The 55,417-nt window shown below is 68.2% G+C and carries 58 protein-coding genes and 2 tRNA genes (2 of these 60 running past the window's edge); 39 read left to right on the forward strand and 21 right to left on the reverse strand.

The features are described from left to right. A protein-coding gene (gene dnaE / locus DM480_RS15075) for a DNA polymerase III subunit alpha (protein WP_115381445.1) crosses the window boundary here: on the reverse strand, positions 1-42 show its start. Its footprint begins 3,513 nt before the window's first position; the window shows 42 of its 3,555 coding nt (coding positions 1-42); it begins with the start codon at positions 40-42; its stop codon lies off the left edge, out of view. A gap of 98 nt (positions 43-140) precedes the next feature. On the opposite strand from dnaE, the gene DM480_RS15080 reads away from it, so the two are divergent. Next, positions 141-722: an HdeD family acid-resistance protein gene (locus DM480_RS15080; RefSeq protein ID WP_115380320.1), complete on the forward strand. Its 582-nt coding sequence runs from the start codon at positions 141-143 to the stop codon at positions 720-722. On the opposite strand, the gene DM480_RS15085 is transcribed toward DM480_RS15080, so the two are convergent. From DM480_RS15085 to DM480_RS15105, 5 genes are all read right to left on the reverse strand, one after another. Next, the gene (locus tag DM480_RS15085; RefSeq protein ID WP_115380322.1) at positions 719-1,198 is read right to left on the reverse strand and encodes a glutathione peroxidase; all 480 of its coding nucleotides are present in this window, start codon (positions 1,196-1,198) and stop codon (positions 719-721) included. The genes DM480_RS15080 and DM480_RS15085 overlap by 4 nt on opposite strands. Next, positions 1,195-1,788, reverse strand: a complete 594-nt coding sequence (locus tag DM480_RS15090; protein ID WP_115380324.1) for a GNAT family N-acetyltransferase — start codon at positions 1,786-1,788, stop codon at positions 1,195-1,197. Before DM480_RS15090 ends, DM480_RS15085 begins: the two co-directional genes overlap by 4 nt. Further along, entirely contained in the window at positions 1,785-2,459 is a 675-nt protein-coding gene (locus tag DM480_RS15095) for an ABC transporter ATP-binding protein (RefSeq protein ID WP_115380326.1), read from the reverse strand. The genes DM480_RS15090 and DM480_RS15095 overlap by 4 nt, the downstream gene beginning before the upstream one ends. Then, complete coding sequence (locus DM480_RS15100) at positions 2,452-3,696, reverse strand: lipoprotein-releasing ABC transporter permease subunit (protein ID WP_115381447.1); 1,245 nt, start codon at positions 3,694-3,696, stop codon at positions 2,452-2,454. Before DM480_RS15100 ends, DM480_RS15095 begins: the two co-directional genes overlap by 8 nt. A 414-nt stretch (positions 3,697-4,110) precedes the next feature. Further along, positions 4,111-6,597 (reverse strand): TonB-dependent receptor, encoded by a 2,487-nt coding sequence (locus DM480_RS15105; RefSeq protein ID WP_115380328.1) that lies wholly within the window; start codon positions 6,595-6,597, stop codon positions 4,111-4,113. Between the two features lie 254 nt (positions 6,598-6,851). On the opposite strand from DM480_RS15105, the gene DM480_RS15110 reads away from it, so the two are divergent. Then, a complete protein-coding gene (locus DM480_RS15110; RefSeq protein ID WP_115381449.1) occupies positions 6,852-7,319 on the forward strand; it encodes an Hsp20 family protein in 468 nt (155 codons plus the stop codon). Between the two features lie 353 nt (positions 7,320-7,672). On the opposite strand, the gene DM480_RS15115 is transcribed toward DM480_RS15110, so the two are convergent. Together DM480_RS15115 and secG are read right to left on the reverse strand one after the other, a co-directional pair. Beyond that, positions 7,673-9,307: a CTP synthase gene (locus DM480_RS15115; protein WP_115380330.1), complete on the reverse strand. Its 1,635-nt coding sequence runs from the start codon at positions 9,305-9,307 to the stop codon at positions 7,673-7,675. A gap of 89 nt (positions 9,308-9,396) precedes the next feature. After that, the gene (gene secG, locus DM480_RS15120; protein WP_115380332.1) at positions 9,397-9,777 is read right to left on the reverse strand and encodes a preprotein translocase subunit SecG; all 381 of its coding nucleotides are present in this window, start codon (positions 9,775-9,777) and stop codon (positions 9,397-9,399) included. Positions 9,778-10,057: 280 nt separating this feature from the next. Here secG and DM480_RS15125 point away from each other — a divergent pair, with 280 nt between their 5' ends. The 8 genes from DM480_RS15125 (at position 10,058) to eda (ending at position 17,528) form a co-directional block, all read left to right on the forward strand. After that, a complete protein-coding gene (locus DM480_RS15125) occupies positions 10,058-10,399 on the forward strand; it encodes a MarR family transcriptional regulator (protein WP_115380334.1) in 342 nt (113 codons plus the stop codon). After that, the gene (locus DM480_RS18580) at positions 10,314-10,706 is read left to right on the forward strand and encodes a hypothetical protein (RefSeq protein WP_232834038.1); all 393 of its coding nucleotides are present in this window, start codon (positions 10,314-10,316) and stop codon (positions 10,704-10,706) included. Before DM480_RS15125 ends, DM480_RS18580 begins: the two co-directional genes overlap by 86 nt. Continuing rightward, on the forward strand, positions 10,703-11,644 hold the full coding sequence (argC, locus tag DM480_RS15135; protein WP_115380338.1) for an N-acetyl-gamma-glutamyl-phosphate reductase: 942 nt from the start codon (positions 10,703-10,705) through the stop codon (positions 11,642-11,644). The genes DM480_RS18580 and argC overlap by 4 nt, the downstream gene beginning before the upstream one ends. Before the next feature lie 7 nt (positions 11,645-11,651). Beyond that, entirely contained in the window at positions 11,652-13,115 is a 1,464-nt protein-coding gene (gene zwf / locus DM480_RS15140) for a glucose-6-phosphate dehydrogenase (protein ID WP_115380340.1), read from the forward strand. Positions 13,116-13,257: 142 nt separating this feature from the next. Continuing rightward, positions 13,258-13,962, forward strand: a complete 705-nt coding sequence (pgl, locus tag DM480_RS15145) for a 6-phosphogluconolactonase (RefSeq protein ID WP_115380342.1) — start codon at positions 13,258-13,260, stop codon at positions 13,960-13,962. 35 nt (positions 13,963-13,997) lie between these two features. Next, complete coding sequence (gene edd, locus DM480_RS15150) at positions 13,998-15,809, forward strand: phosphogluconate dehydratase (RefSeq protein WP_115380344.1); 1,812 nt, start codon at positions 13,998-14,000, stop codon at positions 15,807-15,809. 128 nt (positions 15,810-15,937) lie between these two features. Further along, positions 15,938-16,909, forward strand: coding sequence for a glucokinase (gene glk, locus DM480_RS15155; protein ID WP_115380346.1), 972 nt, complete (start codon positions 15,938-15,940; stop codon positions 16,907-16,909). A 13-nt stretch (positions 16,910-16,922) separates the two neighbouring features. Beyond that, the gene (eda, locus tag DM480_RS15160) at positions 16,923-17,528 is read left to right on the forward strand and encodes a bifunctional 4-hydroxy-2-oxoglutarate aldolase/2-dehydro-3-deoxy-phosphogluconate aldolase (protein ID WP_115380348.1); all 606 of its coding nucleotides are present in this window, start codon (positions 16,923-16,925) and stop codon (positions 17,526-17,528) included. A 334-nt stretch (positions 17,529-17,862) separates the two neighbouring features. Here eda and DM480_RS15165 read toward each other — a convergent pair whose 3' ends face one another. The 6 genes from DM480_RS15165 to fabD all read right to left on the reverse strand — a co-directional run bounded on the left by DM480_RS15165 (position 17,863) and on the right by fabD (position 24,044). After that, complete coding sequence (locus DM480_RS15165; protein ID WP_115380350.1) at positions 17,863-19,449, reverse strand: DUF5597 domain-containing protein; 1,587 nt, start codon at positions 19,447-19,449, stop codon at positions 17,863-17,865. 70 nt (positions 19,450-19,519) lie between these two features. Beyond that, on the reverse strand, positions 19,520-20,488 hold the full coding sequence (mltG, locus tag DM480_RS15170; protein ID WP_115381451.1) for an endolytic transglycosylase MltG: 969 nt from the start codon (positions 20,486-20,488) through the stop codon (positions 19,520-19,522). Between the two features lie 22 nt (positions 20,489-20,510). Next, a complete protein-coding gene (fabF, locus tag DM480_RS15175; RefSeq protein ID WP_115380352.1) occupies positions 20,511-21,767 on the reverse strand; it encodes a beta-ketoacyl-ACP synthase II in 1,257 nt (418 codons plus the stop codon). A 174-nt stretch (positions 21,768-21,941) separates the two neighbouring features. Beyond that, positions 21,942-22,178, reverse strand: coding sequence for an acyl carrier protein (locus DM480_RS15180; RefSeq protein ID WP_017979028.1), 237 nt, complete (start codon positions 22,176-22,178; stop codon positions 21,942-21,944). 154 nt (positions 22,179-22,332) lie between these two features. Next, a complete protein-coding gene (gene fabG, locus DM480_RS15185) occupies positions 22,333-23,073 on the reverse strand; it encodes a 3-oxoacyl-[acyl-carrier-protein] reductase (protein WP_115381453.1) in 741 nt (246 codons plus the stop codon). An 11-nt stretch (positions 23,074-23,084) separates the two neighbouring features. After that, positions 23,085-24,044 carry an ACP S-malonyltransferase gene (gene fabD, locus DM480_RS15190; protein WP_115380354.1) on the reverse strand — a complete coding sequence of 320 codons (960 nt, stop codon included), beginning with the start codon at positions 24,042-24,044 and terminating at the stop codon, positions 23,085-23,087. Between the two features lie 197 nt (positions 24,045-24,241). Between fabD and DM480_RS15195 the strand changes: the two genes are divergently transcribed. The 4 genes from DM480_RS15195 (at position 24,242) to rplI (ending at position 26,009) form a co-directional block, all read left to right on the forward strand. Beyond that, positions 24,242-24,571, forward strand: coding sequence for an RcnB family protein (locus DM480_RS15195; protein WP_115380356.1), 330 nt, complete (start codon positions 24,242-24,244; stop codon positions 24,569-24,571). Between the two features lie 168 nt (positions 24,572-24,739). After that, complete coding sequence (gene rpsF / locus DM480_RS15200; RefSeq protein ID WP_115380358.1) at positions 24,740-25,183, forward strand: 30S ribosomal protein S6; 444 nt, start codon at positions 24,740-24,742, stop codon at positions 25,181-25,183. Then, entirely contained in the window at positions 25,183-25,407 is a 225-nt protein-coding gene (rpsR, locus tag DM480_RS15205) for a 30S ribosomal protein S18 (protein WP_007403456.1), read from the forward strand. Before rpsF ends, rpsR begins: the two co-directional genes overlap by 1 nt. Positions 25,408-25,418: 11 nt before the next feature. After that, the gene (gene rplI / locus DM480_RS15210; RefSeq protein ID WP_115380360.1) at positions 25,419-26,009 is read left to right on the forward strand and encodes a 50S ribosomal protein L9; all 591 of its coding nucleotides are present in this window, start codon (positions 25,419-25,421) and stop codon (positions 26,007-26,009) included. Between the two features lie 344 nt (positions 26,010-26,353). Here the strand turns inward: rplI and DM480_RS15215 are convergent, their stop codons facing one another. From DM480_RS15215 to DM480_RS15225, 3 genes are read right to left on the reverse strand one after another with little or no spacing between them, the layout of a single operon-like run. Further along, complete coding sequence (locus tag DM480_RS15215; RefSeq protein WP_115380362.1) at positions 26,354-27,880, reverse strand: efflux transporter outer membrane subunit; 1,527 nt, start codon at positions 27,878-27,880, stop codon at positions 26,354-26,356. Beyond that, the gene (locus tag DM480_RS15220) at positions 27,880-29,442 is read right to left on the reverse strand and encodes an MDR family MFS transporter (protein ID WP_115380364.1); all 1,563 of its coding nucleotides are present in this window, start codon (positions 29,440-29,442) and stop codon (positions 27,880-27,882) included. The genes DM480_RS15215 and DM480_RS15220 overlap by 1 nt, the downstream gene beginning before the upstream one ends. Before the next feature lies 1 nt (position 29,443). Continuing rightward, the gene (locus DM480_RS15225) at positions 29,444-30,643 is read right to left on the reverse strand and encodes an HlyD family secretion protein (RefSeq protein WP_115380366.1); all 1,200 of its coding nucleotides are present in this window, start codon (positions 30,641-30,643) and stop codon (positions 29,444-29,446) included. Positions 30,644-30,906: 263 nt separating this feature from the next. Here DM480_RS15225 and DM480_RS15230 point away from each other — a divergent pair, with 263 nt between their 5' ends. After that, positions 30,907-31,449 carry a TetR/AcrR family transcriptional regulator gene (locus tag DM480_RS15230; protein WP_157968812.1) on the forward strand — a complete coding sequence of 181 codons (543 nt, stop codon included), beginning with the start codon at positions 30,907-30,909 and terminating at the stop codon, positions 31,447-31,449. Between the two features lie 29 nt (positions 31,450-31,478). On the opposite strand, the gene mutL is transcribed toward DM480_RS15230, so the two are convergent. Continuing rightward, entirely contained in the window at positions 31,479-33,272 is a 1,794-nt protein-coding gene (mutL, locus tag DM480_RS15235; protein ID WP_115380370.1) for a DNA mismatch repair endonuclease MutL, read from the reverse strand. Between the two features lie 135 nt (positions 33,273-33,407). On the opposite strand from mutL, the gene DM480_RS15240 reads away from it, so the two are divergent. From DM480_RS15240 to DM480_RS15345, 22 genes are all read left to right on the forward strand, one after another. Then, positions 33,408-34,448, forward strand: coding sequence for a rod shape-determining protein (locus DM480_RS15240; protein WP_115380372.1), 1,041 nt, complete (start codon positions 33,408-33,410; stop codon positions 34,446-34,448). Positions 34,449-34,472: 24 nt separating this feature from the next. Next, positions 34,473-35,384 (forward strand): rod shape-determining protein MreC, encoded by a 912-nt coding sequence (gene mreC / locus DM480_RS15245; RefSeq protein WP_115380374.1) that lies wholly within the window; start codon positions 34,473-34,475, stop codon positions 35,382-35,384. After that, on the forward strand, positions 35,381-35,899 hold the full coding sequence (locus DM480_RS15250) for a rod shape-determining protein MreD (protein ID WP_115380376.1): 519 nt from the start codon (positions 35,381-35,383) through the stop codon (positions 35,897-35,899). Before mreC ends, DM480_RS15250 begins: the two co-directional genes overlap by 4 nt. Continuing rightward, positions 35,896-37,980 (forward strand): penicillin-binding protein 2, encoded by a 2,085-nt coding sequence (gene mrdA / locus DM480_RS15255; RefSeq protein ID WP_115380378.1) that lies wholly within the window; start codon positions 35,896-35,898, stop codon positions 37,978-37,980. The genes DM480_RS15250 and mrdA overlap by 4 nt, the downstream gene beginning before the upstream one ends. Then, entirely contained in the window at positions 37,977-39,089 is a 1,113-nt protein-coding gene (gene rodA, locus DM480_RS15260; RefSeq protein WP_115380380.1) for a rod shape-determining protein RodA, read from the forward strand. The genes mrdA and rodA overlap by 4 nt, the downstream gene beginning before the upstream one ends. Positions 39,090-39,183: 94 nt before the next feature. Continuing rightward, a tRNA-Lys gene (locus DM480_RS15265) sits at positions 39,184-39,259 on the forward strand. Between the two features lie 87 nt (positions 39,260-39,346). Further along, on the forward strand, positions 39,347-39,706 hold the full coding sequence (locus DM480_RS15270; RefSeq protein ID WP_115380382.1) for a DUF6481 family protein: 360 nt from the start codon (positions 39,347-39,349) through the stop codon (positions 39,704-39,706). Next, a complete protein-coding gene (locus DM480_RS15275; RefSeq protein ID WP_115380384.1) occupies positions 39,703-40,386 on the forward strand; it encodes a spermidine synthase in 684 nt (227 codons plus the stop codon). The genes DM480_RS15270 and DM480_RS15275 overlap by 4 nt, the downstream gene beginning before the upstream one ends. Before the next feature lie 71 nt (positions 40,387-40,457). Beyond that, positions 40,458-40,533: transfer RNA gene (locus DM480_RS15280), tRNA-Thr, on the forward strand. Between the two features lie 72 nt (positions 40,534-40,605). Then, positions 40,606-40,899 carry a hypothetical protein gene (locus DM480_RS15285; RefSeq protein ID WP_232834039.1) on the forward strand — a complete coding sequence of 98 codons (294 nt, stop codon included), beginning with the start codon at positions 40,606-40,608 and terminating at the stop codon, positions 40,897-40,899. Positions 40,900-40,941: 42 nt separating this feature from the next. Then, entirely contained in the window at positions 40,942-41,670 is a 729-nt protein-coding gene (locus DM480_RS15290; RefSeq protein ID WP_115380388.1) for an endonuclease/exonuclease/phosphatase family protein, read from the forward strand. A 19-nt stretch (positions 41,671-41,689) separates the two neighbouring features. Beyond that, entirely contained in the window at positions 41,690-43,975 is a 2,286-nt protein-coding gene (locus DM480_RS15295; RefSeq protein ID WP_115380390.1) for a patatin-like protein, read from the forward strand. 87 nt (positions 43,976-44,062) lie between these two features. Beyond that, positions 44,063-44,407: a lipopolysaccharide assembly protein LapA domain-containing protein gene (locus DM480_RS15300; protein ID WP_115380392.1), complete on the forward strand. Its 345-nt coding sequence runs from the start codon at positions 44,063-44,065 to the stop codon at positions 44,405-44,407. Beyond that, a complete protein-coding gene (pyrF, locus tag DM480_RS15305) occupies positions 44,404-45,075 on the forward strand; it encodes an orotidine-5'-phosphate decarboxylase (protein ID WP_115380394.1) in 672 nt (223 codons plus the stop codon). Before DM480_RS15300 ends, pyrF begins: the two co-directional genes overlap by 4 nt. A 24-nt stretch (positions 45,076-45,099) precedes the next feature. Next, positions 45,100-45,519: a GFA family protein gene (locus tag DM480_RS15310; RefSeq protein ID WP_115380396.1), complete on the forward strand. Its 420-nt coding sequence runs from the start codon at positions 45,100-45,102 to the stop codon at positions 45,517-45,519. A 6-nt stretch (positions 45,520-45,525) separates the two neighbouring features. Continuing rightward, the gene (locus DM480_RS15315) at positions 45,526-45,879 is read left to right on the forward strand and encodes a glyoxalase (RefSeq protein WP_115380398.1); all 354 of its coding nucleotides are present in this window, start codon (positions 45,526-45,528) and stop codon (positions 45,877-45,879) included. Between the two features lie 46 nt (positions 45,880-45,925). Continuing rightward, positions 45,926-46,561 (forward strand): phosphoribosylanthranilate isomerase, encoded by a 636-nt coding sequence (locus DM480_RS15320; protein WP_115380400.1) that lies wholly within the window; start codon positions 45,926-45,928, stop codon positions 46,559-46,561. Further along, positions 46,558-47,823 (forward strand): tryptophan synthase subunit beta, encoded by a 1,266-nt coding sequence (trpB, locus tag DM480_RS15325; RefSeq protein WP_115380402.1) that lies wholly within the window; start codon positions 46,558-46,560, stop codon positions 47,821-47,823. The genes DM480_RS15320 and trpB overlap by 4 nt, the downstream gene beginning before the upstream one ends. Continuing rightward, positions 47,820-48,614, forward strand: coding sequence for a tryptophan synthase subunit alpha (gene trpA / locus DM480_RS15330; RefSeq protein ID WP_115380404.1), 795 nt, complete (start codon positions 47,820-47,822; stop codon positions 48,612-48,614). Before trpB ends, trpA begins: the two co-directional genes overlap by 4 nt. A 4-nt stretch (positions 48,615-48,618) precedes the next feature. Further along, positions 48,619-49,476, forward strand: a complete 858-nt coding sequence (gene accD, locus DM480_RS15335) for an acetyl-CoA carboxylase, carboxyltransferase subunit beta (protein WP_115380406.1) — start codon at positions 48,619-48,621, stop codon at positions 49,474-49,476. Between the two features lie 31 nt (positions 49,477-49,507). Further along, positions 49,508-50,815, forward strand: coding sequence for a bifunctional folylpolyglutamate synthase/dihydrofolate synthase (locus tag DM480_RS15340; RefSeq protein WP_115381455.1), 1,308 nt, complete (start codon positions 49,508-49,510; stop codon positions 50,813-50,815). A gap of 71 nt (positions 50,816-50,886) precedes the next feature. Next, positions 50,887-51,315: a DUF6628 family protein gene (locus DM480_RS15345; protein WP_115381457.1), complete on the forward strand. Its 429-nt coding sequence runs from the start codon at positions 50,887-50,889 to the stop codon at positions 51,313-51,315. On the opposite strand, the gene DM480_RS15350 is transcribed toward DM480_RS15345, so the two are convergent. Both DM480_RS15350 and DM480_RS15355 read right to left on the reverse strand, forming a co-directional pair. Beyond that, positions 51,312-52,628 (reverse strand): AmpG family muropeptide MFS transporter, encoded by a 1,317-nt coding sequence (locus DM480_RS15350; protein ID WP_198665856.1) that lies wholly within the window; start codon positions 52,626-52,628, stop codon positions 51,312-51,314. The genes DM480_RS15345 and DM480_RS15350 overlap by 4 nt on opposite strands. Positions 52,629-52,723: 95 nt before the next feature. Next, positions 52,724-53,164: a response regulator gene (locus tag DM480_RS15355; RefSeq protein ID WP_115381459.1), complete on the reverse strand. Its 441-nt coding sequence runs from the start codon at positions 53,162-53,164 to the stop codon at positions 52,724-52,726. Between the two features lie 109 nt (positions 53,165-53,273). On the opposite strand from DM480_RS15355, the gene DM480_RS15360 reads away from it, so the two are divergent. Next, the gene (locus DM480_RS15360; RefSeq protein WP_115380410.1) at positions 53,274-54,644 is read left to right on the forward strand and encodes a pseudouridine synthase; all 1,371 of its coding nucleotides are present in this window, start codon (positions 53,274-53,276) and stop codon (positions 54,642-54,644) included. Then, on the forward strand, positions 54,641-55,180 hold the full coding sequence (gene rsmD, locus DM480_RS15365) for a 16S rRNA (guanine(966)-N(2))-methyltransferase RsmD (RefSeq protein WP_115380412.1): 540 nt from the start codon (positions 54,641-54,643) through the stop codon (positions 55,178-55,180). The genes DM480_RS15360 and rsmD overlap by 4 nt, the downstream gene beginning before the upstream one ends. On the opposite strand, the gene DM480_RS15370 is transcribed toward rsmD, so the two are convergent. Next, a protein-coding gene (locus DM480_RS15370; RefSeq protein WP_115380414.1) for an MFS transporter crosses the window boundary here: on the reverse strand, positions 55,177-55,417 show its end. 1,013 nt of this gene lie beyond the right edge of the window; 241 of the gene's 1,254 nt are visible here — the last part of the coding sequence; the start codon falls outside the window, past its right edge; it ends in the stop codon at positions 55,177-55,179. The genes rsmD and DM480_RS15370 overlap by 4 nt on opposite strands.

Here is a 55,417-nt window from a genome sequence, read left to right on the forward strand (position 1 = left end):
GTAGGAGGAAAAGATACGAAGCGGCACGAACCCGGAATGCATCGCCGCCATGTAGCGAAGACGCGGCGATTCGAACAGCGGTGTGCGGGAACCGGCGGTGGAAAACTCCGTTTCGCCCGCACAACGGAAAGGTACCAGTCATGACCGATCGCCGCAGCTTCACCGATCCGCTATCGGGCGCGCCCGCGGGGGCGGGATGGGGATGGATCCTTGCCTATGGCATCGTGTCGGTGCTGCTTGGGCTCGCCGCCTTTGCCTGGCCGTTCGCGGCGACGCTGGCCGCGACACTGGTGATCGGCGCGTTCTTCGTCGCGGCGGGCATAGTGTCGCTGGGCGCGGGTATCTTCGGCAAGGGGCATGACGGGCGCGGTTATGCGATCGGCTTCGGGCTGCTGTCGCTCGTCGTCGGCTTGCTGATGGCGTTCGAGCCGGCGACCGGTGCGCTTTCACTGACGCTGATGATCGCGATCTGGCTCGGCGTGCGCGGCGCCCTGGAGATCGGGCTCGGCGCGCGGTTTCGCCGCGGCCGCGGCTTGATGATCGCGCTCGGCGTCGTCAACATCCTGCTGGCGATCTATGTCCTCGTCACGTTGCCCTGGTCGGCGTTGACGCTGCCGGGCTTCATCCTGGGGATCAGCTTCCTGTTCGGGGGCACCACGTCGATCGTGTCGGCGGTGCATCACCGCAAGGGTGCGCCCGCCTTCACAGCACCTGCCGTCTAAAGCAGCGCCTCGATCTCCGCCGCCAGCGCTTCGGGCTTCGTCGTCGGGGCGTAACGGCGGACAACGCGGCCCGTCCGATCTACCAAGAACTTGGTGAAGTTCCACTTGATGCCCTTCGATCCTAGGATGCCGGGTGCGACGGTCTTCAGCCGGTTGAACAAGGGATCGGCATTGGCGCCGTTGACGTCGATCCTGGCGAAGACCGGAAAGGTGACGTCGTAGGTCAGCGAGCAGAAATTGGCGATTTCCGCCGCGTCGCCCGGCTCCTGCGCCCCGAACTGATTGCAGGGGAAGGCGAGCACCGCAAAACCCCGGTCGGCATAGCGGCGATGGAGCGCCTCCAGCCCGGCATATTGCGGGGTGAAACCGCATTGCGAAGCGGTGTTGACGATTAGCAGCACCTGACCGGCCCACCGGTCAAGCGGCACCCGCGCGCCGTCCGCGCCAGCGACCGTGAGCGATGTGATGCCGGTCATGCGTGGCGCTTCAACAGATAATGCAGGTTCGCCTTCACCCCCGGCCATTCGCGATCGAGGATCGAGTAGACGACCGTGTCGCGCAACCGTCCGTCCGCCATCTGCTGATGGCCGCGCAGCACGCCGTCCCTTTTCGCGCCCAGCCGCTCGATCGCGGCCTGGCTGCGCAGGTTGAGCGCATCGGTGCGGATCTGGACGCATTGCACGCCCATCACCTCGAAGCCATGGGTGAGCAGCATCAGCTTCGCCTCGGTGTTGACGCCCGTCCGCTGCACCGCCTTTGCGTAGAACGTGCCGCCGATCTCCAGCCGGCGATGCGCGGGCGCGAGGCGCATGTACCGGGTGGTGCCGACGACGCGGCCGTCCGGCGTTTCGACCGCGAACAGCAAGGCGCGGCCGAAGTCGCGTTCGCGCGAAGCCGCCGCCCACCACCGGTCGGGGTCGCGCATCATCGACACGTTGGCGTAGAAAATGTCCAAAAGGTCGCCCGCGCGCGCAACGTCCGCCAGCGCGGGCAGGTCGTCATGGATCAACGGACGGAGCGTGACATGCCGGCCGATCAGCGTCGGCGTCGCGCTCCACGCCGTCACGCCAGCCGCCCGTCGTGCAGGCGAACGACGCGGTCCATCCGCTGCGCCAGCCGCTCATTGTGCGTCGCGATCAGCGCCGCGGATCCCTCTTCGCGCACCAGCCGCAGGAATTCGGCGAGCACGACGTCGGCGGTCTGTTCGTCCAGATTGCCCGTCGGCTCGTCCGCGAGGATCAGCGCGGGGCGATTGGCCAGCGCGCGCGCTACCGCGACACGCTGCTGCTCGCCCCCCGAAAGCTGGCTCGGCCGGTGCGTCAGGCGATGACCCAGGCCAAGTGCAGAGAGCAGCGCCGCCGCGCGCGCCTCTGCCGCCCCACGCTGTGCACCGTGGATCAGCTGCGGCAGCACGACATTCTCGATCGCGTTGAAATCGGGCAGCAGATGGTGGAACTGATAAACGAAGCCCAGCCGGTCGCGCCGCATCACCGTACGGCCATGCGTATCGAGGCTCGCCGCCTCTTCGCCGCCGATGCGGATCGATCCCTCGAACCCGCCCTCAAGCAGGCCCACCGCCTGAAGCAGCGTCGATTTGCCCGACCCCGATGGCCCGACCAGCGCGACGATCTCGCCCGGCCCGACGGACAGGTCGACGCCGCGCAACACGTCGATCGTCTGACCGCCCTGCGTGAAGCTGCGCGTCAGGCCGCGTGTCTGGAGTACGGCATCATTCATAGCGCAGGACCTGAACCGGATCGGTGCTCGCCGCCTTCCATGCCGGATAGAGCGTCGCGAGGAAGCTGAAGATCAGCGCCATCGCCGTGATGACGATCACCTCGACGGGATCGGTCTTGGACGGCAGTTCGGTCAGATAGCGGATCGAGGGGTCCCACAGGTTCTGTCCGGTCACGAACTGGACGAAATTGACGACCCCCTGCCGATAGAAGAGGAATACCGCGCCCAGGGCGAGGCCGGCGACGGTGCCGAGCGCACCGATCGTCGTGCCGACGACCATAAAGATGCGCATCATGCCGCTGCGCGTCGCGCCCATCGTGCGCAGGATCGCGATGTCGCGCGTCTTCGCGCGGACCAGCATGATCAGGCTGGACAGGATGTTGAACACCGCGACGAGGATGATGATCGACAGGACGGTGAACATCGCGACGCGCTCCACCGCCAGCGCCTGGAACAGCTGCGCGTTCATCGATCGCCAGTCCTGGATGACGGTGCCCGGCGGCAGCTTGTCGCCAAGCGGCGCGAGGATTTCGCCGACCTTGTCCGCATTGGCGGTCTGCACCTCGATCATCCCGACCGAATCGCCGAGCAGGAGCAGCCGCTGCGCATCCTCCATCGGCATCATCACATAGGCCTTGTCATAGTCGTACAGGCCGATCTCGAAGATTGCACCGACGCGATAGCTGACGATCCGCGGCACGGTGCCGAAGACCGTCGTCTGCCCCTGCGGACTGAACAGCTGGATCTCGCTGCCGACGGTCGCGCCCAGCGATTCTGCAAGGCGCGATCCGATCGCGATCTGCCCGCTACCGGGCTTCACGTACGACAGCGAGCCGAGCTTGATGTTGGCGCCGATCGCGGCGCGCATGTCGCTCGTCCGCATGCCGCGTACCAGCGCAGCCTCCGCCCGGCCATTATAGGTGGCGGCGAGCGGCTGTTCGACCAGTGGCACCGCACTCGTCACGCCGGGGGTCGCGCGCGCCTGCTTCACAATGTCCTGCCAGTCGGGCATCCGGCCGCTGACGCTCTGGACCACGGCATGGCCGTTCAGCCCGACGATCTTGTCGAACAATTCGGCGCGAAAGCCGTTCATCACGCTCATCACGATCACCAGCGCGGCGACACCGAGCATGACCGCGACGAGGCTGATCGACGCGACGAGGAAGATGAACGCCTCCCCCTTGCCCGGCAGCAGATAGCGGCGGGCGATCATCCGTTCGTATCGAGAGAGGATCATGGCGACGGGCTGTAGGGTGCGCCCGACCGCCATGCAACGAGATGTTGCGGATTCGACACAGGGTCGATGCAATCGTCGCGACGCCGCGACATAGCCGGTGACAAACAGTGTGACGCAGCCTAGCAAAAACTCATCTGAGACACAGGCAACGGCCGTGGTTCGGGGAACTTGCCGGGACGGCGCAGCGAAACGCGCGACGCTCGGCAAAACTAAAGGGGGCTGACGAGTTTTCGTCACGCAGGCGCCCGGATCGGCAACGGTCCGGGCGTTTGCTGTTGGGACGACACGCCTGCGTTGGCGTATCAGCCGGGCAGAGGACGGGAGCTTCCAAATCGCGTCCCCTGCCCGGCTTTTCGTTTATCGCCGATCGATCCTGAACCGGATCATAACGCGCGCCGGCACCCGCCGCGGGTGTCAGAAGCGCGTCGACAGCGTCACGCCATAGGTGCGCGGGTCGCCAGGCTGACCGACGATAAGGCCCGTATTTCCCGACTGCGTCGACAGCAATTCGAAATAGTGATGGTCGAAGACGTTGCGGACCCAACCGAAGACGTTGATGCCCCCTTCGCGATAGCCGGCGCGCACGTTGGAAAGCGAATAGCCTTCGATCCAGGTGTAGGCCGATGGCGACGGATTGGACGAGAAGCGCGAACGGTAACTGCCGTCGTAACCCACATAGGCTTCGCCGCCCTTCGCCCCGACCGGCAGATTGTATTCGCCCCCGAACGAGAAGGCCCATTTGGAGATGCCGGGCAGCCGCTGACCGGAAATGTCGCATTGCGCGGGACTGTAGGATACTTGCGTGGCGGTGCCGGCCTGCCCCGCCGGGCTCGGCGGGTGCGTCGCATCGGCAGCCGTACCGCCGGACAGCTCGGGCGGGCACGGCGCATTGGTGAAGCGGACGTATTTCGCATCGGTGAAGGCGCCGCTGGCATAGAGGCTCAACCGCTGGCTCGGCCGGTAGCTGGTATCGAATTCGAATCCGCGCGACCGGACCTGACCCGCATTGGCCAGATAGCCGCGGATGACGTTGATCGCATTGTTGTTCACCGTCGCCTGGTAATCGAACACGTCGGTCCAGTAGCCCGCAAGGTTGAGCGTCAGCCGGCGGTCCAGGAACTGGGTCTTGAGGCCGATTTCGTAACTGTTGACCTTTTCCGGCTTCACCGTCTGCGTGGTGAGATCGACGCCGGTGCTGTTCGCGTTGAGCGGCAGGCCGGACAGGTTTATGCCGCCCGATTTGAAGCTGCGCGCATAGGTCGCATAGGCATGGATATCGGCGCTGACGTCATAGGATAAAGTGATGTCGCCGGACGTGTTCCACGCGCTGAACCGCGGACTGTATCGTTGCGGCGCGAGCGTGTTGATCTGATTCTGGAAGGTCGTGCGCGCCGCCCCGGCCGGCGCCGCGGCGAGCAACGCGGCGACGTTGTCCGCGGTCGCGGTGAAGGCATATTGCGCGTTGCGGATGCTCACGATCGATTCGTAGAAACCGGATTTTCGATCGTAGTTGATGCGAAGGCCGGGCTGAATGTGCAGCGCGTCGGTCAATGCCCAGTTGAGCTTTCCGAAGATCGCAAAACTGGTGTTGTCGAAACGGATCGTGTTGGTCGACGTCAGACCGTTGAGCACATTCGGGTTGTTCGCATCGTTGCCCGACAGCAGGAACCGGCTCGCCGCTGGCCCCTGCACCTGCGACCCTTGCGTGTTGATCACCTGATGGAAGACGAACGCGCCGACCGTATAGTCGAGGCGGTTGCTGCCGTTCGAGGCCAGGCGCAGTTCCTGCGACACCTGCTTCTGCTGCGAGGGGTTCTGGGACACGGTCGTGATCGGCAGGCCGGTGAAGTCGCGGTCGTTCTGCGGCTGCCAGTCCCAGTAGCGCCAGGCACTGACCGATGTCAGTGTCGCCGGACCGACATCCCAATCGCCGACCAGGGAGACGCCGCCGATCTCCTGCCGCGAATTGATCCCCGCGTCGAGGTCGGTGACCCGATCGAATGGATCGGTGCTCGGCGGCCGATAGCCGAGCAACGCAGCGAGGGCGGCATATTGGCGTGCGATCGGCCGCTGCGTCGTGCCGACCCGCGCGTAATATTGCACACAGCATAAGGGGTTCTGGACGTTATAATCGCCCGACAGCGTGAAATGCAGCGCATCGGTGGCGTTCCACAGTAGCTGACCGCGCAGGCCGTTATTGTCCTGGCGATGGAGATCGCGGCCCGACGTGATGTCGCGGATCGTCCCTTCGCGCTGCGTCGACGACGCCGACAGCCGGATCGCGACCGTCTGGGTCAGCGGGCCCGAGACGGACGCCTTGGCCTGGACAAACTGATAATTGCCCGCGCTCAGTTCGACGCGCGCCTCCGGCGTGAAGCTCGGCGGTCGGGTGGTGATGTTGAGCGCGCCCGCGGTCGTGTTCTTGCCATAGAGCGTGCCCTGGGGGCCGCGCAGGACCTCGACGCGCTCGACATCGACGAAGTCGAAGGTGGAGGCGCCGATCCGGCCGATATAGACCCCGTCGACGTAGAAGCCGACGCCCTGCTCGATACCGTCGTTGGTCAGGCCGAACGGTGCGCCCAGCCCGCGGATGTTGATCGCGGAATTGCGCGGGTTGCTCGAGAAGAATTGCAGCGACGGCTGCTGTTGCTGCAGCCGGTTGACGTTGAAGGCACCGGTCTTGTCGATATCCGCTCCACCGATCACCGACATGGCGATCGGCACGCGCTGCACCGATTCGGCGCGACGGCGGGCGGTCACCACGATGTCGCCGCTTTGCGTCTGCGGCGCCGGCTTGGCCTGTGCCGCCTCGGCTTCCTGCGCGGGCGAAGGCGGAGCGGACGGCTCCGATGGCGAAGCGGCAACCTGGCCGGCAAGCAGCAGCGCGAGCGTGAGCGTCATTCTTGTCGTCCCCTGAACCTTTTGACGGAAAGTCCATCATTCCGGTGGAGGATCAACACGGCTGGTGCTTGGGCGCGACGAAGCGGAGCTTCACGCTCCGTGATGATAATCGCCTTATCAACGGCTTAGCGACCCTTGAAATGTCCGGAACGCACCCCAAATCCGCGCTGCACGATGCCAAACGGGTCGTGCAGCGGCATCGCACACACGTGGATGCCGGCTCGTTCAATTCGCTTCCATTGGAGGATTTGACCATGCGACTCGATCTGACCCCGTATCGCCGCTCGACCATCGGCTTCGACCGACTGTTCGACCTGCTGGAGGCCAATGCCCGCAGCAATGCGGCAGAGAATTATCCCCCGTTCAATCTCGAGCGTATTGCCGACGACCGGTATCGCATCACGCTGGCGGTGGCCGGTTTCAGCCGCGACGAGATCGAGATTACCGCGCAGCAGAACCTGTTGCTCGTCACCGGCAAGAAGGACGACAAGGGCGGCAACGCCAACTTCCTGCATGTCGGCATCGCGAACCGCAGCTTCGAGCGCCGCTTCGAACTCGCCGACTTCGTCTTCGTCGAGGACGCCCGTCTGAATGACGGTCTGCTCGTCGTCGATCTGGTCCGCGAGGTGCCGGAAGCGATGAAGCCGAAGAGCATCGCGATCAAGACGGGCGCGCCGCTCGCCGCGGTCGAGAACAAGGCGGACGAAGCCAAGGCCGCCTGATAACCGGATCGGCGTCTGTTGCTCCCTTTTCCAGACGTCGTAGGGGCGTCCGGGCCGACGGGTCCGGGCGCCTTTTTCTTTGGATTGGGCGTATCTGGAAACGGGCACAGCCAGCCGCGTCGATACACGCTGCGGGCGCGTGAATGGCGAAACGCGCGATCGACCCGTTGCGCCCTCCCCGGCGAAGGCGGGGGTCTTGTTGGGGTGCTCCAGCAAGCGGGTTATCGCGTCAAACCAACAGCGTCGCCAGGCTGGGCCCCGGCCTTCGCCGGGGAGATATATGACGCGGTCGGTATCGGGCGGTCGGTATCGGTTTGCTTGCCGGGCGAGCGCCGGCAAACCTGCGGCACGCCTTAGACCAGCCGGCTTTGCTTGACCGCCGCGGCGATGAAGCTCGCGAACAGCGGATGCGGGTCGAAGGGCTTGCTTTTCAGTTCCGGGTGGAACTGCACCGCGACGAACCACGGATGGTCGGGCCGCTCGACGATCTCGGGCAGTGTGCCGTCGGGCGACATGCCACTGAACACCAGGCCGCCCTTCTCCAGCGCGTCCTTGTAATGGGTGTTGACCTCGTACCGGTGGCGATGCCGCTCGTGGATCGTCGTGTCGCCATAGATCGACGCCACGACCGAATTGCCCGCGAGCGCCGCTTCATAGGCGCCAAGACGCATCGTACCGCCGAGGTCGCCCGATACCTCGCGCTTTTCCAGCCCGTCACGGCCCATCCATTCGGTGATCAGGCCGACGACGGGCTCTTCGGTCGGGCCGAACTCGGTCGACGAGGCTGCGGCGATGCCGGCCAGGTCGCGCGCGCCCTCGATGCACGCCATCTGCATGCCGAAGCAGATACCGAAGTACGGTATCTCGCGTTCGCGCGCGAACTTCACCGACTTGATCTTGCCCTCCGCACCGCGCTCGCCGAACGCGCCGGGGACGAGGATCGCGTCGCACGGCTCGAGCTGCGGGATGATCTCGTCCGCGTCATTCTCGAACAGTTCGGCATCGATCCAGCGGACGTTGACCTTGACCCGATTGGCAATGCCACCGTGGACCAGCGCCTCGTTGAGCGATTTGTAGGCGTCCTGCAGCCCGACATATTTACCGACGACGCCGATCGTCACCTCGCCCTCGGGATTGGTCAGGCGATCTACGATCTCCGTCCAGCGGGACAGATCCGGCGCGGACGAGGGCGTGATGCCGAAGGCGCGCAGCACCTCCGAATCGAGCCCCTCGCCGTGATATTGCAGCGGCACCGCATAGATGCTCTTGGCGTCGAGCGCCGGAATCACCGCGCTTTCGGGCACGTTGCAGAACAAAGCGATCTTCGCCCGGTCGGACGGCGGCAGCGGCTTTTCGCAGCGGCATACCAGCACATCGGGCTGGACGCCGAGCGCGGCGAGTTCGCGCACCGAATGCTGCGTCGGCTTGGTCTTCAGTTCGCCCGCCGCCGCGATGTACGGCACGAGCGTGACATGGATGCTGATCGCGTTGCCGCGGCCGACTTCGTTCTTCAGCTGGCGAATCGACTCGATGAAGGGCAGCGATTCGATATCGCCGACGGTGCCGCCGATCTCGCACAGGACGAAGTCGAGGTCGTCCGTCTCGGCGCGCGCGAACGCCTTGATCGCATCGGTGACGTGCGGGATCACCTGCACCGTCGCGCCCAAGTAATCGCCGCGCCGCTCGCGCTCGATGATCGTCTTGTAGATGCGGCCCGACGTCACGTTATCCGACTGGCGGCTGGCCACGCCGGTGAAGCGTTCGTAGTGGCCAAGGTCGAGGTCGGTTTCCGCGCCGTCGTCGGTCACATAGACCTCGCCGTGCTGATACGGGCTCATCGTGCCTGGATCGACGTTGAGATAGGGATCGAACTTGCGGATCCGGACGCGATAGCCGCGCGCCTGGAGCAGAGCTGCGAGAGAGGCCGCCATGAGGCCTTTGCCGAGCGACGAAACCACGCCGCCGGTGATGAAGATATACCGCGCCATGGGAACGAACGCCTAGCTTGGATGGGGGGCAAACGACAAGAGCGCGCGCCACACGGACGCGCGTTTATGCGGCGAACCGCGAACCGGATTTAGCGGGCGAGCGGAACCGCGCCGTTATCGACGGGGGCGGTCGCGGGTGCGATGCCGTTCGCGGGGACCGCGGCGGCATCGGCGGGTGCGTTGGGTACCGCATCCTGCTTCGGCGCCGGGATCGTGCGCGCGAGCGATGTATCGATCGTCTGCGTCTGGCGGCTCGCCGCGAGGAAGGCGAGCGCGATCGACATGACGACGAACGCGGTTGCGAGGATCGACGTCATCCGCGTTAGGAAATCCGCCGCGCCGCGCGCCGACATCAGGCCCGACGGGCTGCCGCCCATGCCCAGACCGCCACCTTCCGACCGCTGCATCAGGATCACCGTCACAAGCGCAGCGGCGATGATGGCATGGACGACGAGGAGGAAGGTGAACATCTAGAAACCCGAATTGTCGGTGAAGGCGCGCACATAGGCGGGATGGGCGGGAGGATCAACCGCCCGCGCCGCGCGGCAATCGCCGCCATGGCTCCACGCCCCGTTGGTCCCGGACAGCGGGGAAACCACGCCCGCGACGGCGCGCTAGCGGCGCATTTCGTTAATTTTCTGCGGAAACCTGCGGCATGCCGCGGCGTTATGACCGCGAAACGACGCCCGAAAACGGCGCAGATACGGGTATTTGCACGTGGGAACAGCTGTTCAGTCCTTGTCGACGTGGATGACCGCCCTGGTCGACTACGTCCGGTCCGGCGAACCGGATCTCACCAATCGCCAGATGGCGCTGTTGCTGCTGGTCTACCTCAATCCGGGCCCGCATACGGTGAGGGGCCTGGCGCGTGCGCTAAACGTCTCGAAGCCCGTCGTCACGCGCGCCTTGAACAGATTGGGCGCGCTCGGCTATCTGCGCCGGCAACGCGACGATAGCGACAAGCGCAACATCTTCGTCGCGCGTACTTCCGAAGGGGCAGAGTTTCTTGAAGAGTTCGGGCATTTCCTCGGCGACACCGGATCGCCAGCCCGCCGCGGCGGCGCCCTCCACGCCGCCGGCGTCGGCGCGTAAGGCGTTCAAGCTCACCGGCCGCTCGATCGTTCTCGACCCGCGGACCCATGCCGTGCGTGGCGATCTGGCCGACGTTCGCCTGGCCGATCAGGTATTCGCGCCCCATTATGCCGCTGCTCTGCCCACGCGGGCGCGTGAACGCATGACGGTGTTCGGCGACCGCACACGCCGCGAGCCGATCGGCGAACTCGCCGCCGGCGCGATGTTCGACGTGCTCGAACTGGCGGGGGACCATGCCTGGGGCCGCGCACCCGACCTCGGCCTCGTCGGCTATGTCGACCGGACGAAGCTGGACGCGTGCATATGACCGTCACCGTTTTCATCGATGGTGCGGTCGGCACGACCGGCCTCGACATCCGCGAACGGCTGGGCGCACGCGACGACCTGACGGTGGCCACGCTGGCGGAAGACCGGCGCAAGGACGCCGCCGCCCGCGCCGAAGCGCTGAATGATGCCGATATCGCGATCCTGTGCCTGCCCGACGACGCGGCGCGCGAGGCGATCGCGTTGATCCGCAACGCACGCACGCGCGTCATCGACGCGTCGACCGCGCATCGCGTCGCCGAAGGCTGGACCTATGGCTTTGCGGAGCTGGAGCCCGATCAGGCCGCACGGATTGCGGCGGCGCGTTTCGTCGCCAATCCGGGTTGCTACCCCACCGCGTTTCTCGGCCTGGTACGCCCGCTGGTCCGCGCCGGCCTGATCCCCTCCGACTGGCCGCTGAGCTTCAATGCCGTCTCGGGCTATTCCGGCGGCGGCAAGGGCATGATCGCCGAATTCGAGGAAGGCGGCACGGACACCGCCTTCCGCCCCTACGCAATGGGTGTCGCGCACAAGCATTTGCCCGAGATGCGGGCGCATGCCGGCCTTGCGCAACCGCCGATCTTCGCCCCCGCGGTGGCGCGGCTGCTGCGCGGGATGCTGGGCGAGGTGCCCCTGCCCCTCGCGCATCTGCCGGGCAAGCCGACGCTCGCCAATGTCGAGACCGTCCTGCACGAGGCCTATGCCGACACGCCGCTCGTCACCGTCGCGCCGGGCGATGTCGCCGCGATCGCGATCGAGGAACATGCCGGCACCGACGCGATGACGCTGCGCGTGTGCGGCAACGCCGAAACCGGGCAGTTGCGTCTCGTCGCGACGCTCGACAATCTGGGCAAGGGCGCTGGCGGCGCCGCGGTCCAGAACCTCAATATCATGGCCGGGCTCGACCCGCTCGCCGGCCTCGTCCTTCCTCCCAAGGAGTAGCTACCGCATGCCGCGCAACCCCGTCGCCAAGCTCCTGCTGTTCGGTGCCACCGGCGATCTCGCCAAGCGGATGCTGCTGCCTTCGTTATATGGGCTGCACGCCGACGGGCTGTTGCCGAAGGATCTGACGATCACCGGCTCCGCGCGCGGCGACATGGACGACAAGGGTTATCGCGATCTCGTAAAGAAAGCGCTCGACGAGTTTCTGCCCGCCGATCGCAAGGACGAAAGCGCGCTCGGCACGTTCATGGAACGTATCCAGTTCCAGCCGGCCGACCTGTCCGACCCCAACAGCTTCCAGCCGCTCGCCGACAAGATCGGCGACATTTCGGGCGGCCTCGCCATCTATCTGTCGACCGCGCCGTCGCTGTTCGAATCGGCTGTGGAGGGACTGGAGAAGGTCGGGCTAACCGGATCGACGGTGCGCATCGCACTCGAAAAGCCGCTCGGCTACGACCTTGCCTCGTCGATCGAGATCAACGACACGGTCGCGCGCGCCTTTCCCGAAGACCGTATCTTCCGCATCGACCATTATCTGGGCAAGGAGACGGTGCAGAACATCCTGGCGCTGCGCTTCGGCAATTCGATGTTCGAGCCGATCTGGAACGCGCAGGGGATCGACAACGTCCAGATCACGATCGCCGAGACGGTGGGGCTGGAGGATCGCGCGGGCTATTACGAGGGCGCGGGCGCTTTGCGCGACATGGTGGCCAACCATATGCTACAGCTTGTCGCGCTCGTCGCGATGGAGCCCCCCGCGCTATACGACGGCACGGCGATCCGGGACGAGAAGGCGAAGGTCTTCCGCTCGATGCGCCAGATCAAGCCGGAGGAGGTGCAGGCCTGCACCGTCACCGGCCAGTATGAAGAGGGCGCGGTCGGCGGCAAGGTCGTCAAGGGTTACGACGACGAACTCGGCTACGACAGCGACGTCGAGACGTTCGTCGCGATCAAGGCGCATATCGACAATTGGCGCTGGCAGGGCGTGCCCTTCTACCTGCGGACCGGCAAGCGCATGGCGAAGCGGCGCAGCGAGATCGCGATCCAGTTCAAGCCGGTGCCGCATTCGATGTTTTCGGGCCGCGGCGGGCTGCTTCAGCCCAACACGCTCATCATCCGCCTGCAGCCGGAAGAATATATCCAGCTGTTGGTGATGACCAAGGAACCGGGGCTCGACCGCGACGGCCTGCGCCTGCGCGAAGTACCCCTGAACCTCAGCCTGGACGCGGAATTCGCCGGTGCGCGACGACGCATCGCCTACGAGCGGCTGCTGCTCGACCTGATCGAGGGCGACCAGACGCTGTTCGTCCGCCGCGACGAAGTGGAAGCGCAGTGGAAGTGGATCGACGCGATCCGCGCCGGCTGGGCTGCGAACCAGACCAAGCCCAAGCATTATGCGGCCGGCACCTGGGGCCCCGCGGGCGCGATCGCGCTGACCGAGCGCGACGGCGTGACCTGGCAGGACGATTGAGGCAAAACGCTCACGTCATTTTCTTCGTCATTCCCGCGAAGGCGGGAATCCAGACGCGCGTGCGGTGCGATTGAACCGCAACTTCGTGGGTTCTGGGTCCCCGCCTTCGCGGGGATGACGGTCTTTGGTAAGGCAGTACGACATGACCGAAATCGAATGGTGGGAATATGACGACGCGGGCGAGCTCGCCGACGCGATCGCCGGCGACATCCAGTTCGTCATCGAGAGCGCGATCGACGCTCGCGGCTCCGCGGTGATCGCGCTGGCGGGGGGTAAGACGCCTTTCCCCGCTTATGAAAAGCTCAGCAAGGCGAAGCTCGACTGGAAGCGGGTGACGATCGTGCCCGGCGACGAGCGGATCGTGCCGCTCGGCGACCCGCTGTCCAACGTCACGCAACTCGGAAAGCTGTTCATCCCCAAGGGTGCGCGCGTCATCCCGATCGTGCCCAAGCAGACCGAGGACTATAAGGCCGCGGGCCGCTCCGCCGACGCGCTGATGCAGGATCTGCACTGGCCGCTCGACCTCTGCCTGCTCGGCGTGGGCGGCGACGGCCACACCGCCTCGATATTCCCCGGCCCCGACTTCGACGAGGCGCTGAACGGCCCCAAGGAGCGGCGGATGCTGGGCGTAATGCCCGACCCGCTGCCGCCCGAGGCGCCCGTCGCCCGGGTCACGCTGTCGCGCGCCGCCATCGCCAGCGCACGGGCGCTGATGATCGCGGTGACCGGCCAGGCGAAGCGCGACGTCATCGAAAAGGCCATCGACCAAGGGCCGTCATCGCCCTATCCCATCGGCCGGGTGCTCGCCGACGTCGAGCTGCCCGTCGACATCCACTGGGCGCCCTGACCGGCGCCCCACCCTATCGGACGGATTTCCTCCCCATGAATCCCGCCGTCTCCGCCGTCACCGACCGGATCATCGAACGATCCCGGCCCAGTCGTTCCGCCTATCTCGCGCTGATCGAGCGCAAGCGCGAGAATGGCGTGCGCCGCCCGCAGCTGGGCTGCGCCAACCTCGCGCACGCCTATGCGGGCACCGCCGAGGATCGCGATGCGATGCGCGCCGACGCGGGCATGAACATCGGCATCGTCACCGCCTACAACGACATGCTGTCCGCGCATGCGGTCTATTACCGCTATCCGGAGCTGATGAAGGTCTGGGCGCGAGAGGTCGGCGCGACCGCCCAGGTCGCGGGCGGCGTGCCGGCGATGTGCGACGGCGTGACGCAGGGCTATGCCGGCATGGAGCTGTCGCTGTTCAGCCGCGACACGATCGCGCTCAGCACCGCGATCGCGCTGTCGCATGGCACGTTCGAGGGCGCGGCGCTGCTCGGCATCTGCGATAAGATCGTGCCCGGCCTGCTGATGGGGGCGCTGCGCTTCGGTCACCTGCCGATGGTTCTGATCCCCGGCGGCCCGATGCCGACCGGCATCGCCAACAAGGCCAAGGCGGCGGTGCGCGAACGCTATGCGACCGGCGAGGCGACGCGCGACGAGCTGCTCGATACCGAGATCCAGGCCTATCACGGCAAGGGCACGTGCACCTTCTACGGCACCGCCAACACCAACCAGATGATGATGGAGGTGATGGGCCTGCACATGCCCGGCGCCGCCTTCGTCCAGCCGCAGACCAAGCTGCGCCAGGAACTGACGCGCGCCGCCGTGCACCGGCTTGCCGGGCTCGGCTGGCGCGGCGACGACTATCGCCCGCTGGGGCATTGCGTCGACGAGCGCGCAGTGGTGAACGCCGCGGTTGGCCTGCTCGCCACCGGCGGATCGACCAACCATCTGATGCACCTGCCCGCCATCGCGCGCGCGGCGGGGATCGTCATCGATTGGGAGGATTTCGATCGCCTCAGCCAGGCCGTGCCGCTGATCGCGCGCGTCTATCCGAACGGATCGGCGGACGTGAACGGCTTCGAGGCGGCGGGCGGCATGCCATTCGTGATCCGCGAGCTGCTGTCCGCCGGGCTGCTGCATGGCGACATTCCGACGATCGGCGGCGGCGATCTGTCCGCCTACGCCGAGCGGCCGGTTATGAAGGAGGATGCGCTCGCCTGGGAGCCGGTCGGCGACAGCGGCGACGATACGATCCTGCGCCCCGTGACCGCGCCTTTCTCCGCCGATGGCGGCATGCGCATCCTGACCGGCAATATCGGCCGCGCGTGCATCAAGGTTTCCGCGGTCGACCGGTCGCGCTGGGTGATCGAGGCGCCCGCACGCGTCTTCACCGACCAGAACCAGGTTCTGGCCGCGTTCAAGGCGGGCGAACTGGAGCAGGACGTCGTCGTCGTCGTCCGCTTCCAGGGACCGCGCGCGAACGGCATGCCGGAACTCCACAAGCTTACCCCCCCGCTCGGCGTGCTGCAGAATCGCGGGTTCAAGGTCGCGATGTTGACCGACGGCCGCATGTCGGGCGCGAGTGGCAAGGTGCCGTGCGCGATCCATTGCTCGCCGGAGGCGCTGGGCAACGGCGCGATCGGCAAGGTCCGCGACGGCGACCTGATCCGGCTGGATGCCGAGGCGGGGACGCTGGAGGCGTTGGTCGACGCCGCCGAATGGGACGCGCGCCCGCTCGCCGAGGCACCGCCCCCGGCGGAAGGGATGGGCCGCGAACTGTTCGCGATGTTCCGCACCTTCGCCGACGAGGCGGAGCGCGGCGCGTCGCCGATGCTGGCGGCGGCGGGGCTTTAACGAGCACGATCACCCTCACTCTTCCCGTCGCCGGTCGGCGATGGGCTCCTTGCCTCTCCCAACGGGAGAGGGACGGAGGCGCGAAGCGCCGGAAGGGTGAGGGTGCATAACGATAAATGGAGGGATGAATGCAGATCGTTGCCGTAGACATTGGGGGCACACACGCCCGCTTTGCGATCGCGGAGGTCGAGGGCGGCCGCGTCGTCAGCCTGGGCGAGCCCGTGACGCAGAAGACCGCGGACCACGCCAGCCTGCAGACCGCGTGGCAGGCGTTCGCGGCGCAGCATGACGGCCCCTTGCCCAAGGCCGCGGCGATCTCCGTCGCCTCGCCGATCACCGGCGACGTCATCCGGCTGACCAACAACCCCTGGGTGATCCGCCCGTCGCTGATCCCCGAGCGGCTGGGCGCGGACCTCTATACCGTCATCAACGATTTCGGCGCGGTCGGCCACGCCGTCGCGCAGCTGCCGCACGAGCATTTCGTCCACCTGTGCGGCCCCGACACGCCGATCCCGACCGATGGCATCACGACCGTCTGCGGCCCCGGCACCGGGCTGGGCGTCGCGCAGGTGTTCAAGACGCCCGCGACCTACCACGTGCTCGCGACGGAGGGCGGCCATATGGACTTCGCGCCGCTCGACGCGATCGAGGATGCGATCGTCCGCCGTCTGCGTCGCGCCTATACGCGCGTGTCGGCGGAGCGAATCTGCTCGGGTCCCGGCATCGTCGCGATCTACGAGACGCTGGCGGAGATGGAGGCGCGCACCGTGCCCAGCCGCGACGACAAGACGATCTGGACCGAGGCGCTCGACGGCACCGATTCGATCGCGCTCGCCGCGCTCGACCGCTTCTGTCTGTCGCTCGGCGCGGTCGCCGGCGACCTCGCGCTGGCGCATGGCGCGAAGGGTGTGGTCATCGCCGGCGGGCTCGGCCTCAGGATCAAGGACAAATTGATCCGCTCCGGCTTCGACCAGCGCTTCGTCGCCAAGGGCCGCTTCCAGTCGATGATGGCCGGCATCCCGGTCAAGCTCATCACCCATCCCCAGCCGGGCCTGTTCGGCGCCGCCGCCGCCTTCGCACAACAGCATACCGGCCAATAAGGACGTTTTCGCCATGACCGACATCGCCACCATCATGCAGACCAGCGCCGTCATCCCTGTGCTCGTTATCGACGACGCCGCGACCGCAAGGCCGCTCGCCGAGGCGCTCGTCGCCGGGGGTCTGCGCGTCCTGGAAGTGACGCTGCGCACGGGCGCGGCGATGGAGGCGATTGCGGAGATGAAGCGCGTACCCGGCGCGATCGTCGGCGCGGGCACGGTGGTCAACGAGGCGCAGGCGCGCGACGTCATCGATGCGGGCGTCGAATTCATCGTCTCCCCCGGTCTGACCGAGCGGCTGGCCAAGCCCATCCTCGATGCGGGCGTCGCCTATCTGCCCGGCACTGCGACCGCGGGCGACATCATGCGCGGGCTCGATCTCGGCCTCACCCACTTCAAGTTCTTCCCCGCCGAAACCAGCGGCGGGCTGAAGGCGCTGAAGGCGCTCGCCGCGCCCTTCTACCAATGCCGCTTCTGTCCGACGGGCGGGATCACCGAGGCGAGCGCGCCCGACTGGCTGGCGTTCGCGCCGGTGCTCTGCGTCGGCGGCAGCTGGGTGACGGGCGGCACGATGGCGGAGGTCGAGGCCAAGGCCCGCGCGGCAAGCGCCCTGCGCCGCTAGCGCTGAATCCGGCAGCGCTGAACCGCAGTCGCGCTCGTGCGTACGCAGGACCCCAGAGCCACAGGGGCGACGCTTGCAACCTTGGGCTCCTGCGTGCGCAGGAGCGCGGTTCAGCTTGACTGGACCAGGCTCCAAAGCGTCATGACATCGCGTTGAACCAGCGCCGTCATTGCGAGCGCAGCGAAGCAATCCAGGGCGTCCTGATCCGGCTCTGGATTGCTTCGCTGCGCTCGCAATGACGAAGGCGGGTCCGGCCGATGTCATGATGATCCGAGCCGGGAGAATAGCCGCTCGATCCCCAACCCGCTTGGGAAGGCGGTGACGATCGAGCGGCTCAATACCGTCCCGTCGTAACTCGCAGCAGTTTCGGCGTGGGCCCGAAGTTCAGGCCATAGTCCGTCTCGTCGCCGTTCAGCCAGCGCGTCGCGTGCCAGACGCCGCCGCGCATCTCGCCCTCCTCGACGCGCAGCAGCTGGCCGTGGCGGCCGTCCTTGACTGTCCGGGCCAGCTCGATGCGCACGTCGATCCCGCTGACCAGCCACTGGTCCGGCCCCGTCGCGATCATCATCGCTCGGCCCGATTGCGCGGGCGAATTGGCGAGGATCCCCGGCGTGTCGCCCCATGGCGGCGGCCCGAAGCTCAGTTGCGCTTCCCATCCGTCGGCGAGCGGCAGCACCTGCTTGGCGCGGCCGGGCTCCTCGACCGCGGCATACAGGCGCTTGTCGAACGCCGCTTGTGCGACGACGTCGCGGACGGGATCGAGCAGCGCGAAATTGGCGCGGTGCGCCGCGGTCGCGGCTTCCGCCGCCGGGGTCACCGGGTCGGCATCGACGCCGAACACGGAAAAGCCGACGCCGCCGCGCTGGAGGACGTAGAACAGATAGGGCGCGGTCTTAGCGTCGAAGCCCGTTTCGGACACCCAGGACGGATTGTCGGCGCGCGCATATTGGTCGAGCACCTTGCGATACTCGCCCGCATCGTCGGTGTAGATGTCGGTGCCGATGAAATCGACGGCGGGCGCCGCGGCCTTCCACAGGCCGAGCATCGTCCAGACGGCGCCGCCGCTGGGATAATCGATGCCGGGATATTTCTTGTCCTTGTAGCGCAGCCAGGTGTTCACATAAACGGGCAGCGGATTGACCGCCTTCCCCGCCGCGGCGACCTGATCAATGTAGCGCGCGGTCGCATAGGCGCCGAACGCCTCCTCCGCATCGGGGCCGAACACCGTGCGCCAGTCGCCGGGCTTGCGGCCTAGCTTGGCGACGAGATCGGCCGGAACCGCCCCGGCAAACGCTCGCTCCGCCGCCGCGCCATGGTCGCGCACCGATCCGATCGCGCCGGGCTCGTTCTCCACCTGCACCGCGATCACGCTATGGCGATCGCCATCGACGCTGCGCAGGTGTCGCATCAGCGCGGTGAACGCTGCGCGATCCGCCGCCAGATTGGCGGGTGCGTGCGGCGACAGCACGTCGATCGGCTCGCCGCGCGCGTCAATCATCCGCGGATAGGTGACGGCGTCGCTGCGTATCCAATCGGGCGCATAATGGTTCTGGCCGTTCTTCCAGGTGCCGAACCACAGCAGGATCAGGCGCTTGTCGGTCTTGCGCGCCTGCGCGATCAGGGCGTCGACATTGCTCGTGTCGTAACGGCCCCGCGTCGGCTCGAACTGCTCCCAATAGACGGGTGCCTCGATCGTGTTCGCCGCCATCGCGGTGGCGCCCGCCCAGGCGCGGTCGAGATGCGCGGGCCATGCGCTCGAATTATGCAGCTGCGCGGCGAGGATCAGGAACGGCTTGCCGTCGACGCGCAGCATCATGCGCCCGTCGCGCCACTCGACGCGCGGCATCTCCTCCGCCGCGATCGCAGCGGGAGCGAGGAGCGAGAGCGACAGGGTCGCGGCGATCATCCGTCGGAACAACATGATCGTATACTATATGGTGAGGCGCTGCCGTCAACCGTGCCGCACGGTCGCGCGAGCCCCTGACGCCGCGCTACATCTCGCCGCGTGCGCGGCGGATGGCATACCATTTCTGCACGTTGGCATTGTGCTCAGCAAGCGTGTCCGCGAACACATGGCCGCCGGTGCCGTCAGCGACGAAATACAGCGCCCTAGACTGCGCGGGATCGAGCACCGCATCGATCGACGCGCGCCCCGGATTGGCGATCGGCCCCACCGGCAGCCCGGTTTCGGCATAGGTGTTGTAGCCGTTCTTGGCGTGCAGTTCCGAGCGGAGGATGCGCCGGCCGAGCGGTCGCCCCCTGGTGATCGGGTAGATGACGGTGGGATCGGCCTGCAGCGGCATCCCCGCGCGCAGGCGATTGCCATAGACCGCCGCCACCATGCGCCGCTCGGCGGGCTTGCCGGTTTCCTTCTCGACGATCGAGGCGAGGATGATCGCCTGCTCGGGCGTCGACACCGCGATCCCCGGTTTGCGCTTCGCCCAGGCGGCCTTGAGATAATCGCGCATCGCCTTTTGCATCCGCGCCACGACCGATACGCGCGTGTCGCCGCGCTGGAAGGCGTAGCTGTCGGGCAATACCGATCCTTCCGCCGGCACCGCGACCGCACCGGTCAGCCCGTCCGCCTTCATCAAGGCATCGTGGACGAGCACGGACGGATAGCCTTCCGGCACGACGACGAGCCGCTGGAAGACCTTGCCGCCCTGCAACATCTTCAGGATGTCGGCCTGGCTGGTATGCGCGGGGATGCGATATTCGCCCGCCTTGATCGCTTCGTCGGAGCCGAACAGACGCGCGAGCAATCGGAAGCGGCGCGCCGAGGGGATCGCGCCGGCCCGTTCCAGTTCGCGCGCGGCGCCGGCGAGCGTGCTGCCCTCCGCCACCTGCACCGTCAGCGTGCGCGGCGCCGGGCCGCTGCCGCCCCAGCCGTGCACCACCCAGAAGGCAGCGACGATCGCCACCAGGGCGACCAGCAAACCGACACAGCCGACCTTGCGCACGTTCATCTCCCCGCAGTGCGGATCAGATCGCCTTCATCACCAGCGACGCGTTGGTGCCGCCAAAGCCGAACGAATTGTTCAGCACCGCCTTCACCTCGCGCTTCTTCGCCGTCAGCGGCACCAGGTCGACACCCTCGGTCCCCTCGTCGGGGTTGTGCAGGTTCAGCGTCGGCGGCACGATCTGGTCGCGGAGCGCCAGGATGCAGAAGATGCTCTCCACCGCACCCGCGCCGCCGAGCAGATGCCCGATCGCCGACTTGGTGCTCGACATCGACGCGCCCGACAGATCGTCGCCGAACACGCGCTTCGCCGCGGCGAGCTCGATCGTGTCCGCCATGGTCGAGGTGCCGTGCGCGTTGATGTAACCGATGTCCGACGGCTCCATCCCCGCCTTGCGCAGCGCCATGCGCATCGCGAGCTCGGCGCCCTTGCCCTCGGGATGCGGCGCGGTGACGTGATAGGCATCCCCCGACAGGCCATAGCCGACGACCTCGGCATAGATCTTGGCGCCACGCGCCTTGGCGTGCTCATACTCCTCGAGCACGACGACGCCCGCACCCTCGCCCATGACGAAGCCGTCGCGGTCCTTGTCATAGGGGCGGCTCGCCTCCGTCGGGCGATCGTTCATGCTCATGTTGAGCGCGCGCGCCTGCGCGAAGCCGGCGACGCCGAGCGGATTGATCGTGCTTTCCGCACCGCCCGCCAGCATGATGTCGGCATCGTCGTCGCGGATCATCCGCGCCGCATCGCCGATCGAATGCGCGCCGGTCGAACAGGCGGTGACGACGGCGTGGTTCGGGCCCATCAGGCCATATTTGATGCTCACCTGACCCGAGATCAGGTTGATGAGGCGTCCGTGGACGAAGTGCGGGCTGACGCGGCCGGGGCCGCGCTCGTGCAGGTTGACCGATTCGATCTCGATCCCCGGCAGGCCGCCGATGCCCGATCCGATCGACACGCCCGCGCGCAGCTTCGTCGCCTCGTCCATCTCGGTGAGGCCCGCGTCTTCCAGCGCCTGTCCGGCGGCATCGATGCCATAGACGATGAACGGATCGACCTGGCGCTGCACCTTGTGGTCGACGCGCTTGTCGGGATCGAAGCCGTATTCGTGATCCTTGGGCTTCACCTCGCACGCGATGGTGCACTTCTGCCCCGTGGTATCGAAGCGCGTGATCGGTCCCGCGCCGGACTTGCCCGCGATCAGATTGGCCCATGCGGTCTCGACGTCCGCCCCCAGCGGGGTGACGAGGCCAAGACCGGTGACGACGACGCGACGCATGCTCTTCTTCCTCTCAGGCGCCCTGCCGGCCTCTACCGGCATCCCCCGCCTTGGGGTGGTCCCGCCTGGCGGCGGGACGGCAACTTCACCAAACGCAAAACGGCTCCCCGCCCTCTAGCCGGGGACGGGGAGCCGCTTAGTTCCGGCCCGATGCGATCGATCGGGCGACAGGCCTTACGCCTTGTGCTCGTCGATGTAGGTGATCGCGTCCTTGACGGTCGTGATCTTCTCGGCGGCGTCGTCCGGAATCTCGACACCGAACTCTTCCTCGAACGCCATGACGAGCTCGACGATGTCGAGGCTGTCGGCACCGAGATCGTCGATGAAGCTCGCGTCCTCGGTCACCTTGTCGGCTTCGACGCCGAGATGCTCGACGACGATCTTCTTCACGCGGTCGGCGGTCTCGCTCATGTGTATTCCCTCTTCACGTTGGGGGTGTTTCTAAAAATGACGAACCGCCCGTAGAACGGGGCCGTGCGGCTGGCAAGCGTCTGTTAAGGGTGGCCAAGGACAGTCCGTGCGATCAAGGGGTTGGATGCCCCCGCCCGAGCCTCCCTGCCGATCTTCACACCATCGCCATGCCGCCGTTGACGTGCAACGTCTGGCCGGTGACGTAGCCCGCCTCACGGCTGGCGAGGTAGACGACTGCGGCGGCGATATCCTCGCCCGTGCCCAGGTCGCCCGCCGGGATGCGGCCGAGCAGCGCGCTCTTCTGCGCGTCCGGCAGCACGTCGGTCATCGCCGAACGGATGAAGCCCGGCGCGACGCAGTTCACGGTGATGTTGCGGCTCGCCAATTCCTGCGCCAGCGCCTTCGACATGCCGACCAGGCCCGCCTTGGACGCGGCATAGTTCGCCTGGCCGGGATTGCCGGTCTGGCCGACGACCGAGGTGATCGACACGATGCGGCCGAAGCGCGCCTTCATCATCGGCTTAGCCGCCGCGCGGATCAGGCGGAAGGCGGCTTCCAGATTGACGCGGATCACCTGATCCCATTCGTCGTCTTTCATCCGCATCGCGAGGTTGTCGCGCGTCACGCCCGCATTGTTGACGAGGATGTCGAGCTTCCCGCCCAGCGCCTCGACCGCCTGCGGCACCAGCGCGTCGACCGCGGCGCCGTCAGACAGATTGCACGGCAAGGCGACGTGATCGCCGCCCAGCGACGCGCGAAACGTCTCCAGCTTGTCGGCGTTGCTGCCCGACACGGCAAGCCGCGCACCCTGCGCCGCCAGCCCATTGGCGATCGCGGACCCGATGCCGCCCGATGCGCCGGTAACCAGCGCGGTCATGCCAGTAAGATCGAACATCATGCTACCTTTCAAATCTTCGCGAGAAGCGCTTCGACGTCGTCCATCGTCACGACACTGATCGCTTCCGCGTCGGGGGCGATGCGCTTGACCATGGGGCTGAGCACCTTGCCGCCGAATTCGACGAACTGGGTGACGCCGGCCTCGACCATCGCCAGCACCGATTCGCGCCAGCGGACCATGCCCGTCACCTGATCGACCAGCGCGGTGCGGATCGCGTCCGGCGCCGCGATCGGGGCGGCGTGAACATTGGCATAGACGGGCACGAGGGGCGCGGCGACGTGCGCGTCGGTGAGTGCGGCGGCCATGGCGTCGGCGGCGGGCTGCATCAGCGGGCAGTGGAAAGGCGCGGACACGGGCAGCAGCACGCCGCGCTTCGCGCCCATGTCTTTCGCCAGCGCGACCGCGCGCTCGACGGGCGCGCGGTGGCCCGAGAGGACGACCTGGCTCGGATCATTGTCGTTGGCGACCGTGCAGACCAGCGTCTGGCCCGTGTCGGCGGCGACCGCCTCGACCGCGGCGGCGGCGATCGCATGCGCCTTGTCGAGGTCCGCACCGAGCAGCGCGGCCATCGCCCCCTCGCCCACCGGCACCGCGGCCTGCATGGCCAGGCCGCGCAGCTTCAGCAGGTGCGCGGTCGTCGACAGATCGAACGCCTGCGCCGCGCACAGCGCGCTATATTCACCAAGGCTGTGCCCTGCGACGAAATCGGCCTTGTCGGCGAGGCGGACATTGCCTTCGCGCTCCAGCACGCGCAGCGTCGCTATCGCATTGGCCATGATCGCCGGCTGCGCATTTTGGGTGAGCGTCAGCTCGTCCGCCGGCCCATCGATCATCAAGCGGAAGAGATGTTGGCCCAGCGCCTCGTCCACCTCGCCGAACACTTCGCGCGCGACCGGGCTGGCATCGGCAAGCGCCTTGCCCATACCGACCGCCTGGCTGCCCTGGCCCGGAAAGATGAATGCCCGCATCACGCGCTCTCCTCATAGACTCTGGTGGGCGCCCCTAGGACCGCAGCGGTCCTCGTGCAACCTGAACGAACCTGTCGGAGTTGCGACACGTTGCGACCGTTTTGCGGTTCGTGCGGGAGAGGTATGCGACAAACCATACCCATCTTGCCTGTCGACGCCGCACTGCCGGCGCCGGTTTTTGACGGGAGTATGAAACCATGAAGAAGCTGATCCTGAGCACGCTCGCCGCGACGCTGGTCGCCACCCCGATGCTGGCGACCGCGGCCGAAGCCGCCCCGCAGCAGCGCGAGGTGACGACCGTCCGCGAGCGTCCGAACGGCACCACCGTGGTGACGACGCGGACGTGGCGCACCGGCCAGCGGTTCGACCGCCGCTATGCGCCCAACTATCGCCGGATCGACGAATACCGCACCTATCGCCTGCGCGCGCCGGCGCGCGGCCTGTACTGGGTGCGCTCGGGCCGCGATGCGCTGCTCGTCCGCCCGAACGGCACGATCGTCGAGGTGCGGCCCGGACTCTTCCGGTAAACGCCTTTTCCGGTAAGGTATAAGGCTTGCCTTTCGGCCCACCCATGCTAAGGGCGGCGGATGGAAACGGGGCGGTGGGCGTTTGCCCGCCGCCCCGATTGCATGGACGACAGCCGGAGGGGCGCTGCATGGGGCATGCGTCAGCGATCGGCCAACGAAGGACAAGGCATGGCTCTGTACGAGCACACGTTCCTTGCGCGCCAGGATCTGGCACAGGCGCAGGTGGACGCGCTGGCGGAAACCGCCACGAAGATCATCGAAGACAATGGCGGCAAGGTCGTCAAGACCGAGACCTGGGGCCTGCGCAGCCTCGCCTATCGCATCGCGAAGAACCGCAAGGCGCATTACGTGATGCTCGAGATCGACGCACCGGGTTCGGTGGTCGCCGAGCTGGAGCGCCAGACGCAGATCAACGAAGACGTGATCCGCTACATGACCGTCCGCGTCGACGAGCATGAGCAGGGCCCGACCGTAATGATGCGCAAGCAGGAGCGCGACCGTGAGCGTCGCAGCGACCGTGAGGGTGGCCGTGACGGCGCACCGCGTGGTGAAGGGCGCGGCGATCGTCCCGATCGTGGCCCCCGTCGTGACCGTGAAGAGGAGGCCGCATAATGGCTCGCCCGTTTTTCCGCCGCCGCAAGTCGTGCCCGTTCAGCGCCAAGGATGCGCCGCGGATCGACTATAAGGACGTCCGTCTGCTCCAAGGCTTCGTGTCTGAGCGTGGCAAGATCGTCCCGTCGCGCATCACCTCGGTGAGCGCCAAGAAGCAGCGCGAGCTCGCCCAGGCGATCAAGCGCGCCCGCCATCTGGGCCTGCTGCCCTACGTCGTGAAGTAAGGAGCGAGCCCATGGACGTTATTCTGCTGGAGCGCGTCGAGAAGCTCGGCGCCATCGGCGACGTGGTGAAGGTGAAGGACGGTTTCGCCCGCAACTTCCTGCTGCCGAACAAGAAGGCGCTGCGCGCCAACGAAGCCAACCGCAAGGTGTTCGAGGCGAACCGCGCCCGCATCGAGGCCGACAATGCGTCGCGGCGTACAGATGCGGAAAAGGATGCCGGCGCATTCAAGGACGCGCAGGTCACGCTGATCCGTCAGGCGTCGAACACCGGCCAACTGTACGGCTCGGTCGCGGTGCGCGATCTGGTCGAGGCGCTCGACGCCGCCGGCCACAAGGTGACCAAGAGCCAGGTCGTTCTCGACAAGCCGATCAAGTCGATCGGCGTCTACGACGTGCGCGTCGCGCTGCACCCGGAAGTGTCGGTGACCGTCAAGGTCAACGTCGCCCGGTCGCCGGAAGAGGCCGAGATGCAGGCGCAGGGCGTCGACGTCATGGCGCAGATGTTCGAGCGGGACGAGGCCGGCTTCACCGAGGATTACGATCCCAACGCCGAGCCGGGCGCGACCGCCGAAGTGCAGTCGGAGGAGCAGGCCGAGGGTTGATCCCCTCGCCGCTTCGGCCAGAAAAGAGCCGTCCGGTCCCCGCGACCGGGCGGCTTTTTCGTATCCGCCGTGCCGCCCGCCGGCGTGATTTCGCAACGATGGGACATGCGGCAAGGAAAAGGCCGCCCGATCATGACGATCGGACGGCCTTTTCGCTGTTCCAGGGTTGCCCTGACCGGGCCGGCTGCCGCCCCTTACGGGCAGGTGACGCAGGCGCTGACGACCGCCGCCAAGGGAATGAGCGCGAGCAGCAGAGGGACGATCTGTTTCATGACCGAAAATCCGTTTCCATCTGAAATCTAAATGGTTCGCGAGGCAAAAGGTTTCAATAGCCTGAACGGAATTCAGCCAGACCGTCCCGTTCCGGTACGCGCCGCCGTGCCGCCCCGATCCGTCGCGAGCCCGCCCGGACGCCCCGTCTCTGCCGCATCGCTCCACCCCAACCCCAAAGCCTTCTGGACGGCGATATAGCTGCCGGTCAGTTGCGCCGTACCTTGCGCAACGGCGATCACGGCGGACAGGCGCTGGCGCTCGATGTCGAGCTGGTCGATCAGCGTCGACGTACCCGCCTGCACGCGCAGGTCGTTCAGTCGCGCCGCGCGCGTCGCGCTCGCCTCCGCGCGGGCCAGCTGCGCGAGTTGCAGCCGGATGTTGCCGAACCGCGAGAGCGACGTCTCGGCATCCTGCAACGCCTCCAGCACCGTCTCGCGATATTGCGCGTCTGCGGCGTCGCGTTGTGCCTCCGCCTGCCGCACGCCGGCTCGTGCGCGGCCGAAATCGAGGACGTTCCAGCTCAGCATCGGCGTGAGCAGCGCGGTGAACTTTCCCGGATCGACGACGTCGGCGATGCTCGTACCCCCCAGCCCGAACAGGCCGAGGAATTTCACCGCGGGCAAGGTCTTGGCGACGTTGATTCCGATCTGCGCGTTGCTCGCCGCAAGCGCCCGCTCCGCCGCGCGCACGTCGGGCCGATGCGCGATCAGCGCGGCGGGATCGCCGATCGGCACCTCGCGCGGGGGCAGCGGCACCGGCACGTCGGTCGCGAGCGTCGCATCGAGCGCACCGGGCGTCCGCCCGGTCAGGATCGCGAGCTGGCCTTTGTATTCGTCGATCTGCGCAGCGAGCGGGATATTCTGCGCATCGGTACTTTCCAGCTGCTGCTGCAGGCGATCGACCTGCAACTGCGACGCGGTGCCCGCCGCCAGCCGCTGGCGCTGCAGCGCGAGCGCCTGTCGCTGCAAGGCGGTCGACCGCGCATTGAGCCGCGCGCGCGCCTGCACGTCGCGCAGCGCGACATAGGCCTGCGCGACCTGCGCCGACAGGCTGACCTGCGCATCGGCGAGATCGGCAAATCGCTGACCTACGGTGGCGCGCGCCTGCTCCGTGCCCCGCCGCGCGCTGCCGAACAAATCCGGCTCCCAGGATGCGGTGCCGCCGAGGTTGAAGAAATCGAGGCTCGACAGGCTCTGCGCCTGTCCCCCTGAACTACCGCCGCCATTTCCGCTTCCGCCACCGAGGCTCACATCGGGCAGTTGCGCATGCAGATAGGTCGCGCTCGCGCTGACGCTGGGCAGCCCGGCGGCGCGCTGTGCCCGCAGCTGTGCTTCGGCCGCGCGGATCCGCGCCTGCGCCGCATCGATCGTCGGGCTGTGCGCCAGCGCGTCGTCGACCAAGGCGGTCAGCGTCGGATCGCCCAGCGTCTCCCACCAGCGCGCGACGCCGGGCGTCCGGGTCAGCGCAGGATCGCCGGCGCGCACGAACGTCCCCCGGCCGACGGCGTCGGAGGCGACCGCGGGCGGTCCCTTGTAATCGGGGCCGACGGTGCAGCCCGCGAGCATCGCGAGGGAAAGAAGGGGAAGCGTCTGTCGCATCAATGCATCGCCGCGGGTGCGGCGTCCTTCGGCAAGGGGCGGAGGAACAGGATCAGCGGCAGCACCAGGAACGTGCCGACGCCCATGATCCAGAAGATGTCGTTGTAGGTCATCACCAATGCCTGACCCTGGATCTGACGCTCGATCAGCGGGATCGACCCGGGGCCGCCCATCCGGTGCACGTAATCCTGCACCGCGATGGAATTGGCGTTGATCGTCTCCTCGATCCGGCGTGAATGGAACCACATGCGCGTGTCCTGCAGGATGGAAATGCCCGCCAGCGCGAAGCTGCCGCCCAGATTGCGCACCGAATTGAACAGGCCCGACGCATCGCCCGCCTCCTGCGGCGGCACGGACCGCACGCACGCCTGGCTGAGGAACAGCATACCCAAAATCTGGCCCACGCCGCGCAGCAGCTGCGACGCGGTGAAGTCGCTTCCGTCCGACGTGATCGTAAGATTCGCGTCCATCAGCGCGGCGGTGCCCATGATGCACAGCCCCGCGCCGACCGCGAGGCGAATGTCGATCCGTTTGAGCAGGATCGGCACGATCGCCATCATGAACAGGCTGGGGATGCCCGACAGCAGCACGACCTTGCCCGATTGCAGCGCATTATAATCGGCGATCGACGCCAGGAACTGCGGGATCGCGTAGGAGGTGCCGTAGAGCACGATGCCGAGCACCATGCCCATCAAGGCGACCGCGCCGAATTGCCGGTCGAGCAGCAGCTTCAGCTTGATGACCGGCCGCTTCGCGGTGATCTGGCCGGCGAAGAGCAGCGCGAACCCCGTCACCGCCACCAGCGCCATCAACCGGATCAGCCCTGACGAAAACCATTGTTCGCGCTGCCCCTCTTCCAGGAAGACCGTGAGCCCACCGAGACCGAGCGCGAGGCCCGCGATGCCCAGCCAGTCCGCCTCGCCCAGCCGGTCGAGATGGCTCTTCTGGTGTGGCAGACCGACGAGCAGCAGCACGACCAGCGCGGCACAGATCGGCAGGTTGATGAAGAAGCTGTAGTGCCAGCTGATATTCTCGGTCAGCCAGCCGCCGATCAGCGGGCCGATCACCGGCCCCATGATCGCGGTGACGCCGAAGGCGGCGATACCGATCGGCTGCTGGCTGCGCGGCAGGCGCGTCGCGATGATGGTTTGCGCAGTCGGGATCATCGCGCCCCCGGTGAAGCCCTGCCCGACGCGGCCGATGATCATCGCGGTCAGCGACGTCGCGGTGCCGCAGATCATCGAAAAGCCGGTGAACAGCCCCGCCGCGATCAGCAGAAAGGTGCGCAGCCCGAGCAACCGCTCCAGCCATGCCGCCATCGGGATGATGACGATCTCCGCGACGAGATAGGCGGTGGCGACCCACGTCCCCTCCGTCCCGCTCGCGCCGATCTCGCCCTGGATCGTCGGCAGCGCGGAATTGACGATCGAGATGTCGAGCGTCGCCATCAGCGCGCCGAGCGTTCCCGCCGCGACAGCTAGCCATGCTGACAGATCCGCCTTCTGAACGCCACCCGCCGGCGCGGGCGAGGCGGTGCCGGCCGGTGCGGCCGCGCTGGCCACCTCAGCGGCCCTTTTCGTCGAGCTGCTTCTGCTGGTCGCGCAGCGGCTCCAGCTGTCCTTTCGCGCCGCTCGTGTCGACGGTGACGGTTACGGACAGGCCGGGCACCAGCAGGCGGCGCGCATCCGGGCTCGCCTCGATCGCGACGCGGACCGGCACGCGCTGGACGATCTTGGTGAAGTTGCCGGTCGCGTTCTGCGGCGGGATCAGCGAGAATTGCGCGCCCGTTCCCGGCGATACGCTTTCGACGTGACCGCGCAGTTCGACGCCGTCGAGCGCATCCACCTTTATCGTCGCCGGCTGGCCGGGGCGCATGAGGGCGAGCTGCGTCTCCTTGAAATTGGCGGTGACGTACAGCTTCGACAGCGGCACGACCGACATCAGCCGGGTCCCAGCCTGGACGAACTGGCCGACCGTCACCGACTTGTCGCCGATACGCCCGTCGATCGCGGCGCGGATCAGCGTCGAGCCGACGTCGACGTTGACCGCCGCAAGCTGCGCCCGCGCGCCCTCGGCCTGCGCCTGCCCCTGCTTCACCTGCGCCTCGAAGGCGGCGATGCGACGGCGCTGCATCGCCAGCGCTGCGGCCTGCACGCGCACCGAATCGGCGGACTGGCGCGCGGCGAGTTCCAATTGCGACAGCTGCTCGGGCGTCTCCGCCCCCGCCGCGGCCAGCGGGCGGTAGCGCGCCACTTCGCCGGCATCGTGCGCCGCCTTGGTACGCGCCGCGTCCAGCTGCGCCTGCGCCTGCGCGATCGTTGCATATTGTTCATTGATCGACGCACGCGCGGCGTCCGACGTCGCCCGTGCCTGCGCGACCTGCGCCTCTGCCTGCGCCGCCTGTGCGCGATAGCTGCGCGCGTCGATCCGGACGAGCGGCTGCCCCGCCTTCACATCCTGGTTATCGCCGACCAGCACGTCCGCGACATAGCCGCTGACCTTGGGCGCGACCGTCACCGCATCCGCCTGGATCGTGGCGTCGTTCGTATCCTGCATGAACTTGCCGTGGCTTTCGTAGCGGAGGTACCACAGCACGCTCAGCACCACGACCGCCGCCAGCAGGACGAGCAGGATCAGCTTCGCGCGCGGGCTCAGCCGCTTCGTTGGCTTGGCGTCCGCCGCCTCCTGCGCATCGGCGGGGCCTTGCGTGTCGGCATTTGCCCGGGCTGCCTCGTCCGTGTCCGCATGCGGCGTATCGCTCATCGGTAAAGCCATCCGTTGTGTTGTGATTGCGACCGTCTGCGCGACAAACGCGCCTGCACCCTTTTAACCGGACGCGATGTCCGCTATCGCAGGAACCCCGCGATCGGACAAGTGTTCCCCTTGCCGCCGCACGAAAATGGTCCCGTGACGACGATCGATCGGCGGTCCGCCCCGTTCGACCTTGTAGATGGGACGGACCGAGAGAGAGGAATGCCGCGATCCGCCCAGACGACGCCCCCGCCCCGCCGTTCGTGAGCCGCGCATTGCGTCGCGATGCGCAGTTGCGGCGCGAGGCTCTGCTGAATGCCGCGCACGAATGTTTCCGCGAGGGCGGGTTTACCGTGCCGCTCGAACAGATCGCCGAGCGCGCAGGCGTCGGCCGCGGCACGCTCTATCGCAATTTCGCCGATCGGATGGCGCTGGCCATTGCGATCTTCGAACGCGAGATCGACGCGGCCGAGGCGGTGATCGACCCCGCCGCGCCGCTCGCCGACACGTTGCTGCGCCTCGTCCGCCACGGTGCCCGCGCCAGCGCGATGTTCCAGCGCATCGCCGCGGACATCCCGCCGGACGGCGACAACCGCGACCGGTTCGAGGCTCTGCGCCAGCGCTTGGCCCGGCTGCTCGGCCCGGTAGCCGCCCGCGCCCACGCCGCCGGAACGCTCCGCCTCGACGTCGGTCCCGCCGACCTCGTCCTGGCCGTGCGCATGCTCAGCGGGCTCGCCAAGCACAGCCTGCCCGACCATGACGTCGACGCCGATCTGACCGTCGCGATCGGCCTGTTGCTCAGGGGGCTGCAGCCCTGAGTGCGGGACGCGCCAGGACGCCCCTCCCGCTATTTGCGCCCGAACAACTTCTCGATGTCGCCATGTGCCAGCTTCACCCAGGTGGGCCGTCCGTGGTTGCACTGGCCGGAATGCGGCGTCGCCTCCATCTCGCGGAGCAGCGCGTTCATTTCCGCGACCGACAGAACGCGGCCAGCGCGCACCGATCCATGGCATGCCATCGTCCCCGCCACCGCATCCAGCCGCTCGCGCAGCGACAGCGCCTGGTCGAAGGCGGCGAGCTCGTCCGCAAGATCGATCACCAGCCCCTTCGGATCCGCCTGCCCCAGCAGGGCCGGGGTCGCGCGCACCAGCATCGCGGTCGGGCCGAAGCGTTCGAGATCGAGTCCGAGCTCGGCGAGTTCGCCCCCGCGCGCCTCCAGCCGGTCGCAGCCCGGTTCGTCCAGTTCCACCACCTCGGGGATCAGCAACGCCTGGCTCGCCACCCGCCCGCCGGTCAGCGCGGCGCGCATGCGCTCAAGCACCAGCCGCTCGTGCGCCGCATGCTGGTCGACGAGGACGAGGCCATCCTCCGCCTCCGCGACGATATACGTCCTGGCGACCTGCCCGCGCGCGACGCCGAGCGGGTGCGAAGCGGTCTGCGGCGGCGGCGCCCAGGCGGCCTCGGCGCGGGCGGCGGGTGGCGGCGGCTGGAAGGTCGCACGCCGGTCGTTGAGGCTGAACTGTCGGAACAAGGCGCTCTCGTCCGCCCGCGTCTCCGACGTGCCCGGAAAGACCGGCGGCGCCGCGCCCGCCATCGCGGACACCGGCTCCGCCTGCCACATCGCCAATGCCGCCTCTGCGGGGCGCTGCACGCTGCGATGCCCCGCCTCGTCCAGCGCGCGGCGCAGGCCCGACACGATCAGGCCGCGGACCAGGGCGGGGTCGCGGAAGCGCACCTCGGTCTTGGCGGGATGGACGTTGACGTCAACCTGGTCGGGCGGCACGTCGAGGAACAGCGCGACGACCGCATGCCGGTCGCGCGGCAGCATTTCCGCATAGGCCCCGCGGATCGCCCCCATCAGCAGGCGGTCGCGCACCGGGCGGCCGTTGACGAACAGATATTGGTGATCGGCGACCCCGCGATTGTAGGTGGGGATGCTCGCCACCCCGCCCAGCACATGGCCTTCGCGCTCCAGGTCGATCGCGACCGCATTGTCGGCGAGCGCGCGGTCGGTCAACGCCGCGACTCGCGCCGGCCGGTCCTCGCCCGCCATCACCGACAAGACCCGCCGGCCGTCATGCTCGAGCGAAAAGGCGATATCGGGCCGTGCCATCGCCAACCGGCGTATCGTATCGAGACAGGCGGCATATTCGGCGCGTGGCGAGCGCAGGAACTTGCGTCGCGCGGGCACGCGGGCGAACAAAGCCTCAACGACGACGCGCGTGCCCGGCGGCAGCGCGGCCGGCGCCTCGCGCATCACGACGCCGTTGTCGACCGTCCGCGCCCAGCCCTCCGCCCCCCGAACGCGGCTTTCCAGCGTCAGCTGCGCGACGCTGGCGATCGAGGGCAGGGCTTCGCCGCGAAAGCCCATCGTCGTCACGTTTTCAATGGCTTCATCGGGCAGCTTGGACGTCGCGTGCCGTTCGAGCGCCAGCGCCATGTCGGCGGGCGTCATGCCGCAGCCATCGTCGGCGACCTCGATCCGCGCGAGCCCGCCGTCCGACAGCACGACCGCGATCCGAGTCGCGCCCGCGTCGATCGCATTCTCGACCAGCTCCTTCAACGCGCTGGCGGGCCTTTCCACCACTTCACCGGCGGCGATACGATTGACGAGTTGTTCGGGCAGACGACGTATTGACACGCGCCATGCTCTATACCAAGCGGCGGCATCCCGCGAGCCTTCCGCAATAACGCGACGGTACGACCCTGAGGCCGACACCGTGGCGTGCGGCGGCGCTGGCGGAGCCCTCGCACCGAAGACGGAAAATTTCGCCCGATGGCCCTCCCCCGCTTTTTCAAATTCATGTCCCACGACATGGCGATCGACCTCGGCACCGCGAACACCGTGGTCTATGTCCGGGGGCGCGGCATCGTCCTCAACGAACCGTCCGTCGTGGCGGTCGAGACGATCAACGGCATCAAGCGGGTGAAGGCGGTCGGTGACGACGCCAAGCTGATGATGGGCAAGACGCCGGGCAATATCGAGGCGATCCGTCCGCTTCGTGACGGGGTCATCGCCGACATCGACGTCGCCGAAGAGATGATCAAGGCGTTCATCCGCAAGGTGCACGGCCCGCGCAAGTTCGCGCGCTGGCCCGAGATCGTGATCTGCGTGCCGTCGGGGTCGACCAAGGTCGAACGCCGCGCGATCCGCGACGCCGCCTCGAACGCGGGCGCGAGCCAGGTCTATCTGATCGAGGAGCCGATGGCCGCCGCGATCGGCGCCGACATGCCCGTTACCGAGCCGATCGGCTCGATGGTCGTCGACATCGGCGGCGGCACGACCGAGGTCGCCGTCCTGTCGCTGCGCGGTCTCGCCTACACCACCAGCGTGCGCGTCGGCGGCGACAAGATGGACGAGGCGATCGTCAGTTACATCCGCCGCAACCACAATCTGCTGATCGGCGAAGCGACCGCGGAGCGGATCAAGCAGGAGGTCGGCATCGCCCGCCCGCCGGCGGACGGCATCGGCATGACGATCCACATCAAGGGTCGCGACCTCGTCAACGGGGTGCCTAAGGAAATCCAGATCAACCAGGGCCAGATCGCCGAAGCGCTGTCGGAGCCGGTGGCGACGATCGTAGAGGGCGTGCGCGTCGCGCTGGAGAATACCGCACCGGAACTGGCGGCGGACATCGTCGACCAGGGCATCGTGCTCACCGGTGGCGGCGCGCTGCTGCAGGGGCTGGACGAGGTGTTGCGCGACGAAACCGGTTTGCCGGTCACCGTCGCCGAGGATCCGCTGACCTGCGTCGCGCTGGGCACGGGCCGCGCGCTCGAGGATCCGATGTTCCGCGGCGTCCTGCAGAACGGTTAACCGCCAACCGGGGGGAAGCGGCGCATGGCGCCTGCCCGCGACCGTCGCACGGGTTTCTCGCGTCGGCGGCAATATTCGGCATTCTTCGCCTACGTGCTCGCGATCGCGGGCGCGCTGGTCGGTGTCGCGCTGCTCATCGTCTCCAGCTTCAACCCGCCCGCCTTCGCGGCGCTGCGGATGACGGTGGCGAGCGTGTCGGCACCCGTCGCGTCCGGGCTGGATGCGGCGGTCGGCACGGTGCGCACCGTGCCCGATGCGATCGGCAGCTGGTTTCGCGTCCATGGCGAAAACGCCGACCTGCGCGCGCAGGTGGCGCGGGACCAGCGGCTGCTGACCCGCGCACGGACGATCGCGTACGAGAACCGACGCCTGCGCGCACTGCTGGCGTTGCGCGACCGGGCGGAGGATGTCGTCGTCACCGCACGGCTCGTCGCCTCCACCGCGACCAGCGCGCGGCGATTCGCGCTGCTCAACGCTGGGCACTTCCAGGGCGTACGCACGGGCATGCCGGTACGCGGCCCCGTCGGCCTCGTCGGCCGCGTGCTGGAGACGGGGCCGATCGCGGCGCGCGTGCTGCTCGTCACCGATCCCGAAAGCCTCGTCCCCGTCCGCCGCACGCGCGACGGCCTGCCCGCCATCGCCGCGGGCCGCGGCGACGGCAGGGTCGAGGTGCGATCGGTCAACGCGACCAACGTCCGCTTCCAGCCGGGCGAGATGTTCGTGACGAGCGGCATCGGCGGCATCTACCCGCCGGGCATCCCGGTCGCCGCCGTCGCGGGCGCCGGCGTCGACAACGCGGTCGCCGTGCCGATCGCGTCGCCGGACGCGCTGGACTTCGCGCTGGTCGAGCGTCCGTTCATGCCGATGCCCGCGCCCACGCCGCGCGCGCCCGCCGCCGCGCACCTGCCATCGCCGGCGCCCGCGACGGCGCCATGAACACGATCGATCACCAGCCGTTCCGCATGCCCCTGCCTCCCGGGCGTGCGCGGGCGGTGCCGTGGCTCACCGTGATCGCCGGATCGGCACTCACCGCCGTGGTCCCCGTCGTCGCCAGCCTGGCGCTGCTGCCACCTTTCGGGCTCATCATGCTGCTGACGTGGCGGCTGCTCGCGCGGTTCGCGCTGCGGCCGTGGGCGGCGGCGCCGCTCGGGCTGTTCGACGACCTCGTCAGCGGCCAGCCGCTGGGGTCGGCGGTGCTGCTCTGGTCGCTCTGCTTCCTCGTGATCGACCTTATCGAACAACGGTTGGTGTTCCGTGATTTCTGGCAGGACTGGCTGATCGCCAGCGGCTGCGTCGCCTTCTGCCTCATCGCGGGCCGCTGGCTCGCTTTGCCGTTCGGCGCGCGCGTCGATCTTGTGTTATTGGCGCAGATCGTGATCGCCATCGCCCTGTTTCCCTTGTCGGCACGGTTCGTCGCCTGGATCGACCGCAAGCGGGGCGCGGTTTCGTGAAACGCGGCAAACGCATCGTCACCGAGGCGACGCAGACCTACAGCTTTTCGCGCCGCGCCTGGCTGCTCGGCACCGCGCAGCTTGGCGTCGGCGCGCTGCTCGCCGGCCGAATGGGATGGCTCGCGGTCGCGCAGAACGAGAAATACAACCTTCTTGCCGAGAGCAATCGCGTCAACCTGACGATGATCCCGCCGCGCCGCGGCTGGATCGTCGATCGCAACGGCGCGCCGATCGCGAACAATCGCACCGATTTTCGCGTCGACATCATCCCCGACCGACTGGAAGATCCCGACCGCACGATCGGCCTGCTCGCGCAAATTCTGCAACTGCCGCCCGACGAGGTCGAACGCATCAAGATCGACCTGAAGGGCGCGGCCGGATTCCAGCCGGTACAGGTCGCCGAGAATATCGACTGGGATCGGTTCGCCGCCGTCTCGCTGCGCCAGCCGGAATTGCCCGGTGTCGCGCCGACGCGCGGCTTTGCCCGCCATTATCCAGGCGGCGCGGCGGTCGCGCATCTGACCGGCTACGTCGGCACGCCCACCGCCGAGCAATATAAGGCGACGCGCGATCCCCTGCTCGTCACGCCAGGCTTCAAGATCGGCAAGGACGGGCTGGAAAAGATGCTCGAGCGCGACCTGCGCGGCACGCCCGGCGCGAAGCGCGTCGAGGTGACCGCGCGCGGCAAGCTGGTCGCCGAGCTCGCGACGCGTCCCGACGTGCCCGGCCGGACGCAGCGGCTGACGATCGACGCAGGCCTGCAGGATTATGCGGCGCGCCGACTCGGCACCAATTCGGGCTCCGCGGTGGTGATGGATTGCAACACCGGCGAGATCCTCGCCATGGTGTCGGTCCCCGCCTACGACCCCAACAGCTTCTCCGACGGTATCAGCCATCTGGAATGGCAGATGCTGTCGGAAAACGATCACGTACCGCTGATGAACAAGGTGACGCAGGGGCTCTATCCCCCCGGCTCCACCGTCAAGCCGATGAACGGCCTCGCGCTGCTGCACGCCGGCGTGAAGGCGAGCGACCGTGTCGTCTGCACCGGCGCGATGAAGGTCGGCACCGGCGTTTTCCACTGTCACAAGAAGGGCGGCCACGGCGCGCTCGACCTGAAGGGCGCGATCGAGCAGAGCTGCGACATCTATTTCTACGAGATGATCCGCCGCCACGGTTACGATGCGATCGCGCCGATCGCGCGCGAGATGGGGCTGGGCCAGAAATTCGACCTGCCGCTCGCGACCCAGCGCTATGGCACCGTCCCCGACTCGGCGTGGAAGCTGCGCAAGTACAAGAGCCGCTGGACCGTAGCCGACGGCCTGAACGCGTCGATCGGTCAGGGTTATGTGCTCGCCAACCCGCTGCAGCTGGCGGTGATGGCCTCGCGCCTCGCGTCCGGCAAAGCAGTGCAGCCCAGCCTGCTCGCCGATCGGGTCCATCGCAACCCCGCCCCCCTGCCTTTCCCGGCAGAGGATCTCGCGGTGGTGCGCAATGCGATGTTCGGCGTCGTCAATGCGGGCGGCACCGGCGGCGCGGCGCGGATGTACGTGCCCGGCGTCGCGCTCGCGGCGAAGACGGGCACCGCGCAGGTGCGCCGCATCACCATGGCGGAACGGCGCGCAGGCGTCCTCAAGAACGGGCAATTGCCGTTCAAGCTGCGCGACCACGCGCTGCTCATCGCTTTCGCGCCGGCGGACAATCCCAAATATGCACTGGGCATCGCGCTGGAGCATAATGGCCATACCGTCCGCGATCTCGACGCGCCGCTGATCGGCCGCGACATCATGACTTATCTGTTCGACAAGCAGCGCGCGATGACCAGTCTTGCCGAGATCGAGCCTTCCTGGGGGGGCGACATCGCGACGCGCATGGCGGCGGAGGCCAACGCCTATCGCGCGGCGAACGCCCCCGCGCCTGCCGCCGCCGCGACCAAGACGGACGCGACGGTGCCGAGCGATTCGGATGCGGTCGAGGCGGCGACCGATCTTGCCAACCAGACGCAGGCGGCGCTCGCCAACGAAAGCGCGGGCGACACCGTCGCCGAGGGCGGCTCGACCGAGCGGAGCGACGACCAATGAGCCGCGGCGGGATCGTCCCCGACCCGATCGCGCGCCTGCCGTGGAAGGTGATCCTGCTCGTCGTCGCGATCGGGACGTTCGGCCAGATCGTGCTCTATTCGGCCGCGGGCGGCTCGCTGAAACCCTGGGCGCTCAGCCAGGGCCTGCGCTTCTACGTCTTCGTCGCCGGCGCGATCGCCATTTCCTACGTGCCGGAGCGCGTGTGGCGCGCCGGGGCGATGCCCGCCTATGGCGCGCTCGTCGTGCTGCTGGTCTTCGTCGAGCTGCTCGGCGCGGTGCGCGGCGGCAGCCAGCGCTGGCTGGACCTCGGCTTCATCCGCCTGCAACCGTCCGAATTGATGAAGCCCGCGATCGTGCTCGCCTGCGCGCGCTTTTACGACATGCTGCCCGCGGGCGAGACGCGGCGGTTCAGCGCGATCTGGCCCGCCGCGCTGCTGATCGGCATTCCGGCCGCGCTGATCATGAAACAGCCCGACCTCGGCACCGCGCTGATGGTCTGCGCAGGCGGTGCGACGATCATGTTCCTCGCCGGCGTGCCGCTGCGGCTGTTCATCGGCGGCGCGCTGTCGGTCGCGATCGCCGCGCCGCTCGTCATCAATTACGTGCTGCACGATTATCAGCGCAATCGCATCTTCATCTTCCTCGACCCGGAAAGCGATCCGCTGCGTACCGGTTATCACATCAGCCAGTCCAAGATCGCGATCGGATCGGGGGGCATTTGGGGCAAGGGCTTCCTGCAAGGCACGCAGAGCCATCTCGACTATCTGCCCGAAGGCCATACCGACTTCGTCTTCGCGACGATGGCCGAAGAATGGGGCCTCGTCGGTGGCTGCCTGCTGATCCTGGCGTTTCTGCTCGTCATCCGCTGGGGCATCAACGTCGGCCAGAACGCGGGGACGCGGTTCGCGCGCCTGACCGCGGCGGGCCTGTCGACGACCATCTTTTTCTACGTCGCGATCAACCTCGCCATGGTCATGGGACTTGCGCCCGTTGTCGGCATTCCGCTGCCCCTCGTCAGCTTCGGCAGTTCGGCGCAGATGACGGTGTTGTTGTGCCTGGGCATCCTGATGTCGATCGATCGGGAAAATCGCCGGCGGGTGCGCTGGTAGGCGAAAAAAGGGTTGCGGGCCGGCAAATCTCTGCTAATTGGCCGCCTCCCGACGCGGTCGGCGCCGCACCAAAGCGCCTCGATCCACCGGTCACGGACGCATAGCTCAGTTGGTAGAGCAGCTGACTCTTAATCAGCGGGTCCTTGGTTCGAGCCCAAGTGCGTCCACCATATTCTCCAGCGGCCCTGCAGCGATGCGGGGCCGTTGTGCATGGGGCACCCGGCAGGGCCGTCCCGCAGCGACGGAAAGACAGCGACATGGCATACAAGGTCCCCAACTTTTCCGAGCGCGCATCGGCCTCGCGCGATGCCAAGGCGACCGCGCTCGAAAAGCTGCGCAACAAGGCTGCGCCCGACCCCGCCGTCGTCGCCGCCCGCGCCGCCGCGCGCGAGGCGAAGGAAGCCGCGGACGCCGAGCGCCGCGCCGCGCACAAGGCGGCGATCGAGCAGGAGAAGGCCGCGCGCGAGGAAGCGCGCGCGCAGGCGCAGGCGGATGCCGCCGCAGCGGCGGAAGCCGCCGCCGCCGCGAAGCGCCCGCCATCGGTTCCGACCGCCGCCGAGCTGAAGGCGGCGCGCGATGCGCGCTACGCCGCGCGCAAGGCCCGGCAGGGCAAATGACCCCGCGCGAGCTGCTGGGCGTGGCCGACGTGCCCGGCGGCGAACCGCTGCGCCTGTTCCGGCGCGGTGGCGATTTCATGATCGTGCTCGATCGCAACGAGCTGATGAGCACGCGGATGAGCGGCTCCGAAGTTGCGCTGGGCACGATGACCTGCGACCGGCTGGGCGCGCGCGCAGCGCCGCACCTGCTGATCGGCGGATACGGCATGGGCTTCACGCTGCGCGCGGTGCTCGGCCGGCTCGGTCCCGACGCCCGCATCACCGTTGCCGAACTGGTGCCCGGCATCATCCAATGGGCGCGCGGTCCGATGGCCGAGCTGACCGCCGGATGTCTCGACGATCCGCGCGTCAGCCTCACGATGGGCGACGTCGGCGAGGCGATCCGGGCGGGCGCGCGGCGCTATGACGCGATCCTGCTCGACGTCGACAACGGGCCCGACGGGCTGACGCGCGCCGCCAACGACGGCCTCTATTCGGCGCGTGGCCTCGACGCGGCGCGCACCGCGCTGCGTCCGGGCGGCGTGCTCGCGATCTGGTCGGCGGCGCCCGACGCCGCCTTCGCGAAACGGCTGGCCCGCTCGGGCTTCGCGGTCGACGAAGTCCGCGTCCGCGCGCGCGACGATGGCAAGGGCGGTGGCAAGGGCGCGACGCATATCATCTGGTTCGCGACGCCGCGTTGAGGCTGGACGCGTTGAGACTGGGCGCGTTGAGACTGGACTAGGGCCTCGCACTGTCGCATGGGGGCCGCGTCGCCGGGTTAGCTCAGCTGGTAGAGCAGCGGTTTTGTAAACCGAAGGTCGCGGGTTCGATCCCTGCACTCGGCACCATTCCCGAAAGGATCGGTCCTGCAAAGCGTCCTGCGTATCCTCTTCGGCGCAGCCCTTCTTTTCGCGCTCGGCATGGCGTTCACGCCGCACCCGCCGCACATGCCGCTGCCGGATAACGACAAGGTCCAGCACATGCTGGCGTTCGGGACGCTGACGATCCTCGCGGTCGCCGGCTGGCCGCGCGCCGAACTGCTGCGGATCGGTGAGCGCCTGTCCTTCGTCGGCGCGCTGGTCGAGGTGGTGCAGTCGATCCCGGCGCTGCACCGCGACTGCGACATCCACGACTGGCTGGCCGATACGACGGTGATCGTCGGCGTGCTGCTCGTCGTCGTCGCCTGGCGTCGCGCGCATCCGCTGCGCGCCTGAACGGCTGCAACCGCGGCGGTGCCGGAGCGTTCCGCTTGCGCAATGGTCCCCGCTTCCACGATAAAGCCTGCTCCCAGGATAAAGGTTGCCAGCTACAACATCCACAAGGGGATCGGGCTCGATCGGCGCCGCAACCCGGAACGGGTGCTGGAGGTGTTGCGCGAGATCGACGCCGACATCGTCGCGCTGCAGGAGGCGGACCGGCGATTCGGCGCCCGCGAATCGGTGATCCCACGCCACCTGCTCGACGAGCATAGCGACTGGAAGCCGGTCGAGTTCGGCATGCGTGCGCTGTCGATGGGCTGGCATGGCAACGTCATTCTGGTGCGCAAGAACGCGCAGATCGTCGACCGGGAAGCGATCCACCTGCCCGCGCTGGAACCGCGCGGCGCGGTGATGGCGGATGTGCGCACGCCGGCGGGCGTGATCCGCGTCGTCGGCATGCATCTGGACCTTTCGGGCCTGTGGCGCCGGAGGCAGGCCGCAGCGATCCTTGCGCATGTCGATGCCTCGCTGCACCGTCACCCGACGATATTGATGGGAGACCTCAACGAGTGGACCGCAGCGGCAGGATGCCTGCGCGACTTCGGCCGCGACCATGCCATGGCGCCGACGGGACCGAGCTTCCATTCGCGACGCCCGGTCGGCCGGCTCGACCGGATCATGGTGTCGCGCGAACTGACCGTCGCCGAGTGCGGCGTCCACACCAGCGCCGCCGCGCGCAAGACGTCCGATCATCTGCCCATCTGGGCGACGCTGGCGCTCGCATGAGCGCGGCGGCCCGACGCTGATGCGCGAAAAGGAGCTGCGCCTCGCGCTCGTCTGCTACGGCGGCATCAGCCTTGCGGTCTACATGCACGGCATCACCAAGGAGGTGTGGCGCGTCGTCCGGGCCAGCCGCGCCAGCCACGACGGGACGCAGCCGGATGCAGGCAGCGAGCGCGTCTACGCCGCACTGATCGAGGAGATCGAGGCAACGGCCGGCATGAAGCTGCGCGTCCTTGCCGATATCGTCGCGGGCGCGTCGGCGGGCGGTATCAACGGCATCTTCCTCGCCCAGGCGATCACCACGGGGCAAAGCCTGGAGCCGCTGACCAACCTGTGGCTGACCTCCGCCGACGTCGAGGCGCTGATCGACCCGCAAGCCGCACCCGCCACGCGCTTTTCGAAGATGTGGGCGCTGCCCATCGCCTGGATGGCGGCGGGACGCAGTGCGGACAAGGTCGCCGCGCTTGACGAGGCGACACGCGAGGAGGTGCGCAGCAAGCTATCGCATTTCGTCCGGTCGCGCTGGTTCGAACCGCCGTTCGGGGGGGCGACGTTTACCGGCATGCTGCTCGACGCGTTCGACGCCATGGCGGCGACGCCGCGCGGCCCCCGTCTGCTTCCCGATGGCCAGCCGCTCGACCTGTTCGTCACCGTTACCGATTTCACCGGCCATCCCGAACGGCTGTCGCTCAATTCGCCGCCGGAGGTGCTGGAAACCGAACACCGCATCGTCATCGGCTTTTCGGATCACGGCGTGCCGGGGGCCGCACTGGCGGCGATCCCCGATCTCGCCTTCGCGGCGCGCGCGACGTCGAGCTTCCCCGGCGCGTTCCCGCCGTTCACCGTCGCCGAGCTCGATGGCGTTCTCGCGGAACGCGGCCTTGCCTGGCCCGAGCGCAACGCCTTCCTGAAGCGCGCCCTGCCCCGCCATTTCGCGGCGCGGCAGGCCGAAAAGGCAGTGCTGATCGACGGATCGGTGCTGGCCAACGCCCCCTTCCGCCCCGCCATCGACGCGTTGAAGGAACGCCCCGCGCGGCGGGAGATAGACCGTCGCTTCGTCTACATAGACCCATCGCCCGGGATCAAGATCCGCCTCGGCTCGGGTGGTGGTGATCCCGGTTTCTTCCAGACCATACTCGGCGCGCTCAGCGACCTGCCGCGTCAGCAGCCGATCCGCGACAACCTCGAGGCCATCGCGGCGCGATCGGCGCGGATCGACCGGATGCGCGGCATCGTCACCGCGTTGCGCCCCGCCGTGGAGGAAGAGATTGGCGCACTGTTCGGCCATACCTTCTTCCTCGACAGCCCGACGGCGGCGCGCCTCGTCGCGTGGCGTCGCCGCGCGCAGACCGCCGCGGCGACCCGCGCGGGCTATGGCTATGCCGCCTACGGCCATCTGAAGCTTGCCGGCGTCATCGATACGATTACCGCGCTGCTCTATCATGTCGGCGGCGAGCCGGGGCAGCACCGATGGCGCCGGTTGAAGGCCGCGATCGAGTCGGCGATCGCGGCGCGCGGCTTCGGCGAGGTCGGCCCGACCTTCACCGGCAAGGAAAGCGCGGCGACGATCGACTTCCTGCGCACCTACGACATCGGCTTCCGCATCCGCCGCCTGCGCCTGATGGCGCGGCGCCTGACCGAGGTCGAGGCGGAGGGCGCGGATGTCGAGCCGATCCGCGACGCCATCTACGATTCGCTCGCGCTCTACCTGCAACGCCAGCGCGCCGACGATCATCCGCATCTGAAGGATCAGGTCCGCAGCCTGCGCGGTGGGGATGCCGTGCCCCTGCTCGATGCATTGGCGGCGGCACTCGACCTTACCCGCCTCGACGCCGAAACCGACGCCCGCCTCGCCAGCGCCCTCAACGCGCTCGACAAGGCGCCGCGCCGCGCGCTGCTGCTCGCCTATCTGGGCTTCCCCTATTACGACACCGCGACGCTGCCGCTGCTGCAGGGCGAGGGGCTCGACGAATTCGACCCGATCAAGGTCGACCGGATCGCCCCCGACGATGCGACCGCGATCCGCAGCGGCGGCGCGGAGGCGACGCTGAAGGGCATCCAGTTCAACAGCTTCGGCGCGTTCTTCAGCCGCGCGTACCGCGAGAACGACTATCTATGGGGCCGCCTGCACGGCGCCGAGCGGATGATCGACATCTGCGTGTCCACCCTGCCCGCGTCGGTGCGCATGCGCGCGGGCCGCGTCGCCGCGATCAAGCGCGCCGCCTTCCACGCGATCCTCGATGAAGAGGAACCGCGGCTCACCGCCATTCCCGCATTGATCGCCAGCCTGCGCCGCGAAATCGGCTAGGGACGCGATCGGGCGGCGGACGACGCCGACGGGCTGGCCATCGCGCGATGCAGCCGCTAGCGTTCGGACCGCCCCTGGGAGTTCCGCATGCAGTTCCTCAAGATCCTGTTCTGGTTCCTGCTCGCCTTCGTCGCGGCGCTGTTCACCTACGGCAACTGGACCAGCATCCAGATCAACCTGTGGGGCGGGTTGATCGCCGACGTGAACCTGCCGCTGCTGCTGCTCGTCACCTTCCTCCTCGGTTTCCTGCCGACCTACCTTTATCTGGGCGCGGTACGCTGGCGACTGCGTCAGCGGCTGACCAACAGCGAGCGGATGCTGGCGGACATGCGCGCGATGCCTCCTTCCGCCGCATCGTCGCTGGCGATCCCGCCGGCGGGCGATGCCGATCGGATCGACGCCGCCGTCGCCGCGGAGGGGCGCCTGCTGTGAGCCCGATCTACGTCGCGATCGACACGCCCGACCTCGCCCGCGCCAAGGCATTGGCGAGCCGGGTCCGCCATCACGTTGGCGGCATCAAGCTCGGCCTCGAATTCTTTTGCGCGCACGGCCAGGCGGGGGTGCGCGAAATGGAGGCGCTCGGCCTGCCCGTTTTCCTCGATCTCAAACTCCACGACATCCCCAATACGGTCGCCAAGGCGGTGATGGCGCTGAGCCCGCTCGCCCCGGCGATCCTGACCGTCCACGCTGCCGGCGGCCGTGCGATGCTCGAGGATGCGAAAGCCGCCGCGCCGCCGCAGACCAAGGTCGTCGCGGTGACAATGCTGACCAGCCTCGACAACGACGACCTCGCCGCGACCGGCGTCGCGGGCAGCCCGCACGACCATGTCCTGCGCCTGGCGGAGCTGGCGCACGCCGCCGGGATCGACGGCATCGTCTGTTCGGGCGCGGAGGTCGCCGCGGCCAAGGCGGCGTGGCCCAAGGGATTCTTCGTCGTGCCCGGCGTCCGACCCGCGGATGGCGTGGTGGGTGACCAGAAGCGGGTGGTCACGCCGCGCGCCGCACTGGATGCGGGCGCGTCGGTGCTGGTGGTCGGCCGTCCGATCACCCAGGCCGAGGACCCGGACGCTGCCGCGCGGGCGATCGGCGCGACCCTATGACCGTTCGACTGTGAGCGCCCGGCGATGAGCGACGCCGCGCCGCGATCGGGTGGCTGCCATTGCGGCGCGATCCGCTTCACGGTGCGCTTGTCGGGCGGTTTCGACGCCGCGCGGCGGTGCGATTGCAGCTATTGCCGGATGCGCGGCGCGGTCGCGCTGACCGCCCGTGTCGGTGACCTCGCCATCCTGTCCGGTGCGGACCGGCTGTCGACCTACCGCTTCAACACCGGTGCGGCGGAACATCATTTCTGCTCCGTTTGCGGCATCTATACGCATCATCGCCGACGTTCGAACGGCGACGAATATGGCGTCAACGCCGCCTGCCTCGACGGCGTCAGCCCGTTCGATTTTCCGGAGATTCCGGTCAACGACGGCGTGCATCATCCATCCGACGGTGGCAGCAACCGGATCGTCGGCGTCCTGCGCTTCGTACCAGCGGCCTGATCGGCGATGGCGTTGATCCGCCCCTTCCTGCCCGCACGCGACTTCGCGCTGTCCCAGGCATTTTACGAAGCGATCGGGTTCACCCGCCTTTACGCCGACGATGGTGTCGCGATCTTCGAATATGACGGCGCGGGCTTTCTGCTCCAGAATTACTATCAGGCCGAATGGGCCGGCAATTCGATGCACCAGCTGTTCGTCACCGACCTCGACGACTGGTGGCGCCGGACAGAGACGCTGGCGCAGCGGTTCGGCGTGCGTGCGCCCCAGGCGCCCGAAATGAAGCCCTGGGGCATTCGCGTCGGCATGCTGGTCGATCCGGCGGGCGTGCTGTGGCACGTCTGCGAAGAACCGGATGCCTGACGGCGGGCCGCTTCCCTCCGCACCCGATCCGGCTATAGCCGGGGCCATGCCGATCCTCACCAAAATCTGCGGCCTGTCGACGCCTGCGACGCTCGATGCGGCGATCGGCGGCGGCGCGAGCCACGTCGGCTTCGTCTTCTTCGCGCCCTCGCCGCGCGACCTGCCGTTCGATCGCGCGGCCGGGCTCGCCACCCGTGTGCCGGATCGCGTGCTGCGGGTCGGTGTGTTCGTCGACCCCGACGACGACCTGCTCGATGGCGCGGTCGGCGCTGGCCGCCTCGGCGCGATCCAGTTGCACAAGACCGCCCCCGACCGCGTCGCCGCGATCCGGACGCGCTTTCGACGCGAGACCTGGGCGGCCGTCGCGGTGAAGACGCGCGCCGATCTAGAGACGGCGCGACGCTTTGTAGGTGCGGCGGATCGCATCCTCTATGACGCCAAGACCCCGGACAGCGCAGCACTGCCCGGCGGGATGGGCGTGCGCTTCGACTGGGACCTGCTCGATGGCTTCGCGCACCCGTTGCCCTGGGCCTTGTCCGGCGGCCTTGATCCCGCCAACGTGGCCGAGGCGATCGGTCGCACGCGCGCGCCGATGGTCGACGTTTCGTCCGGCGTCGAATCCGCGCCGGGGGTCAAGGATGTGGACAAGATCGCCGCCTTCCTTAAAGCGGCGCAGCTATGAACGCTCCGAACAGTTTCCGTACCCAGCCTCCCGCGGGAGCGAACAGCTTCCGTCAGCAACCGGACTCGCGCGGTCATTTCGGCGCCTTCGGTGGACGGTATGTCGCCGAAACGCTGATGCCGCTGATCCTCGACCTCGACCGCGAATATAAGCGGGCGAAGGCCGACCCGGCATTCCGCGCGCAGTTCGACGACCTGCTCGAACATTATGTCGGCCGGCCGAGCCCGCTCTACCACGCCGAACGGCTGACCGACGCGCTGCGCGAGAGCGCGGCGGACGACATGGGGGCGGAGGTCTGGTTCAAGCGCGACGAGCTCAACCACACCGGCGCGCACAAGATCAACAATTGCATCGGCCAGATCCTCCTCGCAATCCGCATGGGCAAGACGCGGATCATCGCGGAAACGGGCGCGGGCCAGCATGGCGTCGCCACTGCCGCCGTCTGCGCGCGTTTCGGCCTGCCCTGCGTCATCTACATGGGCGCCAAGGACGTCGAGCGGCAACAGCCCAACGTGTTCCGCATGAAGCTGCTCGGCGCGGAGGTCCGCCCGGTCACCAGCGGCGCGGCGACGCTGTCGGACGCGATGAACGAAGGCCTGCGCGACTGGGTCGCCAACGTCGACGACACCTTCTACATCATCGGCACCGCGGCGGGTCCGCATCCCTATCCCGAACTCGTCCGCGACTTCCAGAGCGTGATCGGACGCGAGGCGCGCGCGCAGATGCTCAGCCGCACCGGCCGCCTGCCCGACCTGCTCGTCGCGGCGATCGGCGGCGGGTCGAATGCGATCGGCCTGTTCCACCCGTTCCTGGACGACCCCGAGGTCGCGATGCTCGGCGTCGAGGCAGCGGGCCATGGCCTTGGCGGCAGCGAGCATGCCGCCAGCCTCGCCGGTGGTTTCCCGGGGGTGCTCCATGGCAACAAGACCTATCTGCTGCAGGACGAGGACGGCCAGATCGCGGAAGGTCATTCGATCTCCGCCGGGCTCGATTATCCCGGCATCGGTCCGGAACATGCCTGGCTGCGCGATATCGGCCGCGTCGAATATGACAGCGCCACCGATGCCGAGGCGCTCGACGCGTTCCAGCTGCTCTGCCGGACGGAGGGCATCATCCCCGCGCTCGAGCCGAGCCATGCGATCGCCGCGGTCACGCGCCGCGCCCGCACGATGTCCCGCGACGCGCGCATCCTCGTCAACCTGTGCGGCCGCGGCGACAAGGACATCTTCACCGTCGCCAGCGCGCTGGGCGTGGCGATATGAACCGCCTCGCCGCTGCCTTCGCGAAGGATCATCCTGCGCTGGTGACGTTCGTCACCGCGGGCGATCCGACGCCGGGTGCGACGCCTGCGATCCTCGACGCGCTCGTCGCAGGCGGTGCGGACGTGATCGAACTGGGCATGCCCTTCACCGATCCGATGGCCGACGGCCCCGCAATCCAGGCGGCGAACGTGCGCAGCCTCGCGGCGGGTACGCGCACCGCGGACATCCTGCGCATCGCGGCCGATTTCCGTGCGCGCCATCCCGACGTGCCGCTCGTCCTGATGGGCTATGCCAATCCGATGCTGCGCCGCGGGTCGGACTGGTTCGCGAGGGCTGCCGCCGATGCGGGCGTCGACGGCGTCATCTGCGTCGACGTGCCGCCCGAGGAGGACGATGCGCTCGGCCCTGACCTGCGCGCCGCCGGCATCGCGCCGATCCGCCTCGCCACCCCCACCACCGATGCCGCGCGCCTGCCGCAGGTGCTGGATGGCGCGTCGGGCTTCGTCTATTACGTCTCGGTCGCGGGCATTACCGGCCTGCAACAGGCGGCGCAGGCGTCGATCGACGATGCGGTCGCGCGGCTGAAGGCGGCGACCGACCTGCCGATCGCGGTCGGCTTCGGCGTGCGGACCCCGGAACAGGCGTCGGCGATCGCGGCCCGCGCGGACGGGGTCGTCGTCGGCTCCGCGATCGTCGAGATCGTCGCGCAGCACGGTGCAGATGCACCCGCCGCCGTCACCGCCTATATCCAATCGCTCGCGGCCGCCGTTCGCGCCGCCAGAAAGGCTTGAGACCATGAGCTGGATCACCAGCGTCCGTAACGCCCTGTCGCGCGTGACCACGCGCGAAACGTCGGAGGAGAATCTCTGGCACAAGTGCAAGGGCTGCGGCCAGATGATCTTCACCAAGGAGCTGGAAGAGAATCTCTCCGTCTGCCCACGGTGCGACCATCACGAGCGGATCGGACCGAAAGAGCGTTTCCGCCACATCCTCGACGAGGGCAGCTGCAGCGAACTGCCCGCGCCCAAGGTGCCCGAGGATCCGCTCAAGTTCCGCGACTCCAAGCCCTATGCCGCGCGCCTCAAGGCGGCGCGCGCATCGGCGCAGGAGCAGGATGCGCTGATCAACGCGCGCGGCACGATCCATGGCCACCGCGTGGTGATGGGCGTGCAGGACTTCGCCTTCATGGGCGGGTCGATGGGCCTCGCCGTGGGCGAAGCGTTCGTGCGCGGCGTCGAGGCGGCGATCGCGGACAATGCGCCCTACCTCATCTTCACCGCGGCCGGCGGCGCGCGGATGCAGGAGGGTATCCTCAGCCTGATGCAGATGCCGCGCAGCACCGTTGCGATCCAGATGCTGCACGATGCGGGGCTGCCCTATATCGTGGTGCTGACCGACCCGACCACCGGCGGCGTCACCGCCAGCTATGCGATGCTGGGCGACGTCCAGATCGCCGAGCCCAATGCGCTGATCGGCTTCGCGGGCGCGCGCGTCATCGAAAGCACGATCCGCGAGAAATTGCCCGAGGGCTTCCAGCGCGCCGAATATCTGCTCGACCACGGCATGCTCGACATGGTCGTCCATCGCCGCGACCTGCGTGAGCGGCTGGCGACGGTCATCGGTTATCTGACGCCCAGCGCAAGGGCCGCCTGAAGCCAGGATTTCCGCCCGGAAGCACATGGCGATGCCCGATCACGCGACATCCAACGATCCCGCCGTGCAGGCGCAGCTCGACCGTCTGTCGTTGCTTTCACCGGGCGCCGACGTGCTCGGCCTCGACCGGATCGCACGCCTGCTGGCGCGGCTCGGCGATCCGCACCGGGCGATGCCACCGGTCTTCCATGTCGCAGGCACGAACGGCAAGGGATCGACCTGCGCCTTCCTGCGCGCCGCGATCGAGGCGACGGGATGCGATGTCCACGTCTTCTCCAGCCCGCACCTCGTCCACTTCAACGAACGTATCCGCGTCGCCGGCCGGCTGATCGACGACGCGAGCCTCGCCGCCCTGCTCGCCGAGGTACTCGATCATGCCGAGGGCATCGCGCCCAGCTTCTTCGAGGTGACGACGGCCGCCGCCTTCCTCGCCTTCGCGCGGACGCCGGCCGCGGCAACGATCGTGGAGGTCGGCCTCGGCGGGCGGCTCGATGCGACGAACGTCGTCGATCGCCCCGCGGTCACCGGCATCGCCGCGCTCGGCCTCGACCACCAGGCGTTCCTGGGCGACCGGCTGACGGACATCGCCACCGAAAAGGCGGGCATTGCCAAATCGGGCGTGCCGATAATCACGATGAACTATCCGCGTGCGGCGCGGGACCGCGTCGCGGCGGTCGCAGAGGCGGCCGGCGCGCCAGTGTTCGCGCGCAACCGGCAATGGTGGAGCGAGAGCGGACGCACGACGATGCGCTATCGCGACGCGGGCTTCGCGCTGTCCGCCCCCCGGCCAAGGCTGGTCGGACCGCATCAATCACACAATTTCGCGCTGGCGATCGCCATGCTGCGCCATCAAGCCGCGGTGCATGTGCCCGAAGCCGCGATGCGCGCCGCCGCGCAATGGGCGCAATGGCCCGCCCGCATGCAGCGGATGGGCAAAGGACCGCTGCGCGACCGCCTGTCGCCGGGAAGCGAGTTGTGGCTCGACGGCGCGCACAATCCGTCGGCGGCGCAGCCCGTCGCGCGCGCCTTGCGCAGCCTGGCAAAGGGGCGACCCGTCGTTCTCGTCGTCGGGATGCTCGCCAACAAGGATGCCGAGGGCGTGCTGCGGCTGCTCGCACCCACCCTGTCGCGGGCGATCGCAGTGCCCGTGGAAGGCCACGACAGCCACGCGCCCGCGCAGCTGGCTTCGCTCGCCGAGGATTTCGGCGTTGCCGCGTCGGTTGCGCCGGACCTGGCGTCGGCGCTCGAGCTGGTCGCGGGCGATGCGGTGGTACTGATCGCCGGGTCGCTGTACCTCGCCGGCGAAGCGCTCCATCTGAACGACGAAGCACCGGACTGACAATAAAATCTGCGATTGACTTGCAATAGCGCATGTTCGAATTTGCGACTCGTTCTCAGGAGTCGCTGACGATGACCGCTGCCGCCACCACGCTCACCCCGCTTCCCTATGCGATCCCCGTCTGTCCCAATGCACGGATCGCGCTGTTCGCGGTGCGGCGCATGGGCGCGCACGGGCTCGCCGACGCGCGTGCCGCGCATATCCTGTTCACCAGCTTCGGCGAAGGATTCCGCCGGCCGTTGATGCTGTTGCGCGCGTTGATGGCGGATCTGGCGGCGACGGCGGGCGAGACGATCGCGATCGCGCCCTGCTGCTGCGCGCGGATGACCGCGGCGGAACGCGCGCTCATCACCGTTCTCGCGCGGGTCGAGACGCTGCCCGACAGCGCGCGTTATCTGCTTGGCGACCTGCTCGCCGTCCGCCGTGTCGACGGCGCGCTCGCCAGCGCCGCGGCGGTCGCCGCGAGCTTCGCGGACGAAGGCCGGCCGATCTGCGCCTAGCGCACATCCCCCTCGCCCGCGGTGCCCGCGCTGCCGATCGATCGATCGACCAGTCCCGACCGGCTCATCCACCAGAACAAGGCGACGCCAGGCAATGCAGCGAGCGTAGTGAGCAGGTAGAAATTGACATATCCCATCGCCTCGATCAGCGCCCCCGCCGTCGTCCCCGTGACGATCCGGCCGAGAATGCTCGCCGCCGCGGAGATCAGCGCGAATTGCGCCGCGGTGAAGCGCAGGTCGCACAGCGCAGAGAAATAGGCGATCACCACCACGCCGCCGAAGCCGCTGGCGATATTCTCAAACCCGATCGCGCCCGCCATGCCGAGGTTCGAATGTCCCGCCGCCGCGAGCCCCGCGAAGCTGAGGTTGGACACCGCCATCAGCACCAGCGCGAGCAGCACGGACCGCTTCATCCCCATCCGTGCGTAGAGGATGCCGCCGATGAATATCCCGACCAGATAGGCGAGGAAGCCGATGAACACGTCGTAAAAGGCGATCTCGTCGCCGGTGAACTTCAGATCGGCGAACAGCAGGCGAAACGTCAGGTTGGCGAGCGTGTCGCCGACCTTGTGGATCAGGATGAAGGCGAGGACGAGGATCGCGCCCGGCCGCGCGAAGAATTGCACGAACGGCCCCCAGACCGCGCGCACCGCCTCGCCCAGCCCGCGCTTTTCCTGCGGTTCGCGATGCCGCGGCGGCTCGCCGAGCCACAGGCCGGTGACCATCGCGGGCAGCGCCAGCGCAGCACATGCCATGTAAGCGGCGGACCAGCCCATCCGGTCCGCGACGACGAGCGCGATCGCGCCGGCGCCCGCCGATCCGATCCGCCAGCCATATTGGCTCATCCCCGATCCGACGCCGAGTTGCCGCGGTTCGAGAATTTCGATGCGATAGGCGTCGATGACGATGTCGAATGTCGCACCCGCTGCACCGACCAGGATCGCGGCGAGCGCCGCCGCCGCGATATCCGCCTTGGGGTCGACCAGCGCGAGATGGACGACCGCCGCGATCACCAGCATGCCCGCGACGATCAGCCAGGACACCCGCTGCCCCAGCCGGCCGAGCACCGGCAGGCGCACGCCATCGACGATCCACGCCCACAGGAATTTCAGATTGTAGACTAGGAAGGCGAGGCTGAACGCGGTCACCGTCTTCTTGTCGATGCCGTCCTGCGCCAGCCGCGTCGTCAGCGTCGCGCCGATCATCGCATAGGGAAAGCCGGACGATATGCCGAGCAGGAAGGCGGCGATCGGCGCGCGCTCCGCATAGGGCCTGACGCCGTCCCACCACGTCCGCTGCCGCGTATCGTCCATATCCGCGCATCCCGCCCCGAAACCGAAGCAGCGACATAGTGCGGAGCGGCATGCGAAGTCCATGCGCCGCCGTGGCCGGGCGGCGCAATGCGTGGTCAGGACGTCGCCTGTGCCGCCGCGAACAGGCGAAGGCCGCTTGGCATCTTGCGAACCCGTCTGCCCGACAGATGCGCGTCGAGCACATCGAGCGCGCCGAGCAGATCACGCTGCGCATAGGGTTTGGGAAGACAACCGGCGGCGAAATCGATCGCTTCCACCGGGCAATTGCCGGTGACGAACAGCACGGGCACACCCGCCTCGCGCGCCGCCCGCGCAACGTCGATCCCCGATCCGTCCGCGAGGCTGACGTCGACCAGCACCAGGTCTAGCGCGGTGCCCAACCGGATGACGCTCGACGCATCCGCGACGCGATCGACCGTCGCGACGATCGTGTAGCCGGCATCGGTCAGGAAATGTTCCGTGTCGAACGCGACGAGGGGCTCGTCCTCGACGACCAACAGCTTGACGATCCTGCGCTTTTTCTTCCCGAACAGCATCACCCGCTCCCCTCGGGCAGATTGTTACGCCCGCGCGACATAACGCGCACGTTCCGCTTCGGTCGCAAATATTTTCGCAACCTTTTGATCCTGCGGCTATGGACGGCGAATGGCCCCCAATTCCGTAAAAGACGCCGCCGCCAAGGGCGATCGTATCGCCAAGCTCCTCGCCCGCGCAGGCATCGCATCACGGCGCGAAGTCGAACGCATGATCGCGGAAGGGCGCGTTGCGCTGGATGGCGCAGTGGTGGACACGCCGGCGACGATCCTGTCGTCGCTGCGCGGCGTGACGGTCGACGGCAATCCCGTCGCCGCGCCGGAGCCGACGCGCCTGTTTTTGTTTCACAAGCCGACCGGCCTGCTCGTCACCGAACGCGATCCGAAGGGACGCGCGACGATCTACGACCGCCTGCCGCGCGACCTGCCACGGCTGGTGCCTGTCGGCCGGCTCGACCTCAACACCGAAGGCCTGCTGCTGCTGACCACGGACGGCGGCTTCAAGCGGCAGCTGGAGCTGCCCTCGACCGGGGTCGAGCGCACCTATCGCGTCCGCGCCTATGGCAACGTCACACAGGCGCAGCTGGAGGATCTGGCGGACGGGATCGAGATCGAGGGGATCCGCTACGGCTCGATCGACGCCAACATCGAACGTCGCACCGGCGCGAACGTGTGGATCGAGATGACGCTGACCGAGGGCAAGAACCGCGAGGTGCGCCGGGTGCTCGAACATCTGGGGCTGCAGGTCGGCCGCCTGATCCGCACGCGCTACGGGCCGTTCCTGCTCGGCGACCTGCCGACCGGCGAGATCGGCGAAGTGAAGCAGCATGAGCTCGTCGCCTTCCGCCGCACGCTGAAGGGCGGCGCGCCCGAAGAAATCGCCACGGACGCCCCGCGCCCCGGCTTCCGCACCGCGCCCACCGTCGATCGCACGGCCCGCGCCCGCAGTCGCACCGGCAGCGCCGAGCCGCAGCGCCCGGCGCGCGCCGCCAGGGTCGAGCGGACGGGCGGCGACCATCCCCGGGTCGTTCGCCCGCTACGCCCCGGCGACAGCCCGGACCGAACGCCGCGCGGCCTTCGCGCGGGCGAGGCGCCACGCCCCGCGCGCACGCCGCGCACCGATCGCGCGGATGGCGATCGTTCGCGCGCCGTCCGCCCCCAGCGCGCGAACGGCGCCGGCGAGCGCACGCAACGAAACACGGATGCGCCGCGCGGCGATCGCGCGGAGCGGACATCCGCCGATTCGGGCCGTACCGCCCCGCGCGGCCAACGGCGCGATGGCGATGCGGCACGTCCGCCCCGCAACGCGCACCCGTCCGACGCTGCACGCCCGGAGCGCTCGCCCCGCCCGGCATCCGACAGCAGCCGCAGCCCACGATCTGGCGGCGGCGCGCGTGCTCCGCGCCCGGGCAGCGGCGGCGGCAGCGGGCCCGGCCGTCCCGGCCGCGGCGGCGGTCGTCCGCCGCGCGGAGGCCGCGCATGAGGGTCATCGCCGGTCAATGGCGCGGCCGCCCGCTGGTCGCGCCCAAAGGCGACGCCACCCGCCCGACCGCCGATCGCACGCGCGAGGCGTTGTTCTCGATGCTCGCCAGCCGCTTCGGCAGCTTCGAAGGGCTTGGCGTGGCGGACCTGTTCGCCGGATCGGGCGCATTGGGGATCGAGGCGCTGTCGCGCGGGGCGGCGTCGTGCCTGTTCGTGGAGCAGGATCGCGCGGCGCTCGACGCGCTCAAGGCCAACCTCGCCAAGCTGGGCGCGCGCGGCGACGTGCGCGCGACCTCGGTGATGGCGCTCGGCCCCGCGCCCGCGCCGCTCGACCTGATGATGATGGACCCGCCCTACGGCACGGGCGCAGGGTCGGTGGCGCTCGACAAATTGGCGCGACTCGGCTGGATCGGGCCGGCGACGTGGGTCAGCATCGAAACCGCGCGCGATGAGGAGATCGCCGCTGCGGGCTTCACGCTCGATGCGACGCGCGTCCACGGCAAGGCGCGGCTGACGCTGCTCCGCCGCGACGCCTAGCGCGCGGTGCGCTGCACCAGCAGCAGGCCGAGGAGGCTGACGATACCCGCCGCGACCAGATACAGACCGATCCACCACAGGCCGCGCGCCGCCAGCGCCTGCGCCGCGATCGGGGCGAGCGCGCCGCCGATGATGCCGCCAAGATTGAACGTCATCGACACGCCCGTGTAGCGGACGCCGGCGGGAAACAGCGCAGGCAGCCAGCCGCCGAGCGGGCCGTAGGCAAAGCCCATCACG

The sequence above is a fragment of the Sphingomonas sp. FARSPH genome (assembly GCF_003355005.1).
Lineage (GTDB): Bacteria > Pseudomonadota > Alphaproteobacteria > Sphingomonadales > Sphingomonadaceae > Sphingomonas.

Excerpts from the sequence above, each read along its gene's own strand:
- edd (WP_115380344.1), top strand. The coding sequence starts at position 13,998 with ATGAATCCCGCCGTCTCCGCCGTCACCGACCGGATCATCGAACGATCC.
- pgl (WP_115380342.1), top strand. The coding sequence starts at position 13,258 with ATGACCGAAATCGAATGGTGGGAATATGACGACGCGGGCGAGCTCGCC.
- DM480_RS15095 (WP_115380326.1), bottom strand. The coding sequence starts at position 2,459 with ATGAATGATGCCGTACTCCAGACACGCGGCCTGACGCGCAGCTTCACG.
- accD (WP_115380406.1), top strand. The coding sequence starts at position 48,619 with ATGAGCTGGATCACCAGCGTCCGTAACGCCCTGTCGCGCGTGACCACG.
- DM480_RS15360 (WP_115380410.1), top strand. The coding sequence starts at position 53,274 with ATGGCCCCCAATTCCGTAAAAGACGCCGCCGCCAAGGGCGATCGTATC.
- DM480_RS15310 (WP_115380396.1), top strand. The coding sequence starts at position 45,100 with ATGAGCGACGCCGCGCCGCGATCGGGTGGCTGCCATTGCGGCGCGATC.
- secG (WP_115380332.1), bottom strand. The coding sequence starts at position 9,777 with ATGTTCACCTTCCTCCTCGTCGTCCATGCCATCATCGCCGCTGCGCTT.
- DM480_RS15080 (WP_115380320.1), top strand. The coding sequence starts at position 141 with ATGACCGATCGCCGCAGCTTCACCGATCCGCTATCGGGCGCGCCCGCG.
- rpsR (WP_007403456.1), top strand. The coding sequence starts at position 25,183 with ATGGCTCGCCCGTTTTTCCGCCGCCGCAAGTCGTGCCCGTTCAGCGCC.
- glk (WP_115380346.1), top strand. The coding sequence starts at position 15,938 with ATGCAGATCGTTGCCGTAGACATTGGGGGCACACACGCCCGCTTTGCG.
- DM480_RS15240 (WP_115380372.1), top strand. The coding sequence starts at position 33,408 with ATGGCCCTCCCCCGCTTTTTCAAATTCATGTCCCACGACATGGCGATC.
- DM480_RS15275 (WP_115380384.1), top strand. The coding sequence starts at position 39,703 with ATGACCCCGCGCGAGCTGCTGGGCGTGGCCGACGTGCCCGGCGGCGAA.
- DM480_RS15300 (WP_115380392.1), top strand. The coding sequence starts at position 44,063 with ATGCAGTTCCTCAAGATCCTGTTCTGGTTCCTGCTCGCCTTCGTCGCG.
- zwf (WP_115380340.1), top strand. The coding sequence starts at position 11,652 with ATGCCGCGCAACCCCGTCGCCAAGCTCCTGCTGTTCGGTGCCACCGGC.
- rodA (WP_115380380.1), top strand. The coding sequence starts at position 37,977 with ATGAGCCGCGGCGGGATCGTCCCCGACCCGATCGCGCGCCTGCCGTGG.
- DM480_RS15285 (WP_232834039.1), top strand. The coding sequence starts at position 40,606 with ATGGCGTTCACGCCGCACCCGCCGCACATGCCGCTGCCGGATAACGAC.
- DM480_RS15270 (WP_115380382.1), top strand. The coding sequence starts at position 39,347 with ATGGCATACAAGGTCCCCAACTTTTCCGAGCGCGCATCGGCCTCGCGC.
- DM480_RS15110 (WP_115381449.1), top strand. The coding sequence starts at position 6,852 with ATGCGACTCGATCTGACCCCGTATCGCCGCTCGACCATCGGCTTCGAC.
- DM480_RS15115 (WP_115380330.1), bottom strand. The coding sequence starts at position 9,307 with ATGGCGCGGTATATCTTCATCACCGGCGGCGTGGTTTCGTCGCTCGGC.
- rpsF (WP_115380358.1), top strand. The coding sequence starts at position 24,740 with ATGGCTCTGTACGAGCACACGTTCCTTGCGCGCCAGGATCTGGCACAG.
- DM480_RS15355 (WP_115381459.1), bottom strand. The coding sequence starts at position 53,164 with ATGCTGTTCGGGAAGAAAAAGCGCAGGATCGTCAAGCTGTTGGTCGTC.
- DM480_RS15350 (WP_198665856.1), bottom strand. The coding sequence starts at position 52,628 with ATGGACGATACGCGGCAGCGGACGTGGTGGGACGGCGTCAGGCCCTAT.
- DM480_RS15100 (WP_115381447.1), bottom strand. The coding sequence starts at position 3,696 with ATGATCCTCTCTCGATACGAACGGATGATCGCCCGCCGCTATCTGCTG.
- rplI (WP_115380360.1), top strand. The coding sequence starts at position 25,419 with ATGGACGTTATTCTGCTGGAGCGCGTCGAGAAGCTCGGCGCCATCGGC.
- DM480_RS15105 (WP_115380328.1), bottom strand. The coding sequence starts at position 6,597 with ATGACGCTCACGCTCGCGCTGCTGCTTGCCGGCCAGGTTGCCGCTTCG.
- trpA (WP_115380404.1), top strand. The coding sequence starts at position 47,820 with ATGAACCGCCTCGCCGCTGCCTTCGCGAAGGATCATCCTGCGCTGGTG.
- DM480_RS15215 (WP_115380362.1), bottom strand. The coding sequence starts at position 27,880 with ATGCGACAGACGCTTCCCCTTCTTTCCCTCGCGATGCTCGCGGGCTGC.
- rsmD (WP_115380412.1), top strand. The coding sequence starts at position 54,641 with ATGAGGGTCATCGCCGGTCAATGGCGCGGCCGCCCGCTGGTCGCGCCC.
- DM480_RS15125 (WP_115380334.1), top strand. The coding sequence starts at position 10,058 with ATGACCGCCCTGGTCGACTACGTCCGGTCCGGCGAACCGGATCTCACC.
- mreC (WP_115380374.1), top strand. The coding sequence starts at position 34,473 with ATGGCGCCTGCCCGCGACCGTCGCACGGGTTTCTCGCGTCGGCGGCAA.
- DM480_RS15085 (WP_115380322.1), bottom strand. The coding sequence starts at position 1,198 with ATGACCGGCATCACATCGCTCACGGTCGCTGGCGCGGACGGCGCGCGG.
- DM480_RS15195 (WP_115380356.1), top strand. The coding sequence starts at position 24,242 with ATGAAGAAGCTGATCCTGAGCACGCTCGCCGCGACGCTGGTCGCCACC.
- fabG (WP_115381453.1), bottom strand. The coding sequence starts at position 23,073 with ATGTTCGATCTTACTGGCATGACCGCGCTGGTTACCGGCGCATCGGGC.
- DM480_RS15320 (WP_115380400.1), top strand. The coding sequence starts at position 45,926 with ATGCCGATCCTCACCAAAATCTGCGGCCTGTCGACGCCTGCGACGCTC.
- DM480_RS15345 (WP_115381457.1), top strand. The coding sequence starts at position 50,887 with ATGACCGCTGCCGCCACCACGCTCACCCCGCTTCCCTATGCGATCCCC.
- argC (WP_115380338.1), top strand. The coding sequence starts at position 10,703 with ATGACCGTCACCGTTTTCATCGATGGTGCGGTCGGCACGACCGGCCTC.
- DM480_RS15165 (WP_115380350.1), bottom strand. The coding sequence starts at position 19,449 with ATGTTGTTCCGACGGATGATCGCCGCGACCCTGTCGCTCTCGCTCCTC.
- DM480_RS15295 (WP_115380390.1), top strand. The coding sequence starts at position 41,690 with ATGCGCGAAAAGGAGCTGCGCCTCGCGCTCGTCTGCTACGGCGGCATC.
- DM480_RS15315 (WP_115380398.1), top strand. The coding sequence starts at position 45,526 with ATGGCGTTGATCCGCCCCTTCCTGCCCGCACGCGACTTCGCGCTGTCC.
- eda (WP_115380348.1), top strand. The coding sequence starts at position 16,923 with ATGACCGACATCGCCACCATCATGCAGACCAGCGCCGTCATCCCTGTG.
- DM480_RS15290 (WP_115380388.1), top strand. The coding sequence starts at position 40,942 with ATGGTCCCCGCTTCCACGATAAAGCCTGCTCCCAGGATAAAGGTTGCC.
- DM480_RS15250 (WP_115380376.1), top strand. The coding sequence starts at position 35,381 with ATGAACACGATCGATCACCAGCCGTTCCGCATGCCCCTGCCTCCCGGG.
- trpB (WP_115380402.1), top strand. The coding sequence starts at position 46,558 with ATGAACGCTCCGAACAGTTTCCGTACCCAGCCTCCCGCGGGAGCGAAC.
- DM480_RS15225 (WP_115380366.1), bottom strand. The coding sequence starts at position 30,643 with ATGAGCGATACGCCGCATGCGGACACGGACGAGGCAGCCCGGGCAAAT.
- fabF (WP_115380352.1), bottom strand. The coding sequence starts at position 21,767 with ATGCGTCGCGTCGTCGTCACCGGTCTTGGCCTCGTCACCCCGCTGGGG.
- DM480_RS15180 (WP_017979028.1), bottom strand. The coding sequence starts at position 22,178 with ATGAGCGAGACCGCCGACCGCGTGAAGAAGATCGTCGTCGAGCATCTC.
- DM480_RS15340 (WP_115381455.1), top strand. The coding sequence starts at position 49,508 with ATGCCCGATCACGCGACATCCAACGATCCCGCCGTGCAGGCGCAGCTC.
- fabD (WP_115380354.1), bottom strand. The coding sequence starts at position 24,044 with ATGCGGGCATTCATCTTTCCGGGCCAGGGCAGCCAGGCGGTCGGTATG.